This window comes from Pseudonocardia sp. CA-107938, from assembly GCF_050936315.1.
Classification (GTDB): Bacteria; Actinomycetota; Actinomycetes; order Mycobacteriales; family Pseudonocardiaceae; genus Pseudonocardia.
Map to the genome: position 1 here is coordinate 3,666,559 of NZ_JBNJNA010000001.1, position 55,636 is coordinate 3,722,194.

At 73.0% G+C, this 55,636-nt stretch carries 56 protein-coding genes, 1 tRNA gene and 1 pseudogene (2 of these 58 running past the window's edge); 29 read left to right on the plus strand and 29 right to left on the minus strand.

Features of this window, described 5'->3' with window-relative positions; all coding sequences use genetic code 11:
• On the plus strand, nt 1–1,311 hold the 3' portion of the coding sequence (betC, locus tag ACQEVB_RS18310) for a choline-sulfatase (RefSeq protein WP_432972612.1). 219 nt of this gene lie to the left of the window's left edge; the window shows 1,311 of its 1,530 coding nt (coding positions 220–1,530); the start codon falls outside the window, past its left edge; it ends in the stop codon at nt 1,309–1,311.
• Between the two features lie 10 nt (nt 1,312–1,321).
• Here betC and ACQEVB_RS18315 read toward each other — a convergent pair whose 3' ends face one another.
• Nucleotides 1,322–2,065: an SDR family oxidoreductase gene (locus ACQEVB_RS18315; protein WP_432972615.1), complete on the minus strand. Its 744-nt coding sequence runs from the start codon at nt 2,063–2,065 to the stop codon at nt 1,322–1,324.
• Nucleotides 2,066–2,227: 162 nt separating this feature from the next.
• Between ACQEVB_RS18315 and ACQEVB_RS18320 the strand changes: the two genes are divergently transcribed.
• Nucleotides 2,228–2,301 (plus strand) — tRNA-Arg (locus ACQEVB_RS18320).
• Between the two features lie 70 nt (nt 2,302–2,371).
• On the opposite strand, the gene ACQEVB_RS18325 is transcribed toward ACQEVB_RS18320, so the two are convergent.
• The 8 genes from ACQEVB_RS18325 to ACQEVB_RS18360 form a co-directional block, all read right to left on the minus strand.
• A complete protein-coding gene (locus ACQEVB_RS18325) occupies nt 2,372–2,623 on the minus strand; it encodes a DUF6158 family protein (protein ID WP_432972618.1) in 252 nt (83 codons plus the stop codon).
• A 59-nt stretch (nt 2,624–2,682) separates the two neighbouring features.
• Nucleotides 2,683–3,195, minus strand: a complete 513-nt coding sequence (locus tag ACQEVB_RS18330; protein WP_432972621.1) for a hypothetical protein — start codon at nt 3,193–3,195, stop codon at nt 2,683–2,685.
• A gap of 41 nt (nt 3,196–3,236) precedes the next feature.
• On the minus strand, nt 3,237–3,824 hold the full coding sequence (locus ACQEVB_RS18335) for a hypothetical protein (protein ID WP_432972623.1): 588 nt from the start codon (nt 3,822–3,824) through the stop codon (nt 3,237–3,239).
• A gap of 12 nt (nt 3,825–3,836) precedes the next feature.
• Nucleotides 3,837–4,304 carry an SRPBCC family protein gene (locus ACQEVB_RS18340; protein WP_432972626.1) on the minus strand — a complete coding sequence of 156 codons (468 nt, stop codon included), beginning with the start codon at nt 4,302–4,304 and terminating at the stop codon, nt 3,837–3,839.
• Nucleotides 4,305–4,399: 95 nt separating this feature from the next.
• Nucleotides 4,400–4,786, minus strand: coding sequence for an SCO5389 family protein (locus ACQEVB_RS18345; RefSeq protein ID WP_432972629.1), 387 nt, complete (start codon nt 4,784–4,786; stop codon nt 4,400–4,402).
• A gap of 85 nt (nt 4,787–4,871) precedes the next feature.
• Nucleotides 4,872–5,873, minus strand: coding sequence for an LLM class flavin-dependent oxidoreductase (locus ACQEVB_RS18350; RefSeq protein ID WP_432972632.1), 1,002 nt, complete (start codon nt 5,871–5,873; stop codon nt 4,872–4,874).
• Nucleotides 5,873–7,180, minus strand: a complete 1,308-nt coding sequence (locus ACQEVB_RS18355; RefSeq protein WP_432972635.1) for an MFS transporter — start codon at nt 7,178–7,180, stop codon at nt 5,873–5,875. Before ACQEVB_RS18355 ends, ACQEVB_RS18350 begins: the two co-directional genes overlap by 1 nt.
• 68 nt (nt 7,181–7,248) lie before the next feature.
• Nucleotides 7,249–8,607, minus strand: coding sequence for an MFS transporter (locus ACQEVB_RS18360; protein ID WP_432972638.1), 1,359 nt, complete (start codon nt 8,605–8,607; stop codon nt 7,249–7,251).
• Between the two features lie 273 nt (nt 8,608–8,880).
• Here ACQEVB_RS18360 and ACQEVB_RS18365 point away from each other — a divergent pair, with 273 nt between their 5' ends.
• Entirely contained in the window at nt 8,881–9,396 is a 516-nt protein-coding gene (locus tag ACQEVB_RS18365) for an Lrp/AsnC family transcriptional regulator (protein ID WP_432972641.1), read from the plus strand.
• Between the two features lie 124 nt (nt 9,397–9,520).
• The gene (locus ACQEVB_RS18370) at nt 9,521–10,267 is read left to right on the plus strand and encodes a ribonuclease activity regulator RraA (RefSeq protein ID WP_432972644.1); all 747 of its coding nucleotides are present in this window, start codon (nt 9,521–9,523) and stop codon (nt 10,265–10,267) included.
• An 8-nt stretch (nt 10,268–10,275) separates the two neighbouring features.
• Here the strand turns inward: ACQEVB_RS18370 and ACQEVB_RS18375 are convergent, their stop codons facing one another.
• The 3 genes from ACQEVB_RS18375 to ACQEVB_RS18385 are packed head-to-tail and all read right to left on the minus strand — an operon-like array spanning nt 10,276 to nt 13,350.
• The gene (locus tag ACQEVB_RS18375) at nt 10,276–11,550 is read right to left on the minus strand and encodes a mandelate racemase/muconate lactonizing enzyme family protein (protein WP_432972647.1); all 1,275 of its coding nucleotides are present in this window, start codon (nt 11,548–11,550) and stop codon (nt 10,276–10,278) included.
• Between the two features lie 52 nt (nt 11,551–11,602).
• Nucleotides 11,603–12,223 carry a helix-turn-helix transcriptional regulator gene (locus ACQEVB_RS18380; RefSeq protein ID WP_432972650.1) on the minus strand — a complete coding sequence of 207 codons (621 nt, stop codon included), beginning with the start codon at nt 12,221–12,223 and terminating at the stop codon, nt 11,603–11,605.
• Nucleotides 12,220–13,350 carry a pyridoxal-phosphate dependent enzyme gene (locus ACQEVB_RS18385; RefSeq protein WP_432972653.1) on the minus strand — a complete coding sequence of 377 codons (1,131 nt, stop codon included), beginning with the start codon at nt 13,348–13,350 and terminating at the stop codon, nt 12,220–12,222. The genes ACQEVB_RS18380 and ACQEVB_RS18385 overlap by 4 nt, the downstream gene beginning before the upstream one ends.
• A gap of 218 nt (nt 13,351–13,568) precedes the next feature.
• Here ACQEVB_RS18385 and ACQEVB_RS18390 point away from each other — a divergent pair, with 218 nt between their 5' ends.
• Complete coding sequence (locus ACQEVB_RS18390; protein WP_432972656.1) at nt 13,569–14,300, plus strand: alpha/beta hydrolase; 732 nt, start codon at nt 13,569–13,571, stop codon at nt 14,298–14,300.
• Nucleotides 14,301–14,310: 10 nt separating this feature from the next.
• On the opposite strand, the gene deoC is transcribed toward ACQEVB_RS18390, so the two are convergent.
• Nucleotides 14,311–14,961 carry a deoxyribose-phosphate aldolase gene (gene deoC / locus ACQEVB_RS18395; protein WP_432972659.1) on the minus strand — a complete coding sequence of 217 codons (651 nt, stop codon included), beginning with the start codon at nt 14,959–14,961 and terminating at the stop codon, nt 14,311–14,313.
• Nucleotides 14,962–15,061: 100 nt separating this feature from the next.
• Here deoC and ACQEVB_RS18400 point away from each other — a divergent pair, with 100 nt between their 5' ends.
• From ACQEVB_RS18400 to ACQEVB_RS18425, 6 genes are all read left to right on the plus strand, one after another.
• Nucleotides 15,062–15,799, plus strand: coding sequence for a GntR family transcriptional regulator (locus tag ACQEVB_RS18400; protein WP_432972662.1), 738 nt, complete (start codon nt 15,062–15,064; stop codon nt 15,797–15,799).
• A gap of 120 nt (nt 15,800–15,919) precedes the next feature.
• On the plus strand, nt 15,920–16,300 hold the full coding sequence (locus ACQEVB_RS18405; RefSeq protein WP_432972665.1) for a hypothetical protein: 381 nt from the start codon (nt 15,920–15,922) through the stop codon (nt 16,298–16,300).
• Between the two features lie 142 nt (nt 16,301–16,442).
• Nucleotides 16,443–16,895, plus strand: coding sequence for a hypothetical protein (locus ACQEVB_RS18410; RefSeq protein ID WP_432972668.1), 453 nt, complete (start codon nt 16,443–16,445; stop codon nt 16,893–16,895).
• On the plus strand, nt 16,892–18,121 hold the full coding sequence (locus tag ACQEVB_RS18415) for an NRAMP family divalent metal transporter (RefSeq protein ID WP_432972671.1): 1,230 nt from the start codon (nt 16,892–16,894) through the stop codon (nt 18,119–18,121). The genes ACQEVB_RS18410 and ACQEVB_RS18415 overlap by 4 nt, the downstream gene beginning before the upstream one ends.
• Nucleotides 18,122–18,135: 14 nt before the next feature.
• A complete protein-coding gene (locus ACQEVB_RS18420; RefSeq protein WP_432972674.1) occupies nt 18,136–18,540 on the plus strand; it encodes a hypothetical protein in 405 nt (134 codons plus the stop codon).
• Entirely contained in the window at nt 18,527–18,904 is a 378-nt protein-coding gene (locus ACQEVB_RS18425; RefSeq protein WP_432972677.1) for a PRC-barrel domain-containing protein, read from the plus strand. The genes ACQEVB_RS18420 and ACQEVB_RS18425 overlap by 14 nt, the downstream gene beginning before the upstream one ends.
• Here ACQEVB_RS18425 and ACQEVB_RS18430 read toward each other — a convergent pair.
• Nucleotides 18,854–19,525, minus strand: coding sequence for an FMN-dependent NADH-azoreductase (locus ACQEVB_RS18430; RefSeq protein ID WP_432972680.1), 672 nt, complete (start codon nt 19,523–19,525; stop codon nt 18,854–18,856). The two genes, ACQEVB_RS18425 and ACQEVB_RS18430, sit on opposite strands and share 51 nt — an antisense overlap.
• Nucleotides 19,526–19,602: 77 nt before the next feature.
• On the opposite strand from ACQEVB_RS18430, the gene ACQEVB_RS18435 reads away from it, so the two are divergent.
• Nucleotides 19,603–20,487, plus strand: a complete 885-nt coding sequence (locus ACQEVB_RS18435; RefSeq protein ID WP_432972683.1) for a sigma-70 family RNA polymerase sigma factor — start codon at nt 19,603–19,605, stop codon at nt 20,485–20,487.
• A gap of 53 nt (nt 20,488–20,540) precedes the next feature.
• On the opposite strand, the gene aat is transcribed toward ACQEVB_RS18435, so the two are convergent.
• The 4 genes from aat to ACQEVB_RS18455 form a co-directional block, all read right to left on the minus strand.
• Nucleotides 20,541–21,224, minus strand: a complete 684-nt coding sequence (gene aat, locus ACQEVB_RS18440; protein WP_432972686.1) for a leucyl/phenylalanyl-tRNA--protein transferase — start codon at nt 21,222–21,224, stop codon at nt 20,541–20,543.
• Between the two features lie 41 nt (nt 21,225–21,265).
• Nucleotides 21,266–22,141, minus strand: coding sequence for a formylglycine-generating enzyme family protein (locus ACQEVB_RS18445; RefSeq protein ID WP_432972689.1), 876 nt, complete (start codon nt 22,139–22,141; stop codon nt 21,266–21,268).
• Nucleotides 22,142–22,152: 11 nt separating this feature from the next.
• Nucleotides 22,153–22,464 (minus strand): DUF202 domain-containing protein, encoded by a 312-nt coding sequence (locus ACQEVB_RS18450; RefSeq protein ID WP_432972692.1) that lies wholly within the window; start codon nt 22,462–22,464, stop codon nt 22,153–22,155.
• Nucleotides 22,465–22,550: 86 nt separating this feature from the next.
• Entirely contained in the window at nt 22,551–22,928 is a 378-nt protein-coding gene (locus ACQEVB_RS18455; protein WP_432972695.1) for a YidH family protein, read from the minus strand.
• A gap of 128 nt (nt 22,929–23,056) precedes the next feature.
• On the opposite strand from ACQEVB_RS18455, the gene ACQEVB_RS18460 reads away from it, so the two are divergent.
• The 9 genes from ACQEVB_RS18460 to ACQEVB_RS18500 are packed head-to-tail and all read left to right on the plus strand — an operon-like array spanning nt 23,057 to nt 35,964.
• Entirely contained in the window at nt 23,057–24,571 is a 1,515-nt protein-coding gene (locus ACQEVB_RS18460) for an ABC transporter substrate-binding protein (RefSeq protein ID WP_432972698.1), read from the plus strand.
• Nucleotides 24,572–24,586: 15 nt separating this feature from the next.
• Nucleotides 24,587–25,531 (plus strand): ABC transporter permease, encoded by a 945-nt coding sequence (locus ACQEVB_RS18465; protein ID WP_432972701.1) that lies wholly within the window; start codon nt 24,587–24,589, stop codon nt 25,529–25,531.
• Nucleotides 25,528–27,264 carry a dipeptide/oligopeptide/nickel ABC transporter permease/ATP-binding protein gene (locus tag ACQEVB_RS18470; protein ID WP_432972705.1) on the plus strand — a complete coding sequence of 579 codons (1,737 nt, stop codon included), beginning with the start codon at nt 25,528–25,530 and terminating at the stop codon, nt 27,262–27,264. The genes ACQEVB_RS18465 and ACQEVB_RS18470 overlap by 4 nt, the downstream gene beginning before the upstream one ends.
• Entirely contained in the window at nt 27,261–28,115 is an 855-nt protein-coding gene (locus ACQEVB_RS18475) for an ATP-binding cassette domain-containing protein (protein ID WP_432972708.1), read from the plus strand. Before ACQEVB_RS18470 ends, ACQEVB_RS18475 begins: the two co-directional genes overlap by 4 nt.
• Nucleotides 28,112–29,653 carry a sulfatase family protein gene (locus ACQEVB_RS18480; protein WP_432972711.1) on the plus strand — a complete coding sequence of 514 codons (1,542 nt, stop codon included), beginning with the start codon at nt 28,112–28,114 and terminating at the stop codon, nt 29,651–29,653. Before ACQEVB_RS18475 ends, ACQEVB_RS18480 begins: the two co-directional genes overlap by 4 nt.
• Nucleotides 29,650–30,303 carry a PadR family transcriptional regulator gene (locus ACQEVB_RS18485; protein ID WP_432972714.1) on the plus strand — a complete coding sequence of 218 codons (654 nt, stop codon included), beginning with the start codon at nt 29,650–29,652 and terminating at the stop codon, nt 30,301–30,303. Before ACQEVB_RS18480 ends, ACQEVB_RS18485 begins: the two co-directional genes overlap by 4 nt.
• On the plus strand, nt 30,285–32,063 hold the full coding sequence (locus tag ACQEVB_RS18490) for a sulfatase-like hydrolase/transferase (RefSeq protein WP_432972717.1): 1,779 nt from the start codon (nt 30,285–30,287) through the stop codon (nt 32,061–32,063). The genes ACQEVB_RS18485 and ACQEVB_RS18490 overlap by 19 nt, the downstream gene beginning before the upstream one ends.
• The gene (locus tag ACQEVB_RS18495) at nt 32,060–33,703 is read left to right on the plus strand and encodes a sulfatase family protein (RefSeq protein ID WP_432972720.1); all 1,644 of its coding nucleotides are present in this window, start codon (nt 32,060–32,062) and stop codon (nt 33,701–33,703) included. Before ACQEVB_RS18490 ends, ACQEVB_RS18495 begins: the two co-directional genes overlap by 4 nt.
• Entirely contained in the window at nt 33,700–35,964 is a 2,265-nt protein-coding gene (locus tag ACQEVB_RS18500) for a glycoside hydrolase family 3 C-terminal domain-containing protein (RefSeq protein WP_432972723.1), read from the plus strand. The genes ACQEVB_RS18495 and ACQEVB_RS18500 overlap by 4 nt, the downstream gene beginning before the upstream one ends.
• Here the strand turns inward: ACQEVB_RS18500 and ACQEVB_RS18505 are convergent.
• The 3 genes and pseudogenes from ACQEVB_RS18505 to ACQEVB_RS18515 form a co-directional block, all read right to left on the minus strand.
• Nucleotides 35,952–36,272 carry a hypothetical protein gene (locus ACQEVB_RS18505; RefSeq protein WP_432972726.1) on the minus strand — a complete coding sequence of 107 codons (321 nt, stop codon included), beginning with the start codon at nt 36,270–36,272 and terminating at the stop codon, nt 35,952–35,954. The genes ACQEVB_RS18500 and ACQEVB_RS18505 overlap by 13 nt on opposite strands.
• Before the next feature lie 118 nt (nt 36,273–36,390).
• A pseudogene (locus ACQEVB_RS18510) lies at nt 36,391–36,720 on the minus strand (class I SAM-dependent methyltransferase); the annotation flags it as partial.
• Nucleotides 36,721–36,774: 54 nt separating this feature from the next.
• Nucleotides 36,775–37,359, minus strand: a complete 585-nt coding sequence (locus ACQEVB_RS18515; RefSeq protein ID WP_432972729.1) for a CGNR zinc finger domain-containing protein — start codon at nt 37,357–37,359, stop codon at nt 36,775–36,777.
• Between the two features lie 83 nt (nt 37,360–37,442).
• On the opposite strand from ACQEVB_RS18515, the gene ACQEVB_RS18520 reads away from it, so the two are divergent.
• Nucleotides 37,443–39,305, plus strand: a complete 1,863-nt coding sequence (locus ACQEVB_RS18520; RefSeq protein ID WP_432972732.1) for an MFS transporter — start codon at nt 37,443–37,445, stop codon at nt 39,303–39,305.
• 15 nt (nt 39,306–39,320) lie between these two features.
• Here the strand turns inward: ACQEVB_RS18520 and ACQEVB_RS18525 are convergent, their stop codons facing one another.
• The 6 genes from ACQEVB_RS18525 to ACQEVB_RS18550 all read right to left on the minus strand — a co-directional run bounded on the left by ACQEVB_RS18525 (nt 39,321) and on the right by ACQEVB_RS18550 (nt 47,144).
• The gene (locus tag ACQEVB_RS18525; RefSeq protein WP_432972735.1) at nt 39,321–39,860 is read right to left on the minus strand and encodes a DUF6069 family protein; all 540 of its coding nucleotides are present in this window, start codon (nt 39,858–39,860) and stop codon (nt 39,321–39,323) included.
• Between the two features lie 132 nt (nt 39,861–39,992).
• Nucleotides 39,993–42,113 (minus strand): FUSC family protein, encoded by a 2,121-nt coding sequence (locus ACQEVB_RS18530; RefSeq protein ID WP_432972738.1) that lies wholly within the window; start codon nt 42,111–42,113, stop codon nt 39,993–39,995.
• Between the two features lie 172 nt (nt 42,114–42,285).
• Nucleotides 42,286–43,500 carry a sensor histidine kinase gene (locus ACQEVB_RS18535; protein WP_432972741.1) on the minus strand — a complete coding sequence of 405 codons (1,215 nt, stop codon included), beginning with the start codon at nt 43,498–43,500 and terminating at the stop codon, nt 42,286–42,288.
• A gap of 17 nt (nt 43,501–43,517) precedes the next feature.
• Nucleotides 43,518–43,985: a peptidoglycan-binding domain-containing protein gene (locus tag ACQEVB_RS18540; RefSeq protein WP_432972744.1), complete on the minus strand. Its 468-nt coding sequence runs from the start codon at nt 43,983–43,985 to the stop codon at nt 43,518–43,520.
• A 192-nt stretch (nt 43,986–44,177) separates the two neighbouring features.
• The gene (locus ACQEVB_RS18545) at nt 44,178–46,373 is read right to left on the minus strand and encodes a glycoside hydrolase family 3 C-terminal domain-containing protein (RefSeq protein ID WP_432972747.1); all 2,196 of its coding nucleotides are present in this window, start codon (nt 46,371–46,373) and stop codon (nt 44,178–44,180) included.
• Nucleotides 46,374–46,460: 87 nt separating this feature from the next.
• A complete protein-coding gene (locus tag ACQEVB_RS18550) occupies nt 46,461–47,144 on the minus strand; it encodes a TetR/AcrR family transcriptional regulator (protein ID WP_432972750.1) in 684 nt (227 codons plus the stop codon).
• Nucleotides 47,145–47,270: 126 nt separating this feature from the next.
• Here ACQEVB_RS18550 and ACQEVB_RS18555 point away from each other — a divergent pair, with 126 nt between their 5' ends.
• Genes ACQEVB_RS18555 through ACQEVB_RS18565 form a run of 3 tightly spaced genes read left to right on the plus strand, consistent with a single transcriptional unit; the run spans nt 47,271 to nt 50,186 of the window.
• The gene (locus ACQEVB_RS18555; protein ID WP_432972753.1) at nt 47,271–48,086 is read left to right on the plus strand and encodes a GAF domain-containing protein; all 816 of its coding nucleotides are present in this window, start codon (nt 47,271–47,273) and stop codon (nt 48,084–48,086) included.
• A 22-nt stretch (nt 48,087–48,108) separates the two neighbouring features.
• Nucleotides 48,109–48,810: a GAF and ANTAR domain-containing protein gene (locus ACQEVB_RS18560; protein ID WP_432972756.1), complete on the plus strand. Its 702-nt coding sequence runs from the start codon at nt 48,109–48,111 to the stop codon at nt 48,808–48,810.
• A 50-nt stretch (nt 48,811–48,860) separates the two neighbouring features.
• Nucleotides 48,861–50,186: a hypothetical protein gene (locus ACQEVB_RS18565; protein ID WP_432972759.1), complete on the plus strand. Its 1,326-nt coding sequence runs from the start codon at nt 48,861–48,863 to the stop codon at nt 50,184–50,186.
• Here the strand turns inward: ACQEVB_RS18565 and ACQEVB_RS18570 are convergent.
• Nucleotides 50,110–50,937: an NAD-dependent epimerase/dehydratase family protein gene (locus tag ACQEVB_RS18570; RefSeq protein WP_432972762.1), complete on the minus strand. Its 828-nt coding sequence runs from the start codon at nt 50,935–50,937 to the stop codon at nt 50,110–50,112. The two genes, ACQEVB_RS18565 and ACQEVB_RS18570, sit on opposite strands and share 77 nt — an antisense overlap.
• Nucleotides 50,938–50,963: 26 nt before the next feature.
• Nucleotides 50,964–51,767 (minus strand): IclR family transcriptional regulator, encoded by an 804-nt coding sequence (locus ACQEVB_RS18575; protein WP_432972765.1) that lies wholly within the window; start codon nt 51,765–51,767, stop codon nt 50,964–50,966.
• A 134-nt stretch (nt 51,768–51,901) separates the two neighbouring features.
• Between ACQEVB_RS18575 and ACQEVB_RS18580 the strand changes: the two genes are divergently transcribed.
• The 4 genes in view from ACQEVB_RS18580 to ACQEVB_RS18595 are tightly spaced (at most 34 nt apart) and all read left to right on the plus strand, a layout consistent with a single transcriptional unit that may run on beyond the window.
• Nucleotides 51,902–53,410, plus strand: coding sequence for a sodium:solute symporter family protein (locus tag ACQEVB_RS18580; RefSeq protein WP_432972768.1), 1,509 nt, complete (start codon nt 51,902–51,904; stop codon nt 53,408–53,410).
• A gap of 34 nt (nt 53,411–53,444) precedes the next feature.
• Nucleotides 53,445–54,374, plus strand: coding sequence for a 5-dehydro-4-deoxyglucarate dehydratase (locus tag ACQEVB_RS18585; RefSeq protein ID WP_432972771.1), 930 nt, complete (start codon nt 53,445–53,447; stop codon nt 54,372–54,374).
• Complete coding sequence (locus tag ACQEVB_RS18590; protein WP_432972774.1) at nt 54,374–55,630, plus strand: glucarate dehydratase family protein; 1,257 nt, start codon at nt 54,374–54,376, stop codon at nt 55,628–55,630. Before ACQEVB_RS18585 ends, ACQEVB_RS18590 begins: the two co-directional genes overlap by 1 nt.
• Nucleotides 55,627–55,636, plus strand: partial view of a hypothetical protein gene (locus ACQEVB_RS18595; protein ID WP_432972777.1) — the 5' portion only. The gene runs 1,130 nt beyond the window's last position; 10 of the gene's 1,140 nt are visible here — the first part of the coding sequence; its start codon is at nt 55,627–55,629; the stop codon falls past the right edge of the window. The genes ACQEVB_RS18590 and ACQEVB_RS18595 overlap by 4 nt, the downstream gene beginning before the upstream one ends.

Consider the following 55,636-nt stretch of genomic DNA (forward strand, 5'->3'; position numbering starts at 1 on the left):
ACCCGCGGCTACGACAACGCCGCGTACCTGCCCAGCACGATCCCGACGATGGCGCACTACGCCCGGGCCGGCGGGTACCGCACGGTGCTCGACGGCAAGATGCACTTCGTCGGCCCCGACCAGCTGCACGGGTTCGAGGAGCGGCGCACCACCGACATCTATCCCGCGGACTTCGGGTGGACGCCCGACTGGCTCCGGCCCGACGAGCGGATCGACTGGTGGTTCCACAACATGGACTCGGTGACCCGGGCCGGGGTCGCCGAGGTCACCAACCAGCTGCTGTTCGACGACGAGGTCGGCCACCAGGGCGTGCGCGCGCTGCACGACCTGGCCCGGGACGACGACCCGCGGCCGTGGCTGCTGGTGGTCAGCTTCACCCACCCGCACGACCCGTACGTGACGCGCGGCCGCTACTGGGACCTCTACGAGGGCGCGGACATCCCGCTGCCGGAGATCTCCGCGGCCGACGTCCCGCTCGACCCGCACACCGCCCGGCTGCGCCGGGTGAGCGCCATGGACGAGGTGCGGATCAACCCGGACGACGTCCGCAACGCCCGCCGCGCCTACTACGGCAACATCTCCTATCTCGACGAGTGGACGGCCCGCCTCACGGCCACGCTGGGCGCGCTCGGCGTCGCCGACGACACGGTCGTGATGCTGCTCGCCGACCACGGCGACATGCTGGGCGAGCGCGGGCTCTGGTACAAGATGAACTTCTTCGAGGGCTCGGCCCGGGTGCCGCTGATCGTCCACGCACCGAAGCGGTTCTCGCCGAAGCGGGTGGCGGCGCCGGTCTCGCTGGTCGACGTGCTGCCGACGGTCACCGACCTCGTCGGCGCCGCCGCGCCGGCGCCCGTCGATCCCCTTGCCGGACGGTCGCTGATCGACCTGTGCGCGGGCGATCCGACCGTCGAGCGGGAGGTGGTCGGCGAGTACATGGGCGAGGGTGCGATCGCCCCGATCGTGATGATCCGCCGCGGCGACCTCAAGTACGTCCACTCCCCGGTCGACCCTGACCAGCTCTACGACCTCGCCGTCGACCCGCACGAGCGGGTCAACCTGGCCGCCGACTCGGCGTGGTCCGCGCAGGTGAAGGCGTTCCGCGAGCAGGTCGACCGCGACTGGGACATGGACGCCCTGCACACCGATGTCCTCGCCGACCAGGCACGGCGGCGGCTCGTCGACTCCGCGCTCCGCACCGGCAGGGTGACGCCGTGGGAGTACACGCCACCGGCCGACGGAAGCGGGCAGTATATGCGCAACCACCTCGACCTCAACGAGGTGGAGCGCACCGCCCGCTTCCCGCGCTGACCCGCACCGGCTACCAGGCCACGGGACCGAGGCGGTCGATGAAGGTTCCGGTCGGTCCGTCGGCGCCGAGCGTCGCCATCTCGATGAACGGGTCGGTGCCCTCGGTGACCGTCAACTGGCCCGTGTGGTTGTTCATGTCCGTCGCGGCGAACTTGCGCGTGGCGACCTCGCCGGGCGTGACGGCGTTGAACTTGATGTCCGGGAACGCCTGGGCGTACCGGACGGTGATCATGTTCAGTGCCGCCTTGGACGAGGTGTAGGCGAGCTCGTGCATCTTCGAGACGGCCTGGTTCGGGTCGGTCACGACCGCGAAGGACCCGACGCCGCTGGACACCATCACCACCCGCGGCTGGTCGGCCGCCTGCAGCAGGGGCAGGAACGCCTGCGTGACCCGGACCGGCCCGTACACGTTGGTGTCGTACACGGAGTGGATCTCGTCAGCCGTCGCCTCCGCGGGGTGGACGGCCCTGCCCGGCGCGCCGGCGTTGTTGATCAGCACGTCCAGCCGGTCGGTGTGCTTGCGGACCAGCCGTACGGCGTCGGCCACCGACTCGTCCGAGGTCACGTCCAGCGGGACCAGGACCACCTGCGCGCCCCCGGCGGCCAGCTTGTCGACCGCGGCCTGTCCGCGACCTTCGTCGCGCGAGCCGAGGAAGACCGTCCAGCCCAGCTCGCCGAGCCTGCGGGCCGTCTCGAAACCGAGCCCCTTGTTGCCTCCGGTGATCAACACTGTGGTCTGTTCCGTGTTCGTCATGCCCACCAGATGCCGCGACCCGCTCGGTTGTGACGGCATGTGAACCACTTCACAGTCGGGGTGCGCCATGGCGCACTCGCCACCGGCCGGTACGCGCCGCCCGCTTCCCGCGCCGACCCGCCCCGGCCGCTACCCTTGCTCCCGTCCGGTCCGTCCGGGCACGCCCCTGTAGCTCAGCTGGATAGAGCAAGAGCCTTCTAATCTCTAGGTCGCAGGTTCGAATCCTGCCGGGGGCGCGCTTGATCAACTCTCGGCGCCACTCGCGCGGAGCCGAGTGGCGGTGGCCGATACCAGTCGGCGCTGCCGTCAGCCGGACGAGCCGGCAGCGTCCCTGCGCCGTCCGGCCCGGGTGCGCATGGGGTCGGGGGCGGCCTCGCCCGGCAGGCGCCGCAGGAACTCCTCCTCGAGTTCGAGCATGCGACGCGTGTGGTTCTCGAGGGCCGACTCGCTGCCTGCGATGACCGTGTCGTGGCGCGTCTCGTGCAGATGGGCCAGCTCGCGGCGCAGGTCGTCGTCGCTGAGCGTGGCGGCCGGGACTCCCTCGGATCGATCCGTCATGTCGACGGGGTGCCCACGAACGTGCGCCTTCATGCCGCCGTGCTGCACACCGCGCAGACTCAGACCGGAGCGCAGTACGGGCACTGCTCGGGTGGTGAGATCCCGTGCCTGGCGCAGGCCTGCCCCGACCGCGGCGCGATGCCCGGGGCGGCCTGCGCCCGGCCCGGGGGACGGCGGGCCGGGCGGACGGGGCCCGTGGACCCGAAGTCCTCGTCGCTGTCGACGGGTGCCGGCCGGCGCTCGTACGACCGCGGTACGGGCAGCTCGATGGTGTCCCACGCCGACGACTCGTGGATCGCCACGGTCAGCGTCGCCCCGACGGACACCGGGCGCTCCAGCCTGCTCATGACGTCCGCCCCCGACGTGGTCGCCACGGCCTCGACCCCGGAGGCGGTGACGGTGATCCGCAGCCGGAACGGATCCACGGGTTGCGACCGGAGCAGCACCCCGCCCAGCACGAGCTCGTCCGTGCGACCGTCGGTCTCCAGGATCAACGTGACGACCGCGCCCGGAGCGAACTCGAGGCGATGCACGACCGGCAGCTCGCTGAGCACGATCGACATCCGGGACACCGGTGCACCCTCCCCGCGTTGGAACCAACCCTAGTGCTGTCTCACGCGACGGTGCGCCTTCGGCGGTACACCCACCAGAACAACTCGCCGACGCCCGCGCCGGCGGCCAACGTTCCTGCGACGTACCGCAGCACCGCTTCCGTCCCGCTGACCGGTTCGCCGCCGTAGCGGGCCGGCGGAAGGCACACGAGAGCCACCCCCAGGAACAGCGCGACGATGCCCACGTTGTACGACGCGCTGACCCGCGCCCGCCAGCGGGCCCACGTGGCGATGTCGCGCCGATGCATGGCGCGGTAGGCGCCGTCCAACGCGGCCGCGATCGGGCCGTCGTACCACGCGAGCAGGTCCGCCCTGGTCCACAGGAACTGGCGGGCCCTGAACCCGCACGTCACGGACACCACGAAGGCGATCATCGCGACGAGCATGACCACGATCGCGAGGCCGGGCAGGAGGAACGACTCCGGGTTCTGCGCCACCACCCCGATCAGCGTGACCACGAAGCCGGCCAGCACCGGTGCCGCGATGTCCGACACGGCCTGGCCGGCGGCCGCACTCCCCAGGGGAGCCGGTGGTGGAGCACCCCACGGGTCGATCGCACCGGGATCCGTGGGCGATCCGTCATCGGGCACCCGCAGATCTCATCACAACCCGTCCGGCCGGCGGCCGGCTGCCGGGGAGCCGGCGTAGGCGGCGAGGTCGTCGGCCATCCGCTGCATCACCCGGGGAAGCACGAAGGGCAGGATCCAGCCGATACCGGGAACCATCCGCCAGGTTCCGCGCCAGTCGATGACCGTCCCGCCGGTGGGCGTCGGCTCCAGCTCGACGACCGCCCGGTAGTCCTTCATCGCGTGGTTGAAGGCGTCCTCGTACGACAGGCGTCGCTGCTCCACCAGCTCGGTCAGGCGTTCCCCGGTGACGACCCGGCCCGTGCGGAAGGCGCGCACCGCGCCGACGCCGTCGCCGCCCTGCGCACCGAGCCCGCTCGAACGCTCCTGCACCAGCTCGTCCAGCCCGGACGCCCACCGCGGCCAGCTGCGACCGTCGACCAACAGGCCCCACACGACCTCGACGGGGGCCGAGGACGTCGAGCTGACGTGGTAGCGAGGCACAGGTTCTCCTTCACGTACGCGGTACCTCGTCGACGTCGGCGGCGGCGATCTCGATCTCGATCTTGTCACGTCGTGCGGTGCGGTCCGGGCGCGGCTCAGCAGTCGCGCAGCTCGGGGCTCTGGTTGAGCAGCTGGCCGCGCACGCTGGTGAACGCGTGGAACTCCGGCCCGTCCACGGCGGCGGGCGAGAAGGCCGCAACGCGGTGGCAGTTCTGGAACGCGAGCACCACGCCGAAGTGCCGTTCGAGGGCCCCGCGGATGGCGTTGCTGGCCAGTGCGCGCAGCAGCTGGCCGCGCTCCTGCTCGCTGGGCGGCGGCACCTCGTGCTCGCCGAACGGCTTGTCGCCGCGGTCGGCGACGGCGGCCTCGACGACGCTCCAGGCGTACGGCAGGGACGTGCGGACGACGTCGAGGAAGGTCTCGTCGTCGACGGGGCCGTTCTCGGCCGCGCGCAGGACGGGTGCAGGGACGTCCAAGGACATGGGTCTCTCTCTCCGATCACGACGGACAGTGCCCATCCATGTACGCACGGTCTGCCTGCTCGGCGCCAGACTTGACTGCTGCCGCTCAACCTGCTCGCTGCGCGCGCAGCGGCTCCAGCACCTCGACGGCCAGCCGACGCACGTTCTCCAGGGTCCGCGCAGGATCACCGGCCCCCTCCACGAGGAACGAGACGCGGCGCAGCCCGGTCGCGTCCAGCGTTGCGGCCAGCCGCTCCCGGCAGCGCTGCGCCGAGCCGACGGGGTGGATGCCGATGAGGTGCTCGGTGTAGGCGTGCGGGTCGCGCGTGCGGTGCGCCCGGCCGTCGGCGCGCCGGTACGAGGCGAGTCCGGGCCCCAGCCAGCGCGGCAGCGCGGCTCGCAGCACGCCCTCCGCCTCGGCGTCGGTGTCCGCCACGAACGCGACGCCGACGCCGACGTGACCGGCACCCCCGTGCCGGGCGACGGCCGCCGCCTTCTCCGCGTCGTCGGCGTGCATGCCCAGCAGGAGCGGCAGCCCGCGCCGCGCGGCGACGTCGACGGTGTCGGGCGACGTCGCGGCGACCACGACCGGCGGGCCGCTCCCCGTGCCGGACGGGACGACCTGCACGGGCGGGAAGGTGAACCGGGGCCCGGACCCCGCGACGGTGCGCCCGGACAGCGCCGCGAGCAGCAGGTCGAGCGACTCCGCGAAGCCGGACTCGAACGCGCCGGCCGGCGCGCCGAACACCTGCAGGTCCACCCACGGGCCGCCGCGGCCGACGCCGAGCCGGAAGCGGCCGCGCGAGATCTGGTCGAGCAGCAGCGCCTGCTCGGCGACCGCGACCGGGTGCTGGCTGGTCAGGACGGTGACCGCGGTGCCGACGGCCACCCGTCGGGTGACCCCGAGCAGGTGCGCAGCCATGGTGATCGCCGACGGGCACACCCCGTAGGACTGGAAGTGGTGCTCGGCCACCCACACCTCGTCGAACCCGGCCTGCTCCGCGGCGACCGCCGTGGCCAGCGTGGCGTCCAGCGCCTGCGTGGCCGTCATGCCGGCGAACTGCGCGGACGGGAGGAAGACGCCGAACCGGAGTGCTTCGGTCCGCATCAGGTGACGGTGACCAGCCCGTCGGTGAAGTCGGCGTCCTTCGTCTCGCGCAGGGGCAGGAGCGCGAGCAGGCCCACGACGGCGATGCCGGCGACGTAGACCGAGACGCCGGTCGTCGAGCCGGTGCGCTGCAGCAGGTCCGTCGCCACGATGGGGCTGACACCGCCGCCGACGATCCCGCTCGCGCTGTAGGCGAACGACGCCCCGGAGTACCTGTACCGGATGGGGAACAGCTCCGGCAGGAACGCCCCCATCGGCCCGTAGAGCAGCGCGAAGCACAGCAGCGCGCCCGTGGCGCCGAGCGTGATCAGGGCCGGGTCGCGCGTGTCGATCAGCCAGAACAGCGGGAACGCCCACACTGCCGCCAGTGCCGCCGCGGCGATGCAGAGGCGTCTGCGGCCGAGCCGGTCGGACCAGACGGCCGCGCCGAGCGTCGCGGCACCCATGATCGCGACCGCGATCATCGTGGCGACGAGGACGACGGTGCGGTCCAGCTGCAACGTCGTCGTCGCGTAGGAGAGCGTGAACGTCGTGACGGTGTAGAAGAGCGTGTGCGCCAGCACGAACGACATTGTGGCGAGCACGAGGACACCGGCACGGGCGCGCAGCAGCTCGACGAACGGCACCGGGGCCGGTGCGCGCTCCTCGAGGGCGGCCCGGAAGACCGGGGTCTCGGCGATGCGCACGCGGATGTAGTAGCCGACGCCGAGGAGCACCGCGGAGGCCAGGAACGGGATGCGCCACCCGATCGACAGGAACGCCTCACGGGTCATCGCCAGGCTCAGCACGATGAACAGCGCGTTGCCCAGCACGAACCCGACGGCGGGGCCCAGCTGCGGGAACGCGGAGAACAGGCCGCGACGCCGGGCAGGCGCGTACTCGGTGGCGAGCAGCACGGCACCGCCCCACTCGCCGCCCAGCCCGATGCCCTGGACGAAGCGCGCCAGCGTCAGCAGGATCGGGGCCGCCACGCCGATGGTCTCGAACGACGGGATCACGCCGACCGCGATCGTGGCCAGGCCCATCGTCACCAGCGAGACGATCAGCATGCGCTTGCGGCCGATGCGGTCGCCGAAGTGGCCGAAGAGGATCGCGCCCAGCGGGCGCGCCACGAACCCGACGGCGAAGGTGGCGAACGCGGCGAGCTGGCCGGCCAGCGGCGAGACCGTGGGGAAGAAGACCTGGCCGAACACGAGCGCGGCGGCGGTGCCGTAGACGTAGAAGTCGTAGAACTCGATCGCGGTGCCGATGAAGCTCGCGACCGCGATCCGGGCCGTCGACGGGGGCGCGCCCTTCGTGAGCTCCATCGCGGGAAGCCTTCCGGTGGGCAGGGCGGGCCGCGCACCGCGGCCCGCCCCGGTGGAGCAGAGGGAGATCAGTCGTGCGCGGCCGGCTCACCCGCGGGGGCGAGCACGGGGTTGCCGGCGTTCTGCCGCGCCAGCGCCAGCACGATGATGCCCGAGAGCACCATGAACCCGGCGACGACCCACAGACCGGGCGCGATGGAGCCGGTCAGGTCCTTGAGCAGGCCCGTGAGGTAGGGGCCGGCGAACCCGGCCAGGTTGCCGAACGAGTTGATCAGCGCGATGCCGGCCGCCGCGCCGACGCCGGTCAGGAAGGCGTTGGGCAGCTGCCAGAAGACCGGGATCGCCGTGAACACGCCGACCGTGCAGATGGTCACGAACACCATCACGAGCACCGGGCTGTTCATGTAGATCGAACCGATGATGCCGGCGGCCCCGACGAACGCCGGGAGCGCGACGTGCCACGCCCGCTCCTGGCGCGCGTCGGAGTGGCGCGACCAGAAGAACATCGCCACGGTGGCGACGGCGTACGGGATCGCCGTGATCAGCCCGTTCTCCAACAGGGTGATCTTCACGCCGAACTGCGTGCCGAAGCCCTTGATCACAGTGGGGAGGAAGAACCCGAGCACGTACAGGCCGAAGACGACCCCGAAGTACACCGTGCTCAGCGCGAGGACGCGGACGTTGGTGAGCGCCTCCCGGACGGTCACCTCCCGCTCCACCGTCTGCGCGTCCTCGGCCGCGATCGTCGTCTCGAGCGCGGTGGCCTCGGCCGTGGTCAGCCACCGGGCGTTCCGCGGCTTGCTGGGCAGCAGGAAGATCACCACGATGCCGAGGAGGACGGCGGGGATGCCCTCCACGAAGAACATGAAGCGCCAGCCCTCGGCGAAGCCCAGGGTGCCCGCGCCGTTCTGGATGAGCAGCGCCGAGATCGGGCTGCCCAACACCGAGGACAGCGGCACGGCCATGAAGAACAGCGCGACGATCTTCGCCCGCTGCGCCCGCGGGAACCAGTACGTGAGGTACAGGATGATCCCGGGGAAGAACCCGGCCTCGGCGATGCCCAGCAGGACGCGCACGACGTAGAAGCTGATCTCGCCCTGGATGAACGCGGTCGACGTGGCGACGAGGCCCCACGTGATCATGATCCGGGCGATCCACAGCCGCGCGCCGACCTTGTGCAGGATGACGTTGCTCGGGACCTCGAAGAGGAAGTACCCGATGAAGAACAGGCCGGCGCCGAGCCCGTAGGCAGCCGCGCTCAGGCCGAGGTCGGCGTTGAACGTCGAGGCCGCCGCGAAGCCGATGTTGACGCGGTCGACGTAGTTGATGATGTAGAGGAGCACCAGCAGCGGTAGCAGCCGGCGGATGGCTTTTCCGACCGCGACGCCGGTGGGCGTGCGGTCGGCGACTTCGGGGGCACCGTCCACTGTCTCGCTCTCCTTCGAGCCAAGCCGGGCAGGACGCACATGGGTACCCCACGCTGCCGACGCTTGACAAGTGAAACGGGATGAAGTCGGTCGACTGTTCCATCCTCGGTGGTCTGAGTGAGCAATTGACCGTCCGCCCGAGGCTCCGAAAGGGCAGGTGCACCGACGAGCGGCATGTGCGCGGCGTACGCCGCATTCGGCAGAACGGAAGTAGGCTGCGCCCTCGGGCGAGTCGTCAAGTGTCGCCCGTCCCCGCTCTGAAGGGAACGTTCGATGACGGAGAAGGTGCGCGCCGCCTCGGCGGAGGATGCGGCGGCCGCACCGGTCGTCCTCGACGCCCTGGACCGGTCGATCGTCGCCCTGCTGCGCGACGAGGCGCGGATGTCGGTGCGGGCCATCGCGCGCGAGCTCAACCGCTCGCCCGGCGCGATCGGCGAGCGCATCGCCCGGCTCGAGTCGGTCGGCGTGATCATGGGCTACCACGCCGACATCGACCTCGTCCGGCTCGGCTACATGCACACCCTCGTCGTCGTGCGTCTGGGCGCCGACCGCGGCCTCGACGCCTGCGTCGAGGCCATCTCCGCGCTCGACGAGGTGCGGATGGTGTGGGTCGTGACGGGTTCGTGGGACCTGGTCGTGGAGTGCCACGTGCGCGACGCCGTGCACCTCCGCGAGCTGCTGCAGGGCAAGCTGCGCGGCATCGAGGGCGTCGTGCACACCGAGGCGATGATCGTGCTGGAGAGCGTCGGCGCCCCGAAGGGCGCACGGGAGAAGACCGCCGAGGAGTGACCGTCGGACGGCCCGTTGGGCTGAACGGTCATGTTCGAGCCGCGCAGCGGGTACGGACCTGCCGGTGGGCCTAGAGTCGATCTTCGACGAGGTCCCAGGCGCCCGACGACCGCAGGGAGACAGCATGATCGAGACCCCCGACATCGATCGCCCACCGGCAGAGCTCTCCGCAGCGCTCGCCGAGATCGGGAGCGCGACCGCGAGCGCGGAGCTCAGCCGGATGGGCATCCGCAGCGCGTTCATCAGCGGCCCGGTCACCGTCACACCGGGTGTGTGCGTCGCCGGTCCTGCCCTCACCCTGCAGTTCCTGCCGAAGCGCGAGGACCTCTACCCGGTCGACGAGTACGCCGAGCCGGAGAAGCAGCTGCACCGCCACGTGCTGTACCACACCCAGCCCGGCGACATCGTGGTCGTCGACGCCCGTGGCGACATGGGCAGCGGCGTGTTCGGCGAGATGATGCTGACCTACTTCAAGGGCCGCGGCGGCGTCGGCGTCGTGGTGGACGGCTGCCTCCGCGACATCGGCAAGGCCAAGCAGCTCGGGCTCGGGCTGTGGATCCGGGGCGCCACCCCCAACTTCCACACGCAGACCGGCATCGTCCCGACCGCCGTCAACGTGCCGGTGGCCTGCGGGGGCACGCTCGTGGAGCCCGGCGACATCATCGTCGCCGACGACGACGGCGCGGTCGTCGTGCCGGTCAAGCTCGCGCCTGCGCTCCTCGCCGTCGCCACCGAGCACGCCGAGTGGGAGGAGTTCTCCCGCATCCGGCTGTCCGAGGGCGGCGACATGCGCCGGTACTACCCGCTGTCGGACGAGGCCCGTCCCGAGTACGAGCAGTGGCGCGCGGAACAGGGGCGCGGACCGGCCTGACCCGAGCGTCAGCTCCAGAGCCGGTCGTGGCTCGACTCGGCGTCCCAGTGCGTCGTCTCCGCGAAGAACACCGGGTCGCGGGGGTCGAGGTGGCGGCGGAACAGCTCCTCGTCGATGTCGCCGAACCCGAGCCCCGGCGTCTCCGGCACCGCGATGTGCCCGTCCTGGATCAGTGGGCGCGGCAGCTCGGTGACCAGGTCGCTCCACAGCTCGACGTCCGCGGCGTGGTGCTCGAGCGCGAGGAAGTTCTCGGTGGCCGCGGCCAGGTGCACGCTGGCCATCGTGGCGATCGGTGAGGCGGCCAGGTGCAGCGCCATCGCGATCCCGCGCTCCTGCGCGTAGTCGCCGATCCGCTTGGTCTCCGCGATGCCGCCCGACGTCGCCGGGTCCGGGTGCACCACCCGGATGGCGCCCGCGTCGAGCAGCGGCCGGAAGCCGTCGAGCAGGTAGATGTCCTCGCCCGTGCAGGTCGGGACGGCGACGGACGTCGTGAGCTGGCGCCACTGGTCGGTCAGCTGCCACGGGATCAGGTCCTCGATCCACGCCAGCGTGAACGGCTCGAGCGCCCGGCCGATCCGGATGCAGGAGTCCAGCGCGATGTGCCCGAAGTGGTCGGCGGCCAGCGCGACGTCGTAGCCGACGATCGAGCGCACGGTGTCGACGTAGGCGGCCAGGTGCTCGACGCCCTTCGCGGTGACCTGGATGCCCGAGAACGGGTGCATCGTCGTCTGGTCCTCGCGCGCGCCGGCCGGCGCGATCAACGCGCCCGGCACGTCCCAGAGCAGGTCGATGCCGACGTCCATCTTGAGCATCGAGAACCCGCGCTGCTTGCGCTCCAGCAACCGTGCGCCCATCGCCGCCGGGTCGGGGAGCGACGGCGTGTCCGCGTAGCACCGGATCCGGTCCCGGAACTTGCCGCCGACCAGCGCGTAGGCCGGCACGCCGTACGCCTTGCCGGCGAGGTCCATCAGCGCCATCTCGACGCCCGACACCCCGCCGCCCTGGCGGCCGTGGAACCCGAACTGCTTGATCTTGCGGAAGATCTTGTCCAGGTTGCAGGGGTTCTCGCCGACGAGCCGGCTCTTGAGGACGAGCGCGTAGGTGGCGCTGGCCTGGTCGCGGACCTCGCCGTACCCGACGAGTCCCTGGTCGGTGTCGATGCGGATGATCGACGAGCGGAACGGCACCCCGTGCAGGTTGGCCACGCGCACATCGGTGATGCGCAACGCGCTCGGTCGGGACGCCGTCGCGACGTGCTCCTCGGTGACGGACGAATGCTCCACGCTGAACCCCTCGTACGTGCTTGTGCTGGTGGCCGATCTTGACGATACGGCGTCAGTCCGCCGACTTGGCGTAGTTGTAGACGGTGGCCCGGGAGACGCCGAGGAGGTCGGCGATGGTCTCGGCGGAGCTGCGGGACGCGAACCAGCCGTCGCGGTGCAGGAGCCGGACGAGCTCGCGCTTGCGTTCCCGGGACAGGGCTCGCGGGCTGCTCGCCCGTTCCGCAGCGAAGGCCTCGACGGTGGCGCGCAGGGAGTGCGGGCGCAGGTCCTCGCCCTGGTCCTCGACGGCGGTGCTGACCAGGGCGGTGAGCGTCAGTGCCATCGGGGACAGCGACGACAGGTCCAGGTTGAGGCACAGCGCAGCGATGTAGCGACCGGCGCGGTTCCTGATGCCGATCGAGGTGCTCTTGACCGGTCGCCCGTCGGGGAAGCGGTTCGGGTAGTTCTGGACGACGTCGGGGTAGGCGGGATCGGCGATGCGGCGCAGCCCCAGCTCGGTGGCCGAGTCCCCGACGGCGCGCCCGGACAGGTTGTTCTCGATGACGCGGATGGCGTTGCCGGGGTCGCGCAGGTCGTGCAGCACCACCTCGCACAGCCCGGGGAACATCCGGCCGATCGCGACCGCCGTCGTGGCGGCCTGGGCCAGCAGGTGCTCGTCCTCGTCGGTGCTCATGCCGGCTCCGGGGCGTCGAGGACGCGGGCCATCGCGTCGATCGCCTTGAGGCCGGTGCCGGTCAGCACGACGACGGTCGTCTGGTCGGGGCCGATGGTGCCGTCGGCGGCGAAGCGGTGGAAGGCGGCCGCCGCCACCGCGCTGCTGGGTTCGGCGTAGAGGCCGCGCGCGGCCAGCGCGCGGACGGCCGAGGTGATCTCGTCCTCGGTGACCGCGACGGCGGCCCCGGCGGAGCGGCGGATCGCGTCGACCACCTCGGGCAGGCGCACCGGACGGGCGATCGAGGCGCCCTCCGCGACGGTGGGCACCCGTGGACCGCGCGTGGTCGGGTCGACGCCGTTGACCGTGTCGGCGATGGTGGCCCAGTGCTCCGGCTGGCCGACCAGCAGCCGCGGCCGCCGGCTGATGAGCCCGGCGTCGAGCAGCTCGGAGAAGGCGATGTCGCAGCCGAGCACGAGGCTGCCCGCGCCGGCCACCACCACGACGTTGTCGGGCGCGGTGAAGCCCAGTGCCTCCCACATCTCGTACGCGATGGTCTTGATGCCCTGGAGGAAGTAGGGCTGCCAGTTGTGGCTCGCGTAGCAGGTGCTCGCCGACTGCCGGACCGCCTCGTCCGCGACATCGTCGCGGCTGCCCTCGACGGGCTGGAGCTGCGCGCCGAACGCGCGGGCCTGCAGGATCTTCGCCGGTGAGGTCGCCGCGGGCACCACGATCCGGGCGCGCATCCCAGCGGCCGCGGCGTAGGCGGCGACGGACGAACCGCCGTTGCCGCTGCTGTGCTCCAGCACGGCAGGGACGCCGAGGCTGCGCAGGTGCGAGATCATGACGCTGACCCCGCGGTCCTTGAAGCTGCTCGTCGGGTTGAACCACTCCAGCTTGACGTGCACCCGGTGCCCGCCCCAGTCCTGCGTGAGCATCGGCGTCATGCCCTCGCCCAGGCTGACCGCGTGTTCGGGCGCGACCGGCAGCGCCGCACGGTAGCGCCACAGCGACCGGTCGGAGCCGACGATCTCGTCCGGCGCCGGCGCGCGCAGCGGCGTCATCATCAGCGGGCTGCCGTCGTCGCCGCGCCAGCGCGCGTCGTTCGCCGGGTAGCGGCGGCCGGACCGGTCGAGCAGGTGAGTCATGGTGCAAGAATAGACGAATCGTCCAAATATGGACGGGCAGTCGATGAACGGAAAATACGTGGTCGGCCACAGCTGCCGTTGCTACGGTGCCGGGGCCGTGCGAGAGACCGAGGAGGTGGTACCCGTGAACCAGTCGACGTGGGTGCTCCCCTCAGGGGTCACGGTCGGGCGGTAGGTCGTCCGGGAGCGCCGTTCGCGAGCTCCCGAAAGGCCCGATCATGCGTTTCACCTCTGAACAGCGCCTCGACGACGACGTCCTCGAGCGCAGCTTCGCCCTCGGCGACGTCCCGGGTGTCCTGTGGACGTCCGCGTCCGCCGTCGCACCGGCCCCGCTGGTCCTGCTCGGCCATCCCGGCGGCCTGGACCGGATGCACCCCCGGGTGACCGCCCGCGCCCGCGCCTGCGTGGCCGAGGGCTTGGCCGCGGCGACCATCGAGCTCCCGTGGAGCGGTGTCCGGCCCCGGTCCGCCGCCGCCGACCAGGCCCGGGCCGACGTGCGCCGGACCCTGGCGGCCGGTCAGCCGGTCGGCGACGAGATCGTCGACCGGCTCATCCTCCCGCTCGTCGAGGCGTCGGTCCCCGAATGGCGCGCCGCGATTGACGCGCTCCTCCTGCGACCCGAGATCGCGGGCCCGGTCGGGTTCGCGGGCGGGGTGATCGCGATCGGCGTCCGGCTGGCGCGCATCGAGCCGCGCATCGCGGCCGCGCTCCTGTTCGCCGGGAGTTTCGTGCCCCTCGGCATCATCGAGGAAGCGCGCCGGGTCACCGCTCCGGTGCACGTCCTGCTGCAGTGGGACGACGAGGGCAATGACCGCCAGCGTGCCCTTGACCTCTTCGACGCGTTCGGCAGCACGGAGAAGACGCTGCACGCCAACATGGGTGGGCACACCGGTGTCCCGCAGTTCGAGGGGGAGGCCTCGACGCGGTTCCTCGTCCGCCACCTGAGGTGAGGCCGACCGGTCACACCGTCGAGGTCGTCCGGCGGGCGGCGTCGGCCAGGATCGTCTCGGTGGCGGTGGCCCCGAACCGGGTCGCGCCGGCGGCGACGAGTTCGAGCAGGACGTCCAGCGTGCGGACGCCGCCCGCGGCCTTGATCGCCACGTGGGGCGAGACGGCGGCCCGCATGAGCCGGACGTCGGCCAGGGTGGCGCCGCTGGGCGCGTAGCCGGTCGAGGTCTTCACGAACGCGGCGCCGGCGACCTCGGCGGCCCGGCATCCGGCGATCTTCTGCTCGTCGGTGAGGTAGGCGTTCTCCAGGATGACCTTGACCGGCACCTGCGCGGCCTCGACGACCGCCCGGATGTCGAGCTCGACCGCGTCGACGTCGCCGGCGCGCAGGGCCCCGATGTTGACGACCATGTCGATCTCGGCGGCGCCCTGCGCGACGGCGGTCTCGGTCTCGGCGACCTTCGTCCGCGTCGTCGACGAGCCGTGCGGGAAGCCGGCGACCGTGCCGACCAGTACCCCGGTGTCGGCGAGCAGCGCGGCGGCGTGCACGACATCGCCGGGTCGTACGCAGACGGACGCGACGTCGTGGCGGGCGGCCAGGGCGCAGCCGACCCGGATGTCCTCGGGTGTCAGCTCGGGCCGCAGCAGTGAGTGGTCGATCATCTTCGCGATCGCGGCCGGGGATGGAGTGTCGTGGCTGGTCACCGGCAGGACTCTAGCTGTCTATACAGCTAGCTGGCTACCTGTCTCGTAGGATCGGCGGGTGCAGCCCGACCTGGCATCCGACGCCCTGGCCTTCGCCCCGCGCTACCGGCGCATCGAGCAGGCCCTGCGGGTGCGCCTGGCCGCGATGCGGCCCGACGACCCGTTGCCGTCGGAGGCGCAGCTGTCGCAGGAGTTCTCCGTGAGTCGCATGACCGCGCGCGCCGCCGTGACGCGGCTCGTGGAGGACGGTCTGGCCTACCGCGAGTCCGGTCGGGGCACGTTCGTCGCCGCACCGCCCACTCCACGGCGGGCGGACAACCTCGTCCGCTTCAGCGCGGAGATGCGCCGCCAGGGCCGCCGGCCGTCGTCCCGGCTGATCCACCGGGAACGCCGGCCGGCCAGCGCCGAGGAGACCCGGCGGCTGCGGCTGCGGGCGGGAGCACAGGTCGTCGCGATCCGGCGCGTCCGCCTGGCGGACGGGGAGCCCGTGGCCGTCGAGGACGCCGTCTTCCCGGGCGACCTCGACGCGCTGCTCTCCGCCGAGCTGGAGCACCGGTCGCTCCACGAGACCCTGGTCGACCTGGGCCGCGTCCCGTCGACCGGGCACGCCACGATCACCGCCGCCAACGCCGACGACCGCACCGCGCACCTGCTCCAGGTCGACGACGGCACGGCACTGCTGGTCGAGCAACGGGCGATCCTCGACCAGGACGGCGAACCGCTGGAACTGACCCGGTCCCGCTACGTCGCCCATCGCTACGCGCTCGAGGTGTCCTTCTCGGTCGACGACGCGTAGGCCGCGGCACGGACGGCCGGAGAGCTACGTCCTACCCACAATTCAGCGCGACTCCCGGTGCCGGGCGGCGGCCGGCGGGACCTGACGCCCGCGTCCCGGTGGTAGTGCGATCATCGGGTCATGTCGGCCCCGGTCGCGCCCACGCCGGTCCTCGTCCTCGTCCACCGGGCGGGCAGCGAGCTCCCGGCCGGCGTGCCGCAGCGGGTCTGCTGCCTGCGTTCGACGACGCGTGGCAGCCGGGCCGTGGTCTACCGCTCGGCGGCGCAGCAGGGCGTCGTCGGCGTCGTCGACTTCGTGTCGGACGCCGTGCCGCGGGAGGGTGGACGCGGCTGGGCCGCCGACGGGGTGTTCCGACCGGTCGAGCCGTACGTGCCGCGGGCCGCGCTGCTCGACGACCCGGACCTCGCCGGGGTCTTCACCCACCTCCAGAGCCGTCGCCGCCTGCCCGGACCCGCCGGCCGACGCCTGCGCCAGGTGCTGGACGGCTCCGCGTCGCTCTGAGATCGCGCTGATCAGCGGATCGATCAGTGTTGTGCCACAGTTGCGCGATGGTGTCCGGGTGGGTGCTGGTCGCGGCGTGGGCGGAGTTCGCTGCCCTCCTCGCGGTGCTGGCCTGGTTCGTGCTGCGCGGACCGGCACGGCCATGACCGCCCGCCCGCGGCGCCGGGCGACGTGGTCGGGGCTGCTCGTGCTGGTCGCCGTGCTGGCGGGATGCGCCTCGCCAGCAGGGTTCGCGTCCGACGCCGGTCGGACGGCGCAGGACGGCCTGTCGCAGGTCAGGACCTCGTTGATCGCGATGCGCACCGGCCTCGCCGGTGACCTCCCGGACGGCTACCTGGTGACGGTGCTGGAGGACGCTGAGGACGCGCTCTCGTCGACGCAGGAGTCGTTCCGGTCGCAGGAACCGCCGGCCGATGCAGGCTCCGACCGTCTGCGCGCGGAGCTGGGGGATCTGCTGACCCGCGGCACGGAGGGTGTGGCTCGTGCGCGGATCGCGGCGGAACGCGGCGACCGGCAGCAGGTCGCGGCCGTCGGGACCGACCTCGATGCGGTGGCGGACGCGTTGGAGCGCTTCGAGAAGGAGCACCAGTCGTGAGCCGGCTGCTGGCCGTCGCGCTCGGGATCCTGACGGCGATCGGCGGGTTCGTCGACATCGGCGACCTGGTCACCAACAGCCTGGCCGGGGCGCGGTTCGGGATGTCGCTGGCGTGGGTGACGCTGCTCGGCATCGTCGGGATCTGCCTGTTCGCGGAGATGTCGGGGCGCGTCGCCGCGATCACCGGACGCGGGACGTTCGACCTGGTGCGCGAACGGCTCGGGCCGCGGGCGGCGCTGGCCAACCTGGTCGCTTCGATGTTGATCACCCTGCTGACGTTCTCCGCGGAGATCGGCGGTGTCGCGCTCGCGCTGGAGCTGGCGAGCAGCGTCCACTACCTGCTGTGGGTGCCGATCGCAGGGCTCGCGGTGTGGCTGGTGATCTGGCGGGTGAAGTTCTCGATCCTGGAGAACGTCACCGGCCTGCTCGGCCTCGCCCTGGTGGTGTTCGCGGTGGCCCTGTGGCAGCTGCATCCGCCGTGGCTGCAGCTCGTGCACGACGTCGCGGTACCGAGCAAGCCCGCCGAGGAGGACCTGAGCAGCTACTTCTACTACGGCGTCGGCCTGTTCGGCGCGGCGATGACGCCGTACGAGGTCTTCTTCTTCTCCTCGGGGGCGGTGGAGGAGAAGTGGACGGCCAAGGACCTGGTGACGATGCGGATGAACGTGTTCATCGGGTTCCCGCTCGGCGGCGTGCTGTCGCTCGCGATCGCGGCGACCGCGGCGCTCGTCCTGCTGCCCGCGGGGGTCCAGGTCGAGACGCTCGGTCAGGTCGGGCTGCCCGTCGCCGTCGCGCTCGGCAAGATCGGGATCGCGGTGGCGATCCTCGGCTTCGTCGCAGCGACCTTCGGTGCCGCCCTGGAGACGGGGTTGTCCACCGGGTACAGCCTCGCCCAGTACTTCGGGTGGGCGTGGGGGAAGTTCCTGCGCCCGCGGGAGGCGGCTCGGTTCCACCTCGTCGTCCTGCTGGCGGTGATCGCCGGGATCGCGCTCATCCTGACCACGGTCGACCCGATCCAGGTGACCGAGCTCTCGGTGGTGTTCTCCGCGGTCGCGCTGCCGTTGACCTACTTCCCGATCCTGGTGATCGCGAACGACCGCGACTACATGGGCGAGCACGCCAACGGGCGCATCACGAACCTGCTGGCCACACTGTTCCTGATCCTCATCGTGGTCACGGCTGTGGCCGCCATTCCGTTGATGGTGATCTCGGGGGCCGGGCAATGACGCAGGAGGACGCGATGACGACACCGGCCGGGCGGGTGCTGGACCTGCACCTCCAGTTCCTGGACCGCCAGGTCGTGGACTGCGACGGCGAACCGGTCTGCAAGGTCGACGACCTCGAGCTCGAACTCGACGACGAGGGGCGGCCCTACGTCACCGCCATCCTCATCGGCCCGCGCGCGCTCGGCCCGCGCCTGGGCGGGCGCATCGGGCAGTGGATCACGGCGATCGCCGCGCGGCTGGCGCAGAAGGAGACCGAGACCACGGACACGCAGCGGCTCGACTTCCGGCTGGTCACCGACATCGACAGCGCGATCACCGTGTCGCGGCCGGTCGCCGAGCTCGCCGTCCGACCGCTGGAACGGTGGGTCGACGAGCACGTGATCTCCCGCATCCCGGGGAGCCGGCATGCGAGCGAGTGACCTGATCGGACGTGACGTGGTCGACCGGGACGGCCACCGGATCGGCGTCGTCACCGACCTGCGCTGCGTCCAGGACGGCCCGCTGCGCGGCGCGATGGCCGCGCCCCGGCTCGACGCGCTGCTCGTCAGCCCCCGTCACAGCGGTGCCCTGCTGGGCTACCAACGTCCCAGTCAGCACGGCCCGTGGCTGATCCGCGCCATCGTCGAGCGCCTGCACCGCCACGCCCGCCTCATCCCGTGGAGCGCGGTCACCGCCCACGACCCGCAGATCGTCGTCGACTCGTCCGTGCACGACCTCCCCACGGTGCACCGATCACAGGCGGGCGGCGAGGGCGAGCAGCCGGGCGCGCGCCGCGGCGAGTGAGCGCGCGGCGGCGGGTCGCTGGTGCTCGCGGCCGGGTACGAGCGCGGCGAGGGTGCGGTCGGCGGTGACGATCTCGATGTCGTCCGGCGCAACGCCGTGCCTGGTGAAGTACGCGCGCAGGTAGGGGGTCAGGAAGTCGCGGTCCGTCGCGTCCGTGCCGGGACCGTAGGCGCCGCCGCAGCTGGTGACCACGACGACCCGCAGCCCGGCCAGCAGCGACGCACCGTCGACGTCGGTGAACGCGCCGGGAAAGCTGATGCGGTCGATCCACGCCTTGAGCGCGGCAGGGGTCGCGTAGTTGTACATCGGGGCGCCCAGCAGCAGGACGTCGGCGGCGACCAGCTCGTCGGCGAGCGCGCGGGTCAGGTCCCACTCGCGTTGCTCGTCCGGTGTGCGGATCAGGTCCTCGACCGGGCCGGTGGTCGCCGCACGGCTCTCCACGCGGCGACCCAGCGTGCAGTACGCCTCGGTGATCGGTGCCACCGGTGTGGCGACGAGGTCGCGGTAGGTGGTGGTGGCGTCGCCGTGGCCCGCACGCCACGCACCGGCGAACAACGCGGTGAGCCGGCGGCTCACCGACTCCGTGGGATGGGCACTCGAGTCCAGATGCAGCAAGTGCACCGGGCATCATCTCCTGTCACCTCGACGGTCCGGGTTTCGTCATCTCTTCGACGGACCGGGACGGAGGAAGGGGACCGATGCCATCGCAGGACTCGGCCACGGCACGGGTGTTCGTCGCCCAGCGCGCCGAACTGCACGCGCTGGCCGCGCGCATGCTCGGCTCGAGCGCCGACGCGGACGACGCCGTGCAGGAGACGTGGTTGCGGCTGGCCCGCATCCCGGACCCGGCGGGCATCGACAACCCCGCCGGCTGGTTGCGGACCGTCGTGAGCCGGATCTGCCTCGACTGGCTGCGCGCTCGACGGGTCCGCGGCCACCCCGTGGGTCTCGAGGTCGCCGAGGCGGACGGTCCGCTGGACGGCGGCGCCGTCGATCCGGCCGCCCAGGCCGTCCTCGCCGACGCCGTGGGCCGTGCGTTGCTCGCGGTGCTGGAGACCCTCGACCCGGCCGAGCGCATCGCCTTCGTCCTGCACGACATGTTCGGCGTGCCGCACGGCGAGATCGCAGCCATCCTCGAACGCAGTCCCGCTGCGGCCAAGAAGCTCGCCAGTCGGGCACGGCTCAAGATCCGCGGCACGGCGCCGCCGGACGAGGACGTCGCGGCGCACCGCCGGGTCGTCGCGGCGTTCCTCGCCGCGGCGCGCGCGGGGGACCTGGACGCGGTGCTGGCCGTGCTGGCGCCGGACGTCGTCCGTCGTGCCGATCCCGCGGCGTTGCCGCCCGGGGCACCGGCCGTGCTGCGCGGCGCTCGGGCGGTGGCCGAGGGCACCGTTCTGCTCGCCGGTCGCGCTGCCGACGCCGAGCTCGTCCTCGTCGACGGGGCACCCGGTCTCGTGCTGGCTCCCCAGGGTCGCCTCGCGATCGCGGTGACGTTCACCGTCCGGGACGGCGTCATCCACGCCTACGACGTCCTCGCGGATCCCGACCGGCTCGCGACGCTCGACCTCGCGCTGCTGCCGTGACCAGCGGGATCACGTGATCGCCGGGTGGACGGGATCCAGCTCGGCCGGTGTCGTCAACCGAAGGCGACCGGCCGCGGGAGCGCGAGCAACCGGGACAACCGGGCGAGGTAGTCCTTGCGGGTCATCTCGCGCACGCCCAGGGACGCCAGGTGCGGCGTCGACCACTGGACGTCGACGAGCCGGTTGCCGGCATCGTCGTCGGACAGGAGCTCGACGAGGCCGACGAGGGCCACCTTCGAGGCGTCGCGGGCGCGGTGGAACATCGACTCGCCGGCGAAGAGCCCGCCGATCGCGACCCCGTACAGCCCGCCCTCCAGCCGCCCGTCGCGCCAGGCCTCGACGGAGTGGGCCCAGCCGAGCTCGTGCAGGTGGAGGTACGCCGCGCGGATCCGCTCGTCGATCCAGCCGTGCGGACGGCTCGGGTCGGCGCACCCGTCGACCACCTCGGCGAACGCGGTGTCGACCCGGATCTCGAAGCTGCGGCAGGCACGGCGCAACGACCGCGACACCCGCAGGCCGTCGATCGGCAGCACGCCGCGGCGGACCGGCGACCACCACGCCATCGGTCCGTCGGGTCGCACCGAGCTCACCGGCATCGGGAACAGTCCCTGCCGGTACGCCTCGAGCAACGTGCCGGGCTCCAGGTCGCCGCCCACCGCGACGAGGTCGTCGCCCCCGTGCTCGATGGCTGCGGCGACGTCGAACCGCCAGCGCGAGGGCGGTGGTTCCACCGGCACCGTCCGACCGTAGCGCGTCGATCCGTCCGCGACCCGGCCGGTCATCCCGCGGTGCGGAAGCCGGTGTTGCCGCTGGAGCTGTCCGGGGTGTTCGCGGTGCGCGCGGCGACGCGGTAGCGGTTGCAGTAGGACTCGTGGCAGAGGTACGAGCCGCCGCGCATGCTGCGGTTGGCCTGCGCCGGGTCGAACCAGTCGGCGCACCACTCCCACACGTTGCCGGCCATGTTGTGCAGGCCGTACCCGTTGGGTGCGTAGGCGTCGACGGGCGCGGTGCCGGCGTAGCCGTCCTCGGCGGTGTTGCGCACGGGGAAGCTGCCCTGCCAGATGTTGCAGCGGTGCTCGCCGCCAGGGGTCAGCTCGTCGCCCCACGGGTAGCGGGCCTGGTCGAGGCCGCCGCGGGCGGCGTACTCCCACTCCTGTTCGGTGGGCAGCCGGCGGCCGGCCCACCGGCAGTAGGCATCGGCGTCATGCCAGGAGACGTGCACGGCGGGGTGGTCCGCGCGGTCGGCGACGTCGCTGCCGGGGCCCTCGGGGTGGGCCCAGCTCGCCCCGCCGACGGCGCACCACCACGGCGTCTGCGGCGGGCGGGGGGAGACCTTGCGGAGCGCGCCGGGCAGGAACCCGGCGAACACGTAGCTCCAGCCGAGCCGCTCGGCGTCGGTGCGGTACCCGGTCTCCGCGACGAAGCGGGCGAACAGCGCGTTCGAGACGGCGTGCGCGTCGATCGAGAACGGCCGCACCGAGACCTCGCGGACCGGTCCCTCGTGGTCCTCCGGGAACCCGTCGGGGTCGTCGGTGCCCATGCGGAAGGTGCCGCCCGGCAGATCGACGACGAGCCCGTCGTGCCCCGTTACGGAAGCGACGACGACGGGCGGGGTGCTCGCTGCGGGGCGCGCGGGCGGGCAGCAGCCGGGCATGTGGTCTCCCCTCAGCGCAGCAGGACGTAGGCGAGGCCGGCCGCCCCGAGGAGGCCGGTGGCCACCGTGGTGGCGAGGGCTGCGCCGCCGGCCGACGCCACTCGCGCCAGCGGCCGGTACCGGCGGTCGGCCGCGACGACGACGGCGAGGGCGCTGACCAGCCCGCCGATGCCGGGCAGCAGCCACCACGGGGACGCGCCGACCCCCGGCAGGACGTGGAGGGCGACGAGCGAGCCGGCGGCGAGCGTGAGCCCGGTGCGCCGCCACGCCAGCGCGGTGCGTTCCGGCTGCACGCCGGGGTCGCCGGGTTGTGCGGTGATCAAGGGCGAACTGTCGTTCCTGACTCGATCCGGAACGACCTTCTGCCCTTGATCACCGAACCGATCCGGCCGCCCGGTGGGCGCGTCGCTCATCGCGTCAGCACCCCGATGAGCAGCAGTACCGCAGCGACGACCACGGCGGCGGCGACGGGCAGGGCGATACGGGCGGGCGGCAACGGGCGGTCCCGGCGCAGCGCCCGTTCGGTCGCGTACCAGCCCACCCACGCCTGAAGCGGCGCGAGCAGCCCGGCCCAGATCAGCAGCAGCGCCGCGGTGCGCCGGATGCTGGGGTTCAGGCCGAGGTCGAGCGCCTCCAGGGCGACCCCCGCAGCGACGAGCGCGACAGCGGTGCGGATCCAGGCGAGGAAGGTGCGCTCGTTGGCGAGGCTGAACCGCGGATCGGGCTCGACGCCCTCGCGGTAGAGCCGCGCGGGGAAGCGGCGGTCGTCGTCGACCTGGTGCTCCATCGGCCTGCTCCTCCCGGTGTGGTCCCAGGAAACCAGGAACCAGACCTTGACACAAGTGGAATGGTCGGGGAACCATCGGCGCGCCTCACCAGCCGGACACAGGAGTCCACCGTGACGAAGGCACTACCGTGATCTCCCGGCGGGGATTCCTCGCCCTCAGCGCCGCCGCCGGCGGGGTGCTCGCCACCAGCGGCTGCGCCGGGTACGTCGCCGCCGCCGCGGGCAACCCCGGCGAGCTGCGGCTCGGCGCCATCGTCGGGCCGACCAGCTTCGCGCCCTCGCAGGCCCAGCTCGGCCACTTCCTGCCGTACTTCCAGGCCGTGTACGACCCGGTCGTGCGCATCGAGGCGGACGGGCGGATCACGCCCCGCCTCGCGACCGCGTGGGAGTACGACGCGAGCCGCACCCGGCTGCAGCTGCAGCTGCGCGACGACGTGGTGTTCAGCGACGGCACCCGGTTCGACTCGGCCGCGGTGGCGGCGAACCTCACCGCCTTCAAGACCGGCAACGGCCCGCTGGCCTCGATGCTGCGGCTGGTCGACCGGGTGGAGACGCCGGCGCCGGACCGCGCGGTCGTCGTGCTGTCGGCGCCCGACCCCGGCCTGCTCGACACGCTCGGCAGCGCCGGCGGATTCGTCGCGTCCCCGGCCGCGCTGCGCGCCGGGGGCATCGAGAGCAACCCCGTCGGCTCGGGGCCGTACCTGCTCGACCCGGCCGGCACGTCCGTGGGCGTCCGGTACACGTTCGTCCGCAACCCGCGCCACTGGGGCGCGCCGCTGCCGTTCGACCGCATCGTGCTGAACATCATGACCGACGGCCGCTCCCGGCTGAACGCGCTCAAGGCCGGCCAGCTCGACGGCGCGTTCACCGCCAGCGCCTCGGACGCGGTGGAGGGGCTCAGCGCCGGTCTGCAGAACACGACCGGACCGGTCAACTTCGAGGGTCTGATCATGTTCGATCGGCTGGGGCGGCTCACCCCGGCCCTCGGCGACGTGCGGGTGCGGCGCGCGCTGTCGGTCGCGATCAACCGCGAGGGCATCCTGCGCGGCGTGCTGCTGGGCACCGGGGTGGTGACCGGCCAGATCTTCCGCCCGGGCGACGACGGCTACCTGCCCGAGCTGGACCACGCCTTCCCCTACGACCCGCAGCTCGCCCGGCAGCTGCTCGCCGACGCGGGCCACGCCGGCGGGCTGGACCTGAACTTCCCGGTCTACCCCGAGCTGGACCCGGCACTCGCCGACGCGATCATCGCCAACTGGTCCGACGTGGGCGTGCGCGTGCGCCGCCTGGAGTGGGCCGCCGGCACGACGATCCCGAACCTGCAGAAGGCGCAGGCGTCGATCGCGTACTTCCCGCTCGCCATGCAGGGCACCTGGCGGCAGATGACGAACTTCGTGGCCGAGAAGGCCTCCTGGAACACGTTCAAGGTCGCCGACCCGGTCATCGCGCAGTGCATCGCGCGCTACCAGCGCGGCGACACCGCGGCGGCGACGGAGCTGAACCGGCGGCTCGTCGACCAGGTCTGGTTCGCGCCGTTCTACCGGCCCGACGCCATGTACCTGCACCGCCGGGCGCTGTCGGTGACCGCGCAGAGCCGCCAGGCGACCCCGGCCCTCTACAACTACGCCCCGGCCGCGGCCTGAGCGCAGGGAGACGCCATGATCGGTTACCTCGCCCGGCGCCTGGCCACCGGCGCCGCGCTGCTCGTCGTCATCTCGCTGGTCGCGTTCGTGCTGCTGCGCACCGCCGCCGGCGACTCCATCGCCCGCAACATCCTCGGCGACACCGCCACCCCCGACCAGATCCTCGCCAAGGAGCAGGAGCTCGGCCTCGACCGGCCCGTCCTCGCCCAGTACCTGGACTGGGTCGCCGGTGCCGTGCGCGGCGATCTCGGCCGGTCGTTCTACACGCCGCAGAGCGTCACCGCTGCGCTCGCCGACGCGCTGCCCGTCTCGCTGAGCCTGGTGCTGTCGGTGCTGGTCGTCAGCGGGGTGCTCGCGTTCGCGATCGGGCTCACCTGCGCGGTGCGCCGTGGCTGGCTGGACCGCGCGTTCCAGGTCGTCAGCACGGCCGTCGACGCGGTGCCGAACTTCCTGGTCGGGCTCTTCCTGGCCACCCTGCTCGGCGTCCAGCTGGCGTGGTTCCCCGCGGTCGGGTACGTCTCGCCGGAGCGCTCCGTGCTGGCGTGGGCGATCTCGCTCGCCCTCCCGGTGACCGCGCTCGCGCTCGGCGCGATCGCCGGCGTCGCCCAGCAGGTGCGCAGCGCCGCGATCGGGGTGCTGCGCCAGGACTACGTCCGCACGCTGCGCAGCCGCGGGCTCTCCGAGCGGCGGATCCTGCTGACCAGCGTGCTGCGCAACTCCTCCACGACCGGGCTCACGATGCTCGGACTGCAGTTCGTCGGCCTGCTCGGCGGGTCGGTGGTGATCGAGCAGGTCTTCGCCCTGCCCGGGCTCGGCTCGCTCGCGGTCACCAACACGACCAAGGGGGACCTCCCGCTGGTCATGGGCGTCGTCGTCGCGACCGTCCTCATCGTCATCGTCGTCAACCTGGTCGTGGACCTCGTGGTGGCGTGGCTCAACCCGAAGGCGAGGCTGCGATGACCACGCCCACCCCGGCCGGTGCGCTGCGGCGCTTCCTGGCCGACCCGCTGGGCGTCGCCTGCGCGGTGGTGCTGCTGCTGATCGTGGTGGTCACCGCGGCCGCGCCGCTGCTGCCGCTGGCCGACCCGGCGCGGATCGACCTGTTCGGCACCCTCGCCCCGCCGAGCGGCCAGCACTGGCTGGGCACCGACTCCAGCGGCCGCGACGTGCTGTCCCGGCTGGTGTGGGGCGGGCAGGTCAACCTGCTCGGTGCTGCGCTGGCCGTCGCGATCTCGGCGGTGCTCGGCGTCTCGACGGGGCTCGTCGCCGGCTACTACGGGCGCTGGTTCGACACGACGAGCACGGCCGTGACCAGCATGCTGCAGGCGCTGCCGGCCATCGTGGTGCTGCTCGCCGTGCGAGCCACCGTCGGCCCGTCGACGTGGATCGCGATGAGCGTGTTCGGCGTGCTGCTCAGCGTCGGCTTCTTCCGCATCGTCCGCAGCGCGGTGCAGGCCGTCCGCGGCGAGCTGTACGTCGACGCGGCCCGCGTGTCCGGGCTGAGCGACGCCCGCATCATCGGCCGGCACGTGCTGATCGTCGTGCGGGCGCCGATCATCATCCAGTGCGCCCGCGTGGCCGGCATCGCCATCGCCGTGCAGGCCGGCCTGCAGTTCCTCGGCGTCGGCGACAACTCGCTGCCGTCGTGGGGCGCGATGATCAACGAGGGGTTCCGCAAGCTGGCGCTCGCGCCGCTGCTCGTGCTGTGGCCCGCACTCGTCGTCGGCCTGGTCTGCGCCGGCCTCATGCTGCTGTCGAACGCGCTGCGTGACGCGCTGGAGGACCGCGGCACCACCGCGCCCGTCCGGGTCACGCCGTCCGCGCCGCGCCCCGCAGCTCCCGTCGAGGACGCCCCCGGCGACCACCTGCTCGTCGTCCGCGACCTCGACGTGTCCTACCCCGCGCCGGACGGCGGCCGCCGCACGGTGGTGCAGGGCGTCACGCTGCACGTCGACGCCGGCGAGGTGCTCGGGCTGGTCGGCGAGTCGGGATCCGGCAAGACGCAGACCGCGTTCGCGGTGCTCGGGCTGCTGCCCGAGGGCGGCAGCGTCACCGCCGGCAGCATCCGGTTCGACGGCCGCGAGCTGACCGGGCTGAACCGGGCCGAGCGCGCCGCCCTGCGCGGCTCCGAGATCGCCTACGTGCCGCAGGAACCGCTGAGCAACCTCGATCCCGCGTTCCGCATCGGCTACCAGCTCGTCACGCCGATGCGGGCGAAGCTGGGCCTGGACCGCCGGCGGGCGCGGGAGCGGGCGCTGGAGCTGCTGGCCAGGGTCGGCATCGCCGACCCGCAGCGGACCTTCGCCGCCTACCCGCACGAGATCTCGGGCGGCATGGCCCAGCGCGTGCTCATCGCCGGTGCGGTCTCGTGCGAGCCGCGGCTGCTCATCGCCGACGAGCCGACGACGGCACTGGACGTGACCGTGCAGGCCGAGGTGCTCGACCTGCTGCGGGACCTGCAGCGCGAGCTGAAGATGGGGGTCGTGCTCGTGACGCACAACTTCGGCGTCGTCGCCGACCTGTGCGACCGGGTCGCGGTGATGCAGCAGGGCCGGGTGGTGGAGACCGGCGCCGTCGACGCGCTGTTCGCGGCACCGCAGCACCCGTACACGCAGTCGTTGCTGGCGGCGATGGTCGACGACGGTCCGGTCCGACCCTATCCGTTCGACGTTCCGGTGGAGGTGGGTCGATGACCGCCACCGCGCCGCCCACAGAGCCGTTGCTGCAGGTGGACGACCTGCACGTGACCTTCCCCGGCCGCGGGCTGTTCGCGCGCCCGCACCCCGTGCTGCACGGTGTCTCGTTCCGCGTCCGCCGCGGGGAGACCGTGGGCCTGGTCGGCGAGTCGGGGTCGGGCAAGACGACGATCGGGCGGGCCGTGCTGGGGCTGGTCGAGCCGAGCGGCGGCACGATCCGCTTCGACGGCCGCGACATCACCCACGCCGGACGGCGGGAGCGCCGCGGGCTCGCCCGCGACATCCAGGTCGTGTTCCAGGACCCGTATACGTCGCTGAACCCGTCGCTGACGATCGAGTCGATCCTCGCCGAGCCGCTCGTCGCCGCCGGGACGGAGCGCGCGGCGGCCAGCAACCGCATCCGCGTGCTGCTCGACCGCGTGCACCTGCCGGCCGACGCGGCGCACCGGCTGCCGCGGGAGTTCTCCGGCGGGCAGCGCCAGCGCATCGCGATCGCCCGGGCGATCGCGCTGGACCCGCGCCTGATCGTCTGCGACGAGCCGGTGTCGGCGCTGGACCTGATGACGCAGGCGCGGGTGCTGGAGCTGTTCACCGAGATCCAGGAGGCCACCGGGGTCGCCTACCTGTTCGTGTCGCACGACCTCGGCGTCGTCCGCCACCTCAGCCACACCGTGATGGTGCTGCACCGCGGCCTGGTCGTGGAGCACGGCCGCGCCGACCAGGTGACTGGCGACGCGCAGCACCCCTACACGCGACGGCTGCTGATGTCGGCACCCGTCCCCGACCCCGTACGCCAGCGGGAGCGCCGCGCGCAGCGCCGCGAGCTCGCCATGGAAGGAACGCAGTGAAGATCCTCTACGTCGATGTCGACAGTCTGCGACCGGATCACACCGGCCCGTACGGCTATCCCCGCCGCATCACGCCGAACCTGGACCGGTTGGCGGAGCGGTCGGTGCGCTTCGACCGGTACTACTGCTCGGACTCGCCGTGCCTGCCGTCGCGGACGGCGCTGGTCAGTGGCCAGTTCGGCATCACCAACGGAGTCATCGGGCACGCCGGGGACGACGCGCGGTTCCGCATGGAGCCGGGCCACCGCCCGATGCCGGGCCGGCCCAACCTGGCGCAGGCGCTCGTCGAGCTCGGGTACCGCACGGCGAGCATCTCCTCGTTCGCCGAGCGGCACCGGGCGCACCACTTCAACGCCGGCGTGCTGGAGACCCTGCAGACCACGCCGGACATCGGTGACGAGCCGGCGGAGATCGTCACCGACGTTGCGATCGACTGGCTCTGGCGCCACCGCGAGACGGACGACTGGTACCTGCACCTGACCTACTGGGACCCGCACACCGACTACCTGCACCCCGCCGAGTGGACCGAGCGGGCCGCGGCGAGTGGGCCGCCGCCGGAGTGGCCGGACGAGGCCACCATCCAGGAGCACCAGCGCGTCCACGGCCCGCGCTCGGCGTCGGACCTGCACTACGCGGGCGCGCCGCGCAGGTCCCGTGTGCCACACAACATGCCGGACGCGATCCGCACGCGCGCCGACTTCGAGCACCTGGTCAACGGCTACGACGGCGCGATCCACTACTGGGACCACCACTTCGGGCGGCTGCTCGACGCGCTGACCGATCTGGGTCTCGACGGCGAGGTCGCCATCGTGGTCAGCGCCGACCACGGCGAGTCGATGGGCGAGCTGGGGTCCTACGCCGAGCACGGCATGGCGAGCGAGCCCGTCAACCGGATCCCGCTGATCGTGCACTGGCCCGGCGCCACCGACGACGGGCAGGCGCGGCACTACGACCACCTGCTCTACAACATCGACTACGCGCCGACGATCCTGGACATGCTGGGCGTCACCGAGCTGCCGGAGAAGTGGCAGGGCACCTCGTTCGCGCCGCTGCTGCGCGGCGGGGAGCAGGAGCCCCGTGACTACCTCGTGCTCGGGCACGGCGCGCACACCTACCAGCGCTCGGTCCGCACGGCGACGCACATGTACACCCGCACGTACCACCCGGGGTCGTTCGCGGTGGAGCAGGAGTCGCTGTGGGACATGGCGGCTGACCCGCACCAGACGGAGAACCTGGTGGCGAAGGAGCCCGAGCTGCTGGACAGCATGCGGTCGCGGCTGCTCGACTGGTGGCACACCTACGCCGCGACGCCGGGAGCGCTGCCCGACCCGATGCAGATCTCCATGCAGCAGGGGCCCACGCTCTACAGCGACCCCGTCGAGTTCGAGGCGTACCTGCGGCGCACCGGCCGCACCGAGGCCGCCGACGACCTGCGCGATCGGCTCGCCGTCCGCAACGGGGCGGTGCCGGTGTCCTGGCACGCGCAGGCGCCGCTGCCCGTGCTGCGGGTGCCCGACCGAGGGGAGCCGGCCCGATGAAGCTGGAGCACATCCTGCTCGGGGTGCTGCTGCGCTACCCCAGCACCGGGTACGACTTGAAGAAGTACCTGGACACCGCGGGGCGCTTCCTGCGGCCCAACACGACCATGAGCCAGGTCTACCGGTCGCTGGCCCGCATGGAGGCCGACGGCTGGGTGACGCACCAGGTGAAGTCCCGGCCCGGCGCGCAGGATTACAAGATCTTCCGGGCCACCGCGGAGGGCACCACGGTGTTCCTCGACTGGCTCAAGGGACCGTACCGCCCGCCGGAGGCGCACCTGGGCCACGAGTTCCGCGGCCGGCTCGCCTTCGCCGGCTTCCTGACCCGCGAGGAGGTGCTCGCCCTGGTCGACACCGAGCTCGCCGCCCGCTACGCGCAGGTCGCGCGCTTCCGCCACCGTGACCGCACGCTGGAGACCCGCCCCGAGATCCCGTACGACGCGGAGCTCTCCCTCGAGATGCAGGAGTGGGAGCACCGCCGGGGCGCCGAGACCATGGACGCGCACATCGCCGCCTGCGAGGACCTGCGCGCCCGGCTGCTGGACGGCCGGCCGCTCGTCGACGCCGGCCCGCAGCCGACGCCCACGGTGCCCGACCACCCCGGGGTCGCCGCTGCGACGGGAGGGGAGCCGTGCGCGCCGTCGTCCTGATGTTCGACAGCCTCAACCGGCACGTGCTCCCGCCGTACGCCGCCGACACCCCCGTCCACGCGCCGAACTTCGCGCGGCTGGCCGAGCGCAGCGTGACGATGGACGGCTTCTACGCCGGGTCGATGCCGTGCATGCCGGCGCGCCGCGAGATGCACACGGGCCGGCACAACTTCCTGCACCGCTCCTGGGGGCCGCTGGAGCCGTTCGACGACTCGGTGCCGCAGCTGCTGGGCGAGGCGGGCGTGCACACCCACCTCGTGTCGGACCACCCGCACTACTGGGAGGACGGCGGCGCGACCTACCACACCCGGTTCACGACCTGGGAGTTCCTGCGCGGGCAGGAGGGCGACCCGTGGAAGGGCGTCGTCTCGCCGGGGCACGCGTCCGGGTCGGTGCTGCACCGGATGCGCCGCCAGGACGCGGTCAACCGCACGTACATGGACGGGGCCGCGGGGCACTCGCAGGTGCGCACGGTCGACGCCGGCCTGCACTTCCTGGAGACCAACGCGGGCAGCGACGACTGGTTCCTGCAGCTGGAGCTGTTCGACCCGCACGAGCCGTTCTACTCCGCGCCGCGCTTCCGCGAGCGGTACACGTCCGCAGCGGGCGGGCAGGCCGTCGACTGGCCGGGCTACCGGAAGGTGACCGAGCCGGCCGAGCACGTCGCGCAGGTCCGCGCCGAGTACGCCGCGCTCGTGTCGATGTGCGACGAGTCGCTGGGCCGGGTGCTCGACGCGATGGACGCCCACGACCTGTGGGACGACACGCTGCTGATCGTCAACACCGACCACGGGTTCCTGCTCGGCGAGCACGGCTGGTGGGCCAAGAGCGCGCAGCCGTGGTTCCAGGAACTCGTGAACCTGCCCGCCTTCGTGTGGGACCCGCGGCACGGCGGCCGCGGCACCCGCTGCGCCGCGCTGGCGCAGACCATCGACATCGCCCCGACGCTGCTGGGGTTCTTCGGCCTGCCGCCCACGCCGGACATGCAGGGCAAGGACCTGTGCGCGGCGCTCGACGCCGGACCCGACGACGTGCACGTGCTGCACGAGAGCGCGCTGTTCGGCGTCCACGGCGGGCACGTCAACGTCACCGACGGCCGGCACGTCTACATGCGCGCGCCGGTCGAGCGGGCGAACGCCCCGCTCGAGGAGTACACGCTCATGCCGACGCACATGCGCAGCCGGTTCGCCCCGGCCGAGCTGGAGTCGTGGGAGCCGGCGGACCCGCTGCCGTTCACGAAGGGCCTGCGCACCATGCGCATGCCCGCGGCGGGGCACTGGATGAACCCGTGGCTGCACGGCACGCTGCTGTACGACCTGGCCACGGACCCGCACCAGGAGCACCCGCTCGCCGACGACGAGCGCGAGCTGGCGCTGGCCGGCCTGCTGGTGGCCGCGATGCGCGCGGCGCAGGCGCCGCCGAGCCAGTTCGCCCGGCTCGGCCTGCCCGAGACCGGGGACGTCGGCCCGGAGCACCTGCTGGTGGCCGCGCAGGCAGCCCGGGCGGCGGCGACCGCCGAGCCGATGGCCGAGGTGGCCACACTCCAGGCCGCGGACCTGCTCCGCGCCCCACTGGGTGAGCTGTTCGACCGCCCGGGTGCCCGGTCGGTGGTGGAGCGGCGGCTGCCGTCGCTGGCGCAGACCGAGCAGCTGACCGTCCCGCCCGGGGCGAGCCTCTACAGCCTGGCGGCCGCGGGGGTGGTCAGCGTCGCGGACCTGCGGGTGATCGGCGCCGAACTGGCCGCGGAGCTCGCGGCGTGACGCGTCCGCCGAACATCCTCTGGATCTCCACCCACGACATCGGCCCGCACCTGGGCGCCTACGCCGGCGTCCACCCCGGCGCGGAGCAGGCGCGCACGCCGCGCCTGGACGGGCTGGCGGCCGAGGGCATGCGGTTCGACCTGGCCTTCGCGGCCGCGCCGATCTGCGCGCCGTCCCGCTCGGCGATCATGACGGGCTGCTTCCCGACGGCGATCGGCACGATGCACATGCGGACCAAGGCGGTGCCGCCGCCGCAGGTCCGGCTGTTCAGCGAGCACCTGCGCGAGGCCGGGTACTACGCCACCAACAACTGGTTCACCGACTTCCAGGTGCCGACCCCGCCGAGCGCCTTCGACGACTGCAGCGCCCACGCGCACTGGCGCAACCGGCCCACTCCCGACACGCCGTTCTTCGCCGCGTTCCACCTGCTGACCACGCACGAGTCGCAGATCTACCTCGACGACGACGCGTTCGCTCGCCGGACCGCGCACGTGCCGGACCACCACCGCCACGATCCGGCGACGGTCGCGGTGCCGCCCTACCACCCCGACACCGAGCCGTTCCGCCGCTCGTGGGCCCGCTACCACGACCTGATCACCGAGGCCGACCACGAGATCGGCGTCCTGCTCGACCAGCTGGAGGAGGACGGCCTCGCCGACGACACCGTCGTGGTGTTCTGGAGCGACCACGGCCCGGGCGTGCCGCGTGCGAAGCGGTGGCTCACCGACGCCGGCCTGCACGAGCCGCTCATCGTGCGCTGGCCCGGCCGGATCGCCCCGGGCAGCGTGCACCGCGACGTCGTGCACCTCATGGACCTCGCCCCCACCACGCTGCGGCTGGCCGGCGTCGACGTCCCCGCGCACATGCACGGCACCCCGCTGCTGGACGCGGACGGCGCGGTGGTCGCGAGCCCGAACACCTACGCGTTCGGCGGGCTGGACCGGCAGGGCGAGATGCAGGACCGCAGCCGCACCGCCCGCGACGCGACCCACCGCTACGTCCGGCACTACCACCCGGACCGGCCGCCGATGCAGCACTGCGCGTACCCCGACGGCCTGCACACCTGGCAGGAGCTGCGCCGGCTGGCGTCGGCGGAGGCGGTGCAGCGCGCCGGCGGCGCGCTCCCCGACCTGCTGACCCCGCTGCAGCGGGCGCTCGTCGCGGCGGCCAAGCCGGCCGAGGAGCTCTACGACCTGGTCGCCGATCCGCACGAGCAGCACAACCTGGCCGCCGACCCCGCCCACGCCGCGACACTCGCGCGCTTCCGCGGCGCCCTGGACGGCTGGCTCGCGACCTACGGCGACCTCGGCGAGCTCGACGAGGACGACCTCGTGGCGACCTGGCGTCCCGGCGGCACCCAGCAGGTGACCGCCGAGCCGCGAGTGGCGGGGACCGTCGTCGAGTGCGCCACCGAGGGCGCGGTCGTCGTGTGGACGGCGGATGCGCCGGCTGCGGCCGCCGAGGACACAGCCCCGCTCGGTGAGGCGATCGGCACGCCGGTCGCCGACGGGCGGCAGTGGCGGATCGCCTGCCCGGCGAGCCCGCCGCCCACCGATCGACCCGTCTGGCTGAAGGCGTGCCGGCTGGGATTCCAGGACAGTGCCGAGGTGCTGACGAACGAAGGAGCGACCACCGGATGACGACGACCGACCGCCGCACGACGGATCTGGACGTGCCCGCGCTGCTGGCGCAGATGACGCTGCAGGAGAAGGCGTCGCTGTGCTCGGGTTCGGACTTCTGGCACACCCGCGCCGTCGAGCGGCTCGGCGTGCCGGCGGTGATGCTCACCGACGGCCCGCACGGGCTGCGCAAGCAGGCCGGGGCCGCCGACCACCTCGGCCTCAACGACTCGGTGCCCGCGACCTGCTTCCCGCCCGCGGTCGCGCTCGGCTCGTCGTTCGACGTGGAGCTCGTCGAGCGGGTGGGCCAGGCGCTGGGGGCCGAGGCGCGGGCCGAGGGCGTCGCGGTGCTGCTGGGCCCTGGCATCAACATCAAGCGCTCACCGCTGTGCGGCCGCAACTTCGAGTACCTGTCGGAGGATCCGCTGGTCAGCGGGGTGCTCGGGGCGGCGCTGGTGCGCGGCATCCAGAGCGCGGGCATCGGCGCGTGCGTCAAGCACTTCGCGGTCAACAACCAGGAGACGGAGCGGCTGCGCGTCAGCGCCGAGGTCGACGAGCGCACCCTGCGCGAGATCTACCTGGCCGGGTTCGAGCGCGTCGTCACCGAGGCCCGCCCGTGGACGGTGATGTGCTCCTACAACAAGATCAACGGCACGTACGCGTCGCAGCACCCGTGGCTGCTCACCGACGTCCTGCGCGGCGAGTGGGGCTTCGACGGGATGGTGATGTCCGACTGGGGTGCGGTCGACGACCGCGTCGCCGGTCTCGCGGCCGGCCTGGACCTGGAGATGCCGGCCAGCGGCGGTGTCGGCGAGGCCGCCATCGTGGCGGCCGTGCAGTCGGGCGCGCTGGACGAGTCCGTCGTCGACCGCGCGGCCGAGCGCGTGCTCACGCTGCTGGCGCGGGCGCTGCCCGCGCTCGAGGCCGGCGGCGAGGTCGACCACGCCGCGCACCACGAGCTCGCCCGCGAGGCCGCGGCGGCGTCGGCGGTGCTGTTGAAGAACGACCCGGTCGACGGCTCGCCGCTGCTGCCCGTCGATCCCGAGGGGAGCGGGACCGTCGCGGTCATCGGCGAGTTCGCCCGCACCCCGCGCTACCAGGGGGCAGGCAGCTCCCAGGTCACGCCCACCCGCCTGGACGACGCGTGGACCACGCTGCGCGACGGGCTCGGCGACCGGGCCGTGTTCGCGCCCGGCGTCAGGATCGACGACGGCGAGACCGCGGCGCTGCAGGCGGAAGCGGTCGAGGTGGCCCGCACGGCCGACGTCGTCCTGCTGTTCCTCGGCCTGCCGGCCGCTGCGGAGTCCGAGGGCTACGACCGTGAGCACATCCACCTGCCGGCGGCCCAGACCGAGCTGCTGGCCGCCGTGGCCGAGGTGAACCCGCGCGTGGTCGTCGTCCTCTCCAACGGGTCGACCGTGCAGGTCTCGGACTGGGACCACCACGCGCCCGCGATCCTCGAGGGCTGGCTGCTCGGCCAGGCCGGCGGCGCCGCGCTGGCCGACCTGCTGCTCGGCCGCGTCAACCCGTCCGGCCGGCTCGCGGAGACGATCCCCCTGCGCCTGGAGGACACCCCTGCCCACCTGAACTTCCCCGGGGAGGGCGGCAAGGTGCGCTACGGCGAGGGCGTGTTCGTCGGCTACCGCGGCTACGACGCCCGCCGTCAGGAGGTGTCCTACCCGTTCGGGCACGGCCTGTCGTACACGACGTTCGCGTACTCGGACCTCGACGTGCACGTCCACGACGCCGAGGTGGCGGTCGCGGTGACGGTGACCAACACCGGCACGCGGGCCGGCGCCGAGGTCGTCCAGGTCTACGTCGGCGACCCGGAGGCGCGGGTCGCGCGGCCCGAGCGCGAGCTGAAGGCGTTCCGCAAGGTCGTGCTCGAACCGGGCGCGGCGGTCCGCGTCGAGTTCACCCTGGGCGCGCGCGACCTGTCCTACGTCGACCCGGTCTCGGGGGAGTGGGTGCTGGAGGGCGGCCGGTTCACGGTGGCCGCCGGGTCGTCCTCGCGCGATCTGCCGGTCACGGCGGAGTTCGTCGTCGACGCCCCCGCCGTCGCGACGCCGCTGCGCGCCGACGCGACGCTGGACGAGGTGCTGGCCCACCCGGTGTCCGGGCCGGCGCTGGACGCGCTGATCGACGCGCGGGCGCCGAACAAGCTCACCGACCCGGCCATGCGCCGCATGCTCGGCAACTTCCCCCTGATGCGGATGACGTCCTTCCCGAACTCGCCGATCTCCCGGGAGGAGGCGACGGAGCTCCTCGGCTACCGCCCGTAGACGGTGACGTGGCGCAGGCTGCGGCTGTCGAACGGCTCGCCCGCCCAGCCGCCCCACCTGGCGCGGCGCCGGAGGCCGGCGAGGCGGGCCATGAGGTCCAGCTCGCTGGGCCAGATGTAGCGCAGCGCCAGGGGTTCGTGGGTGATCCCCGCGGCGCCGAGGTCGACGTGGGACTTGTCGACCCGCTGGGTGACGCGGTCGTAGCGGCCGACCTCGATGTGCACCCCGTCGGAGCTGATCCGGCCGGCGTCGACGTACTGGTCGACGCCGTTGCGGTCGTGGCGCAGCGCGTACATCGGGTCGGGCACGACGTTCTCGACGACGAACAGGCCGTCGTCGGTGAGGTGGCGCGCCGCGTTCGCCGACGCACTGCACCTGCTCGTCCTGGGTGAGGAGGTTCATGAGGGAGTTGAAGACGACGTAGACCAGCGAGTACCGGTCCGGCATCTCGACGACGGCCATGTCGCCGCACGCCACGGTCATGGCGTCGCCGCCGGGTTTGGCCCGCAGCTGCTCGATCATCGCGGGGGAGAGCTCGATGCCGTCGACGCGGAGGCCGGTCGCGGCGAGGGGAAGCGCGATCCGGCCCGTGCCGACGGCGAGCTCCAGCACCGGCCCGGAGCCGGCCAGCTCGGCAAGGCGGGCCACGGCCGCCTCTTCGTCGCCCAGCGGCTCGTGGTCGTAACCGGCAGCCACCCGTTGACCGAAGCTGGTGCGCGGGTCGAAGGACATCGATTCGAAAGCCACCTCGCCCATTCGAGCGGAGCCGTCTGCGGTCGACAACGGATTTGTCGCATGGCGGTGGGCCGGTCAGCCGGGCGGGTGGTCGTCCGTTCGAGCGGACGCGGTGTGCTGGCGCTTCCGGTCGCGGTACGCGGCGGTCTTCGCCCGCGCCGTGCAGGCCGCACTGCAGTGCCGACGTGACCCGTTGCGCGTGAGGTCGATGTAGACCGCGTCGCACCCGGCAGCGCGGCAGCCGCCGAAGCGGTCGGCGCCGTACCCGTCGACGACGAGGGCGAGCATCGCCGCGAACTCGCCGCCGAGCGCGTCGACGACCGTGTCGCCGGAGCCGTGGAAGTGCAGGTGGAAGGGCTGGCCGACGTCCTCCACGAGGTACGGGAGGGCGCGGTACCGCTCGATCATGGCGTTGATGAGCGCGGCCTTCTCCTGCGCGCCGGGCGCCACCACCACCGCTCGGATCTCGCGCGCGAGGTCCGCCAGGCCCTCCCCGGATCCGGGCTGGGCGCGCAGCGCGGCGACGGTGGGGGCGGACAGCAGCTCGCCCAGCTCGTCGACCAGTGCGGTGCCGGTCCGTGGCGTCACGGGTCGGCCGCTCCGCTGCGTCGCCGTCGCGAGGTTCACCAGGTGCTCGACGGCGGACGCCAGGCGCGTCACGTTACAGGCTATTTCCACTTGACCGGTAACCATCCTTGCTGCTGTCATAGGCAAAACCGCTTTTGATGGTAACAGGGGGAGCCATGGTCGACTCGGCGTACCGCAGGCTCCTGCGCGCGCCGGTCGTGCCGCAGCTGCTCGGCGCCTCGGCCGTGGTCCGGCTCGGGGTGCCGGTGCTGAGCCTGGCGCTCCCGCTGGCGCTGATCGAGAGCGGGCACACCTACGGCACGGCGGGGCTGGTGCTGACCGGGCACGCACTGGCGCTCGCGGTCTGCGCCCCCACGGCCGGCCGGCTCGTCGACCGCTTCTCGACGCGCGCGGTGCTGGCGCTGTTCACGGCCGCGCACGCGGCGACCTTCGCGCTGCTCGTCGCCGCGGTGGTGGTCGACGTCCCGGGGCCCGTGATCGTCGCGGCGGCGGCGCTGCACGGGCTGTCCAACCCGCCCGTCGCGGCCGTGGTGCGCGCGTCGATGCCGCAGCTCGTGCCGGCGAGCCTCCTGAGCTCCGCGTACGCGCTCGACGGCATGACCAACGAGGTCGCCTTCATCGCCGGGCCCGCGGTGGTGTCGGTCCTCGTGCTGGTCGTGCCACCCGATGCGATCGTCGCCGGGGCGGGCGTCGCCGTGCTGCTCGGCCTGGTCCTCCTGCTCCGCACACGGACCGTGCGGGACGACTCCGCGGTGCCCGCGGATCCTGTGCCGCGGACGACCCTCGCGCGGCTGCTCGGACCGCTCGCCCACGGGCCGACCGCGATCGTGCTGGTGGTCGCGGCCGCGGACACGTTCGTCTTCGGCTGCCTGCGCATCGGCACCGTGGCGGCCGCGGACGCGGCGGCGGACATCGGCTACGCGGCGGTCCTCGCCGGTCTCATCTCCGTCGGCGCGCTGGTCGGCGCCCTCGCCTACGGGTCGCGCTCCTGGCGGGCGGCACCTCGCGGACTCCTCGTGGTCGTGTGCGTGGTCGAGGGCCTGCTCCTCCTGGTCGGCGCGGCGGCCGCGCCGGCGCTGCTCGTCCTCTCGCTCGTCGTGGCCGGTGTCGGTGTCGTCTCCGGGGTGCGCGAGACGCTGCAGTCCACCTTGCTCGCGCAGTCCGCCTCGACGGGGCAGCGCACCGAGGCGTTCGCCTGGCTCACGACGTTCATGTGGGCCGGCTACGGGGCCGGCACCGCCGTGGCCGGCGCGCTGACCGGGACGGCGACGTCCGCCTCCGCGGCGCTCGTCGCGGCCGCCGCGTCCTCGGCCGTCGCCACGTTGCTCGTCGTCGGACGGGCGCGACCGACCCGTCCCCGCACCTATGCTGCCGCGATGGGCCCGGAGAAGGTGCGCGTCGTGGTGGCGGACGACCACCCGTTCTTCCGCGACGGCGTGACCCGCGGGCTGGTCACGAGCGGGCGCATCGACGTAGTCGCCGAGGCCGGTGACGGCCGGGAGGCGCTCGCCGCGATCCGGGAGCACGGGCCCGACGTCGCGCTCGTCGACCACGAGATGCCCGACATCGACGGGCTCGGGGTCGTGCACGCCGTCGTCCGCGACGGGCTGGCCACCCGGGTGCTGATGCTCTCCGCGCACACGGAGAGCGCGATCGTGTTCCAGGCGCTCGAGGCCGGTGCTGCCGGGTACCTGGCGAAGGACTCGCGGCGCGGGGAGATCGTGCAGGCCGTCCTCGACGTGGCCCGCGGGCGCACCGTCGTCCCGCCGGAGGTGGCGGCGGGGTTGGCGGGGGAGATCCGGCTGCGCGCGCAGAACGCCGCGCCCGTGCTGTCGGAGCGGGAGCGGCAGGTGCTGCAGGCGTTCGCGCGGGGGCTGTCGGTGCCGCAGACCGCGGCGGAGCTGTTCATCGGGGCCAGCACCGTCAAGACGCACACGCAGCGGCTCTACGAGAAGCTCGGCGTCTCCGACCGGGCGGCCGCAGTGGCCGCTGCGATGCGTCTCGGACTGCTGGAATGACGGATCCGGTCTGGCTCACCGGCGGGCGCTGGCAGCGGACCCGGTGACCAGGCTGCCGATCGCCATCCCGATCACCACGGTGATGACGGCCTGCGCGGCGGCCAGCGGAAGGGCGGCAGCCGTGAGGAACGGCAGGACGGCGGCGGCCGCGGTGGCCAGCCCGACGATCCAGCCCAGGTAGGCCAGCGGCCGCGGGGTCGACAGCACGAGCAGGTGCGCCAGGCCGGTCGCGGCGAGCCCGCCCGTCGCCGCGAGGGTGCAGAGCAGCACGGTCGACTGCTCGCCGAACGCGGTGGCGCCGGGCAGGTGCAGCCCCTGCTGCATCGCGGCCCGCAGCACCAGCGAGCCGACCAGCCCGATCAAAGCGGCCACGACGGCCGTCGCCATGCCACCCGTCCACAGCTTGGCGGCGTCGAGGTCGCGGACCTCGGGAACCTCGCGGACCACGTTGTCGATCTCGAAGCGGCCGTCGCGGCGCGGGCGGTCGTACACGGGGTGCATGACCTCGGTGGGCTCGTCGGTGCGGGTGTACCGGGCGGCGGTGGCGGTGCTCATGGCGTCCTCCTGATGGCTGATCGGCGGTGTTTCCGATAGGAGAAGGGTGCTCCCACCAGCGGCTTCGCACCGTCGGCCGGCCGGGCCGTTCGCGAGGTGAGCGCGGGGTCCACCGATCGGGGGACGCACGCGTCATCCGCTGCGCTCGACCCGTTCCAGCAGCGACAGGTCGTCGGCGAGCCCGAGCAGCCACGCCCAGGCGTCGAGCACGCGCAGGGCCGACTCCCGGTCCGGGGCGACCCCGTCGGCAGGACGGCCCGCCAGCTCGGCGCAGATCGCTGCGCCGGCGCCCGCAGGCAGGGGCCGGCCGGCGCCGATCGCGTCGGCCGCCGCCCGGTAGGCGATGGCGAGCCGGGCCGCGGCGGCCCCGATGCGGTGCGCTGCGTCCGGCCACGGCAGCGCATCCGTGTCGGGGTGGCGGGCACGCAGCACGGTCGCGACGGTGTCGATGCGCTGCGCCACCGCGAGGACGGCCAGCCAGTCCGGCTCCGGGCCGTACGGGTGCGGCTCGCTGCGGTACTGGATGTAGGTCTGCTCGAACAGGGCGTTCGCCCGCGCGAGGTCGGGACCCGTCCGCGTGCCGCCGCCGGTCAGCCGCGCCGCCGTCGCATCGACGACGTCGGCGCCCGCCCGCAGCGCGGCCGCGGCGGCCCGGCGGATCTCACCGCTGCCGCCGCGCGGCCAGACCGCGGCACCGACGACGGCGCCCACGACGCCGCCGACGAGGACGTCGAGCAGCCGCGTGCCGGCGAGCTCCCACGTCGACGGCGCGAGCTGGGCGAAGAGCAGCGACACGACGACGGTGAACCCGGCCTGCCCCGCCCACAGCCCCAGCACCGGTCCGGCCGCGAACGCGAGCACCATCACCGGCGGCAGCGCCCATGCGTAGACGTCGGTGGCGTCCCCGACGAGGGTCAGCGCCGCGCCGGCAACCACCGCGCCGGCCAGCGTGCCGGCCAGGGCCTGCGGCAGCACCGCCCGCCCGGCCACCGACGACGTGCGCATCAGGCTCAGCGTGGCCAGCAGCACCCAGAAGCCGTGGGAGAGGTCCAGCACCCCGGCGACCGCGCGGGCCGCGGCCAGCCCCAGCGCCAGCCGGACCGCGTTCTGCAGGTGCACCGAGTGCGGCGTGACGTGGGTGCGCAGCCGGTGCCACCACAGCGCGGCCGGTCGCTCCCGCAGGAACCACAGCGGCGGCGGTGGATCCGCGGGCGGCGGCGCGCCGACGATCCCGCCGGCGGCGACCAGTGCCAGCCTCGCCTCCTCGGCGACGGTGACCGCGGCGAGCCCGGGCCGCAGGCCGATGACCGGTCCGGCACCGTCGAGGCGGTGGGCGTGCTCGTCCACGTAGGCGTCGAGCACCGTGTCGACGCACCCCGTTCCGGGTGGTGCTCCGCCCGCTCGCAGCGCTGCGGCGACCTGGCCGAACGCGGTCCCCGCACCGGAGACGAGTGCAGCGGTGTGCGGGTGCGGGGGTTCGTCCGGATCCGACAGCAGGTCGGCGAGCACGGCGAGCCGGGCCGTCGCGATGCGGGTGGCGGCCGCGGCGGCGAGCAGCGAGCGGTCGCGCGCACCCGGGCCGATCGGGCGCTCGGCCGCAGGGATCGCGCGCATCCGCAGCGCCGTCGCGGCAGCCGTCGCCTCCGCCCGGCCCGGCAGGTCGGTGGGCACCGGACCGTGCCCGAGCCGGTCGGCGAGCTCCGCCGCGAACGCGGCGACCAGCTCCGCCGCGTCCGCGAGCCGCGAAACGGTCGACCGGGGCGCCGGATCGGGCCACAGCACCCGATCGGCCAGCGCGAGCAGCAGCCCGCCGATCACGAGCCCGGCCAACCGCTCGTCCAGCGTGTCGGGTGCGTAGGGCGGGAAGCACGGCAGCACGTAGAACAGCTGGAGGCCCGGGGCGACCGACTGCACCCGCGGACCGGTCACCCCCGCATACGCCAGCACGAACCCCACGACGAGCATCCCCACGACCGCCGCGACCGTGCTCGCCGCGGCCAGCGTGCCGATGGTGACCAGCGGCAGCCCAACCAGGACGGCGCCCAGGAAGGTGCGGGTGCGGGACGTGGGCGGGCCCGACACGTCCGAGAGCGCGCCCAGCGCGATCGCGGTGAACAGGGCGTACACCGCGAGCGTCGGGGCGTCGAGGAGGTACCGGCCGATGTAGAAGACCAGGCACGCGACGAGCGTGACGCGGGCCGGGCGGCGCAGGGCAGCGAGCCGCCGACGGGCCGGGATCGCCGCCGCGCTCACCGTCGGCACGGTAGCGGCGCACCGACCTCGTGCCCAGAGGCCAGGTGGAGGGTCGGTCAGGGTGCGCGGGCCCGAGGTTTCGGTGATCAAGGGCAGAACGTCGTCGACCAAGATCGAACAACAACACTTTGCCCTTGATCGACGCACTGCTGTCCGGCCGGAGCCCGCCGCGTCACGTGGGACGGGGCAGCTCCACGGTGGCCACCGTGCCGCCGGTCGGGCCCGGAACGACGGTGAGCGCACCGCCCGCGGCCTCGATCCGCAGCGCGTGCGAGGCGAGCCCGATGTGGCCGTCGGCGAGGCTGCGCGCCGCGGCGCCCTCGGTGATGCCGTCGCCGTCGTCGGTGACGGTGAGGCGCAGGTGGTCGCCCCCGCCGTCGAGCACCACGCCGACGGTACCGGCGTGCGCGTGCTTCGCGACGTTGCCGAGCAGCTCCCGGGCGGTGCGGTAGAGCAGCGCGTCGGCGGGGGTGCGCTCGGGCCACTCCCGCACGTCGACGGTCGCGGTGAAGCCGGCCCGGGCTCCGGTGGTGGCGGCGAGGTCACGCAGGGCGGCCGGGAGCCCGGCCCGTTCCAGCACCGCGGGGTGCAGCTGGGAGACCGTCGTGCGCAGCAGCGCCGACGACGTGGTCAGCGCCTCGTCGAGCCGGTCGAACGCGGCCGCGTCGCCGGTGTCGCGGGCGTCCTCGATGTCCTGGCGGGCGGCGAGGACGTACTGCAGGGCGCCGTCGTGGAGGTTCTCGGCCAGCTCGCGGCGCTCGCGGCGTTCCAGGTCGGCGAGCTCGGCCACGAGCCGCGCCCGGTCGCCGAGCAGGCCGGCGATCGTCGTGACGCGGGAGCGCTGGATGCGCGACAGGCCGACGCAGCCGAGCCCGACCCCGGCCAGCAGCAGCGTCCGCAGCAGCAGCGACGACCACGGCTCGGCGTTGGCCTCCTGCGTGATGACGGCGACGGCGAACGAGAGCAGCACCGTCGGCACCACCACGGCCGCGCACACCCGGGGCCGCAGGTCGGTGGCGGCGATCACCGGCACCAGCCCGAACCCGGCAGCGAGCACGTCCGCGGTCCAGCTGTCCGGCGTGAGCAGGCCGGTGAGCAGCGTCAGTGCCGTCAGGACGACGAGGTCGACGAACAGCGCGAGCCAGGCGAACCGCACGACGGTGGGGCCGCCGCCGCGCAACCACACGGCGAACGCGACCATCCAGATCGCGTACGCCGCGACGACCAGCTCGCACGCCAGCAGCCCCCGACCGGGCGGCACGGCGAGGACGGTGGCGGCGAGGAACACCAGCAGCACCGCCCGCAGCACCATCTGCAGCCGGACGCCACGGCGGGCGTGTTCGGCCACCGTGGCGTCCAGCTGTGGATCCGGCTGTGTACCGGGCATGTGCGCATCGTGCCCGCTCACGAGCCCATCTGGTTGTTGCCGTGCGCGAGGAAGTTGGCCAGCGCGGCCTGGGTCGCGGCGTTCATCGTCCCGGTCTGGGGCAGGTGGGCGTCGCGCTGCAGGTAGGTGATGGCCTGCGTGGTCTGGGCGTTCATGATCCCGGTGACCGGGCCCTCGTAGTAGTTGAGCTGGCCGAGCTCGCGCTGCAGCGTCTCGATCGCGGCGGACGGCTTGACCGGCTTGACGGGGTTCACCGGGGTGACGTGGTGGTGGGTGCTGCTGCCGGACGCGCCGCCGCCGTCGATCACGACGCTGCTGGTCGGGGTGGTGGGCGCCGCCGTCCCGGCGCCGAGGCCGTAGACCAGCCCGGTGGCGACGGCCGCGCCGGCGAGCACACCGGCGACGGCGAGGGCGACGCCACGGCCGCGGGAGCCGTTGTTCGCGGGGGTGGAGGTGGGGGCCGGGGTGGTGGTCGTGGTGGTCATCGGGATCGTCTCCTTGGTGGGTTCCGGGGGGTTTCTCCGGTGCCACCAAGGTCCCGCTTCCGGGCCGTCCGCACCGTCGGGCGGCCGGCCGGTGCTGCGGGTGAACGTGGGGTCCACCGATCGGTGGACGCGCCGACGATTCCGGTGGTCGTAGGAGCGCACGGCACGCACAGCGGCCGGGTGCGCAGCCGATCAGGGCGCGGATCGTGCGGTCTCGGCGGCGCTGAGCAGGTCGATCGCGTCGGCCTCGGTGAGCGGGACGCCGGGGAACTGCAGCAGGGCGACGAGTGGCCAGGCGAGCACGCTGTGCCGGCCGGTCTCGTCGCCCAGGAGGTCGCCGACGCGGCCGGGCATGCCGCCGCGGTCCTGGACGAGCTTCCAGAGCGCGAGGCCCACGTCCGGGTGGTCGGACCAGTCCGCGAGCGTCGACCACAGGGTCAGCGGTGGCACGACGGGCTCGCCGGGCACCGTGACCGCGGTCCGCAGGCGGATGTCGCGCGAGGACGACCCGACGTGGACGTCGATCGGCCCGCCCGGGAACACCCAGCCGAGGTCGGGGACGTAGTGCTGCAGGTGGTCGCGGCGGACGGGTACGCGGACCCGTCGGCGTTCGCCGGGTGCCAGCCGGACCTTGGTGAACGCGCGCAGCTCCTGCACCGGGGTGCGGACCAGGCCGCTGCGGTCGCCCACGTAGACCTGCACGACCTCCGCGCCCGGCCGGTCGCCGGTGTTGGTGAGGGTCAGCGTCAGCGTCACGGCGACCGGGTCGGCCAGGTCGTGCACGTCGACGTCGAGGTCGGTGTAGGCGAACTCGGTGTAGGACAGTCCGTGCCCGAACGGGAAGTCGACGTCGAGGCGGCGGGCGTCGTAGTGGCGATATCCGACGTGGATGCCCTCGCCGTAGCGGACGTGGCAGCGTTCGCCGGGGAAGTCCAGGTAGGCCGGGGTGTCGGCGAGTCGCAGGGGAACCGTCTCGGCCAGCTTGCCCGACGGCGTCACGTCGCCGAGCAGGACGTCGACGACGCTCTCCCCGTGTGCCTGCCCGGTCAGCCAGAACTCCACGATCGCCGCCGCGCTCGCGCGCCACGGCGCGGTCGTCACGACGGACCCGTTGCTGAGCGCGACCACCGTGCGCGGGTTCGCCCGGGCGACCGCGCGCAGGAGGGCGACCTGGTCGTCCGGGAGGTCGATGTCGCTGCGGTCGCGCCCTTCCGCCTCGGCGCTGTCGGGCAGGCCGAGGAACAGCACGACGACGTCCGCCTCGCTCGCGGCCTCGACGGCGTCGGCGAGCAGGGCGCCGTCCGCGGTCCCGTCCAGGCGGTACCCGGGTGCGAAGCGCAGGTCGGCGATCCGCCCCGTGGCGGCGTCGAGCGCGCAGACGACCCGGGTCGGGTTGACGCGGGAGCTGCCCGCCCCCTGGTAGCGCGGGGTGCGCGCCATCTCCCCGACGAACGCGATCCGGCTGCTCGGGGACAGGGGGAGGAGGCCGTCGTTGGTCAGCAGCACGGCGGACTCCGCGGCGGCGCGTCGGGTCAACGCGTGGTGCTCGTCCAGGTCGGGTGCCGCGGCAGCCGCCCCGTTCGTCCGCTGCGCCAGCAGGGTGAGCCGCTCCAGCACCCGGTCGAGCACGCTCGGCTCGAGGTCGCGGCCGTCGTTCCGGCCGGTGTCGGGCCCGGGCATCCGCACGTCCAGCCCCGCGCGCACGGCGGCGGCGGGGTCGCGGACGGCGCCCCAGTCGGACACGACGACGCCGTCGAAGCCCCACTGGTCGCGCAGCACGTCGGTGAGCAGCCAGGGGTTCTCCGACGCGGGGACGCCGTTGATGCGGTTGTAGGCCGTCATCACCGCCCACGGCCGCGCCTGCCGGATCGCGAGCTCGAAGCCGCGCAGGTAGATCTCGTGCAGCGGGCGCTCGTCGATGTCGGCGCTGATCCGCAGGCGCTCGGTCTCCTGGTTGTTGGCCGCGAAGTGCTTCACGCACGCGCCGACGCCCACCGACTGGATGCCCTCGACCATCGCCGCCGCGAGCAGGCCCGACAGCAGCGGATCCTCCGAGAGGTACTCGAAGTTGCGCCCGCACAGCGGGGTCCGCTTGAGGTTCATGCCGGGGCCGAGCACGACGTGCACGCCCTTGGCGCGCGCCTCGGTCGCGAGTGCCGAGCCGACGCGGCGGATCAGCTCGGGATCCCACGACGACGCCAGCGTCACCGCCGGCGGGAAGCACGTCGACGGCTCGCTGCGACCGAGTCCGAGGTGGTCGGGGTCGTCGTCCTGCACCCGCAGGCCGTGCGGCCCGTCGGCGAAGCGGATCGGGCCGTGCCCGGGGATCGGGTGGGTCGTCCAGTAGGTGGCGCCGGCGGTGAACCGCGCCGCGTCCTCGACCGTCATCCCGCACCCCGCCCATCAACCGACTGACTGAACGGTCGGTACGTTAGGTCGCGCCTCGTTCCGGGGCAAGGACGGACCGGCGCGTGCTCAGCGCCCCAGCTCGGCGCGCAGGAGGTCGGTGATCACCCGCATGCTCCCCACGAGATCGACCTCGGCAGGGTTGCGCAGCCACTGCGTCTGCAGCCCGTCCATCGCGGCGAAGGCGACGCCGACGAGCAGCTTCGTCCGCGCATCCGGGACGTCGCCGGTAACGGCTTCGGCGAACAGCTCCCGGATGGTGTCGTACCGCTCGACGAAGAACTGCTGCGCGGGATGCCCCGCGGTGAGGCTCTCCGCGCTGAGCACCGAGAAGAACCGGACCACCGCGGGGTTCTCGCTGTTGCGGCGCGCCGTCGCGTCGAGCAGGTCGGGGAAGCTCAGCTCGCCGCCGGCCACCGCGTCGGCCTCGGGCCGCTGTCGATCCGCCGGGTACAGCTCCTGCAGGACGTCGACGAGGAGGCGCTCCTTGCTGCCGAAGTGGTGCAGCACCCCGGACTGCCCGATTCCCGCGCGCGCTGCGATCTGGGCGAGGGAGCATCCCCGGTAGCCGTGCTCGCCGAAGAGCTCGACGGCGGCCTGCAGGATCGCCTTGCGCGTGGCGCGGCCTTGGTCGACGGTGCTGCGGGCCTGAGGCGACACGCTCCACTCCTCCTGCTGACGGTCACCGGCCATCGTGCCCGACGCGCCGCCGACGCCGTCGTTGCGGCGGTTCCCGGGGGCCGAGCGCGTCACGTCGGACGGCAGGTGGACCCACCTGTCCCCTGGTAGGGTGGGTCGCTGACCAAGGATCGCCCTGCCCCTGCGATCTCGGCGGACCGCGGCCGACCGTGCCCGGTCCTCGAGGAGCGGGTGGGTGCGATGAGGGTGTTCGAGGTTTCCAGCACCGCCGGATGTGGCGGGGTCGTCGTGCTGGAGGCGGTGCAGGACCTGGATCTCGCGACCGAGGCCGCGGCGCGGGCGGATCTGGGGCTGCTGCTGCGGCGGCACCGGGACCAGGCCGTCGTGATCGACTGCTCCGGGGTATTCGTCGCCCTCCGCGGGATGTACGTGCTCTCGGACGTCATCGGATCGATGCAGCCGGACGACATACCGGTCCGGGTCGTCGTTGGCCACGCCGTGCTCCACTGGGTCAATCGGATGATCGGCTGTCCGCTCGTCCTCGAGCCTTCCGTGCCGGACGCGGTGGCCGCCGCTACTGCGCCGCAGCTGCCCCGGCTGACGGCGGTGCGCAGTGTGGAGGAGCTGTTGGCCGCCGCCCCCGAGATCCTGCGGGTCGACGGCGTGGGGTTGATGCTGCTCGACGAGCACGACCGGTTGCGACCGATCGGGGCGAGCGACCCGATCAGCGAACTGCTGCAGGAGGCGCAGCAGGTGGAGGGGTTCGGTCCCGCCCACGACGTGGTGCGGACCGGTGCGGTGGTCGAGGTCGTCGACCTCGACCTCGACATCCGCTACGCAGGGCTGAGGGTCTGCGCGGGCGCACCGGGCGGCACGTCCGTCCGCGGCGTCGTCTCGGCTCCGGTGTGCGTCGGAGGGCGCGTCTTGGGAGCATTCACCGTCATGCGGACCGGCACCGAGGGTTGGACCGGCGTGCAGCGGCGGGCGATCCTGGCCTGCGCTGCCGTCATCGGCTCGGTGCTCGCCGTCCACGGTGCCGGTTCCGCCTCGGCCTGAAGCCGGCGACCTGGGAGGTCCCGTGGCATCCATCGATCCGGCCGGCCTCGCGGCCAGCCTGCGCCGACTGGAGGGGCTCGGCGAGGGAGAGCTCCTGAAGAGCCTGGACCTCGTCGTCACGGCCTGCGTCGAGCTCTTCCAGGTCACCGGCAGCGGTCTGATGATCGCCGACGAGCAGAACGTCCTGCAGTACGCCGTCGCGAGCGACGGGCCGGGGCACGTGCTGGAGGAGGTGCAGACCGAGACCGGTGAGGGCCCGTGCGTGGACACCTTCGTCAACGACGAGATGACCACGACCGACGACATCGCGGGCGACGAGCGATGGCCGGCCAGCCGTGACACCGTTGCGAGCAACGGTGTGCGGGCCGTCCTCGGTGTCCCGGTGCGGCTGGGCGGTGTCCCCGTCGGCTCCCTCGACGTGTACCGGGACCGGCCGCACCGCTGGGACGCCACGGAGGAGGCCGCCCTGGCCCGCTACGCGACCGTCGTCGCGTCGACCCTGCAGACGGCACTGGAGGCCCGGCGGGCCGGGGAGCTGGCCGACCAGCTCCAGTACGCGCTGGACAACCGCGTCGTCATCGAGCGGGCGGTCGGCTTCCTGATGGCCCGGCGCGACACCCAGGCGGTGACCGCCTTCAACCTCCTGCGCAGCAAGGCGCGCCACGACCGGCGCAAGATCGGTGACATCGCCCGCGACGTGCTGCGCCACGGCGACCTGACCTGATCACTGGCCGTTCCCAGCCGGCTCCCAGGTTCGCGATCTACGGTCGCGGCGTGCCATGGCAGCGCAGAGTTCGGCAGGCGGGCCCGATGGCCGTGGCGGTACTGGCCGCCGTGGCCGTCCGGATCGTCGTCCTCGGCTTCGAGTCCGGGGACTACCAGCACTTCATCAAACCCTGGTACGACTTCATCGCCACGCACGGCGGGTTCGCGGCGCTGGCGCACCGGTTCTCCGACTACAACGTGCCGTACCTCTACCTGCTCGCGCTGCTGACGTACCTACCGGTGCCGGCGCTCGTCGGGGTCAAGATCATTTCGGTGGCCTTCGACCTGGTGCTGGCGTACTTCGTGCACCGCATCGTCGCGCTGCGCCACGGCGGCAGCCGGCTGCCGTCGCTGGCCGCCGTGGTCGTGCTCTTCCTGCCGACGGTGGCGGTCAACAGCGGTATGTGGGGACAGGCCGACGCGATCTACGCCGCGTTCGGCGTCGGTGGCGTGTACTTCGTCCTGCGCAGACGGCCGTGGCTCGCCGGTGCGTTCTTCGGCCTGTCGCTGGCCTTCAAGCTGCAGGCGGTCTTCCTGTTCCCGCTGCTGCTGGCGCTGGTGCTGAAGAAGTGGATGCCGTGGCGGACGCTGCTGGCCGTCCCCGCGACCGTCGCGCTCGCGGCCGTGCCGGCGCTGGCGGTCGGTGCGCCCCTCGGAGAGCTGCTGTCGGTGTACGTGCACCAGACGGCCGAGTACACCGCCCTCACCCTCAACGCACCCTCGATCTACCAGTTCCTGCCGGCGGACGCCGATGCCGCGGTGATCCGGCCCCTCGGGGTCGGGGTGGCCGGTGTCGTCGTGCTGGGGCTGTGCCTCGCCGTGGGGCTGAGCCGGGAACGGCTCACCGTGCCGCGGGTCGTGCTCATGGCAGCGGCGACGGCACTTCTGGTCCCGTTCCTGCTGCCGTCGATGCACGAGCGCTACTTCTACGTGGCCGAGGTGCTCACCGTGGTCGCCGCGTTCCACCGACCGCGCCTCTGGTACGTGCCGGTCCTCGTCCAGGTGGCCTCGTCCCTGGCCTACCTCCACGTGCTCCTGCCGCCGAGCGGCCCGAGGTCGGCCGAGTTCGCGCCCACGGCCGAGTTCCGCGTCCTCGCCGCGCTCATGGCGGTCGCGTGCGCGTCGCTCCTGTGGGCGACGTTCCAGGAGTTCCGGCGACCGGTCACGCAGGCCTGCCCGGGGCTCGAATCGCCGTCGGAGGCGGCGCCGCCCTCGTCCTCCGCCGTCGAGCCGGGAGCGACGGCTGACCCGAGCCCCGTCAGGAGATCGGGTTGTACACCCCCAGCGGCACGGTGCAGAACGGGCCGCCGAGGTACTCGGCAGCGGGGCCGGTGACGTCGGGCAGCCCCTCGAACTCGGCGAGGTGGTCCTCGGCGTTGTCCAGGGACTTGTAGCCGATGGCCTCGGCCTCCGCGATCGAGTACATGCGCCGGGTGTTGTCGGAGACCCCCCAGATGATCCGGTAGCCGGGGGAGGGGCAGGCGAGGCACGCCTCGAACAGCCGCGCGCCGTCGTCGGGGGAGAGCCAGGTGACGAGGCCGCGCTTGCCGAGCGCCTGCGGTGACTCGAAGAGGGTGCCGATCCGGATCACGATCACGTCCATGCCGAACCGGGAGTGGTAGAGGCTGCCGAGCGCCTCGATCGCGGCCTTGCTGACGCCGTAGTAGGTGTCGGGGCGGGGCGAGCTGTCGGCGGGGAACCCGTCCTCGCCGGCGTCGGCGACGCGCCGGAACCCGACGGCGTGGCTGCTCGACGCCAGCACGATGCGCGTCACCCCGGCGGCACGCGCGGCCTCCAGGAGGGTGTGCGTGCCGTCGACGTTGACCCGGAGCGACTCCTCCCACGAGCTCTCGCGGCTGAGCCCGCCGAGGTGGATCACGGCGTCGACGCCGGCGCACGCCTGCGCCATCACCTCCGGGTCGGTGACCGACCCGGTGATCAGCTCGACCGCCTCGCCGGGCTCCGGCTCGGGCTGCGGGACGACGTCGAGCAGGCGCAGCACCCGTCCGGCCCGTCGCAACCGGGGCCGCATCAACGTGCCGACGATGCCGGCCGAGCCGGTGATGAGGACGCGCTGGTCTGCCATGGGACTCCGTTCAGTGATCGGGCTGGTCAGCGGATGCCTGCTCGGCGCAGCCGCATCCCGAGCTCGGCGGTGGCCCGCACGAGGAGCTCGCCGACCTCCTCGGCCTCGGCGTCGGTCACCTGCTCCACCGGCATCGAGCAGCTGATCGCGTCGGTGGCCGGGATGCGGTACGGGATGACGGCGGCGACGCAGCGCACGCCCAGTGTGCCTTCCTCGACCTCGGCGCCGTAGCCGCGGTCGCGGGTGATCGCGCACTCGGCGTGCAGGGCGTCGCGGTCGGTGATGGTGGACGGGGTCAGCGCCGGCAACGTGGGCGGCAGCAGCGCGTCGACCTCGTCGCGGGTGAGCTCGGCCAGCAGCGCCTTGCCGAGCGCCGTGGCGTGCGTGGGCAGGGTGCGTCCGACCCGCGAGACGAGGTGCGTGGAGCGCCGCGACTCGCGCGTCTCCAGGTACACCACCTCGGAGCCGTTGCGGCGGGCGAAGTGCGCGGTGAACCCGGTGCGGTCGCGGATCTCCTCGAGCGTCTCGGTGGCGAGCGGCACCACCGGGTCGCGGTCGATGTAGGCGGTGCCGCAGATCAGCGCGTTGACGCCGAGGCGGTAGCTCGCGGTGGCGGCGTCGGCCTCCAGCCAGCCCGCCTCCAGCAGCGTGCGCAGCAGCCCGTGCAGGCTGGACCGCGGCAGGCCGGTGCGGGTGTGCAGGTCGGCGAGCGTCAGCCAGACCTCGCCGCCGGCGAACGTCTCGATGAGCTCGATCGCGCGTCGCGCCGACTTCACGCCGGCCTCGGTGCTGCCGGCGCCGTACTGGCGGAGCTGTGCTTCCCGGGGCACGTGGAACTCCTCCGATGCGCGGTTGACGTGTGACCGGCACAACATTAGCTTCCTGTGCGGCGTTCGCATAGGCGAACGTCGTCACGTTAGCAGACTTCGTTCACATATGTGAACACGAAGGGGGTGGTCGAGCGATGCACGTCCTCGACTGGACGATGGTGTCCCTCTACTTCGCGCTGATGGTGGGCATCGGCTGGTGGTCGCACCGCCGGATCCACGACGTGAAGGACTTCTTCACCGCGGGCGGGAAGATGCCGTGGTGGCTGGCCGGTATCTCGCACCACATGTCCGGCTACAGCGCGGTCCTCTTCGTCGCCTACGCGGGTGTCGCCTACACCGACGGCATCACCGTCTACTTCTGGGGCTTCGCGAGCATCGGGATCGGCGTCGGCATCGGGAGCTGGCTCTTCGCCGCCCGGTGGAACCGGTTGCGCTCCAAGCTCGGCGTCGCCTCCCCGCTGGAGTACCTCGCGAAGCGCTACAACGTGCCGACGCAGCAGGCGCTCGCGTGGAGCGGCAGCCTGTTGAAGATCTTCGACATCGCCGCGAAGTGGTACGCCGTCGCCACCCTGCTCTTCGTCTTCGCCGGGGTGCCCTACGTCTGGGGCATCGTCATCACCGGCACCGTCACGCTGATCTACTGCACGGTCGGCGGTCTGTGGGCCGACGCGCTCACCGACTTCGGCCAGTTCGTCATCCAGGCGCTCGCCGCCGTCGTGATGCTGTGGGTGGTGCTCGACAAGTTGGGCGGCATCTCCGGCCTCTGGACGCTGTGGGGCCAGCTCCCGCCGTCGCACCTCAACCCGACCACCTCGAAGTTCACCACCGTCGTGCTGCTGGTCTACGTGCTGGTGAAGACGCTGGAGTACAACGGCGGGATGTGGAACCTGGCGCAGCGGTACATGGCGGCGCCCAACACGTACGAGGCCCGGCGCGGCGCGCGGCTCTCGTCGGCGCTCTACCTGCTGTGGCCGCTCGTGATGATGTTCCCGATGTTCGCCGCGCCGCTGCTCGTGCCCGGCCTGCAGGACCCCAACACGTCCTACGCCGTCATGACCACGACGTTCCTGCCCGCCGGCCTGATCGGCCTGGTGCTCGCCGGGATCTTCTCCCACACCATGGCGATGGTGTCCTCCGACGCCAACGCGATCTCGGCGGTGATCACCCGCGACATGATCCCGGTGCTGGTGAAGCGGGCCCGGCAGTGGACCGACGAGCAGGGCCTGGCGGCCGCGCGGATCACCACCGTCGTCTTCGTGGTGCTGACCATGCTCGTCGCCACGCAGGCGCAGAACCTCGGCGGCGTGCTGACCATCGTCGTCCAGTGGGTGGCGGCGTTGATGGGCCCGATCTCGATCCCGCTGCTGCTGGGCATGCTGCCGTGGTTCCGCCGGTCGGGCTCGCGGGCGGCGCTCGCGTCGTGGGCGGCCGGCCTGCTGGCCTACGCGCTCGCCTACTACGTGTTCAACGCGACCCTGGCCGTGACGGTCTCGGCGCCGATCCTCATCTCGCTGGCCGTGTTCGTCGGCCTCGGGTGGATCGCACCCGAGCGCCGGCCGTCCACGGACGAGATCATCGACGTCATCGGTCGCGAAGACGCTGACGACGTCCCGACGAAAGACGGGTCCGCGGTCCCCGCGTGACCCCCGGCACCAGAGACGAGAGAGCTGACACCTGATGGAGCACACGGTCGCGCTGGACGGCCTGCTGGCCTTCCCGCTCACCCCGTTCACCGAGGACCTCGAGCTGAACCTCGACGCGTTCGCGGAGAACGTCGAGAGTCACGTCGCGGCCGGGGCGGGTGCACTGTTCGTCGCGTGCGGCACCGGTGAGTTCAGCTCGCTGGCGCCGGGCGAGCTGGCGGCGCTCCTGAGGCGGGCCCGGGAGGTCGTCGGGGGTCGGGTGCCGGTGTGGGTCGGCGCGGGCGGTGGTGCGGCCACCGCCCGCGCCGGGATCGCGGCAGCTCAGGAGGGCGGCGCCGACGGCGTCCTCCTGCTGCCGCCCTACCTGGTGACGGGGCCGCCGAGCGGGCTGCTCGACCACGTCCGGTTCGCCGTCGGCGAGTCGTCGGTGCCGGTGATCGTCTACCACCGCGGGACGGGGGTGTTCACGGCGGCGACGGCGGCGGCGCTGCTGGACGTCCCGTCGGTGGTCGGCCTCAAGGACGGCTACGGCGACGTCGACCTGATGACCCGCATCGTCACCACGATCCGCTCGGTGGGGAGCGAGCGGGCGCAGCGCTTCCTGTTCTTCAACGGCCTCCCGACGGCGGAGGTCTCGGCGAAGGCGTACGCGCCGATCGGGGTGGCGCGCTACTCGTCGGCGGTGCACTGCTTCGCGCCGGAGATCGCGATGCGGTTCCACCGCGCGCTCGGCGAGGGCGACCACGCCGTGATGGACGCCCTGCTCGCCGGGTTCTACCTGCCGCTGGTCGCGCTGCGCGACGAGACGCCGGGCTTCGCGGTCTCCCTGGTCAAGGCGGCCGCGCGGCTGCGCGGCGACAAGGTGGGCACGGTCCGGCCACCGCTGGTGGAACCCACGCCCGACCAGATCGACCGGCTCGGCACGATCATCGAACGCGGCTACGCCGTGCTGGGGGCGCTCTGATGCGGATCATCGATGCCGAGCTCACGCCCGTCGCGTTCGCCGACCCGCCGCTGCTCAACATGATGGGCGTGCACGAGCCGTACGCGCTGCGCAGCATCCTGCAGCTGCGCTGCGAGGACGGCGTGGTCGGGCTGGGCGAGACCTACGGCGACCTCGCGCTGGTCGAGCAGGTCCGCGCCGTGCTCCCGCAGCTGGCCGGGCGGGACGTGTTCGACCTGCCCGGGCTGCGCCGGCTCGTCGCCACGACGATCGGCGGCTCGGTGTTCGCCGACGCGCACGGGCTGACCGGCGGGTCGTCGCTCGACAAGACCGTCGCCACCGTCTACTCGCTGTTCGAGGTGGCGTCGCTCGACGCGCAGGGCCACTACCTGGGCCGACCCGTCGTCGACCTGCTCGGCGGCAAGGCCCGCGACGCCGTCGACTTCTCGGCGTACCTGTTCTACAAGTACGGCGGCCACCCCGGCTCCGATCCCGACGACTGGGGCGAGCTGCTCACGCCCGACGCGATCGTCGGCTCGGCGAAGCGCATGATCGACGAGTACGGCTTCCGCTCGATCAAGCTCAAGGGCGGCGTGTTCCCGCCGGAGCAGGAGATCGAGGCCATGCGGGCGCTGGCCGAGGCGTTCCCGGACCACCCGCTGCGGCTCGACCCCAACGCCGCCTGGACGCCGGAGACGAGCATCCGCGTCGCCCACGAGCTCGACGGCGTGCTGGAGTACCTGGAGGACCCGACGTCGGGCATCGAGGGCATGGCGACGGTCGCCGCGCAGGCGAGCATGCCGCTGGCCACCAACATGTGCGTGATCCGCTTCGCCGACGTCGCGCCCGCGTTCCGCGCCGGCTCCGTGGGCGTCGTGCTGTCGGACCACCACTTCTGGGGCGGCCTGCGCGACACGCAGGCCCTGTCGGTGACGTGCGAGACGTTCGGCGTCGGGCTGTCCATGCACTCCAACAGCCACCTGGGCATCTCGCTCGCCGCGATGGTGCACGTCGCCGCCGCGACCCCGCACCTCACCTACGCCTGCGACACGCACTGGCCGTGGAAGTCCGAGGACGTGATCGTGCCCGGGGCGCTGGAGTTCCGCGGTGGCGCCGTCGCGGTGCCGGACAAGCCCGGCCTCGGCGTCGAGCTGGACCCGGACGCGCTGGCCCGCGCGCACGAGACGTACGTGCGCAGCGGCCTGACCAAGCGCGACGACGCCACCTACATGCAGCGCTTCGTGCCCGGCTTCACCCCGAACCGGGGCCGCTGGTGAAGCTCG

Coding starts and splice junctions, on each gene's coding strand:
- ACQEVB_RS18315 (WP_432972615.1), bottom strand. CDS start 2,065: ATGACGAACACGGAACAGACCACAGTGTTGATCACCGGAGGCAACAAG.
- ACQEVB_RS18325 (WP_432972618.1), bottom strand. CDS start 2,623: ATGACGGATCGATCCGAGGGAGTCCCGGCCGCCACGCTCAGCGACGAC.
- ACQEVB_RS18345 (WP_432972629.1), bottom strand. CDS start 4,786: ATGTCCTTGGACGTCCCTGCACCCGTCCTGCGCGCGGCCGAGAACGGC.
- ACQEVB_RS18350 (WP_432972632.1), bottom strand. CDS start 5,873: ATGCGGACCGAAGCACTCCGGTTCGGCGTCTTCCTCCCGTCCGCGCAG.
- ACQEVB_RS18355 (WP_432972635.1), bottom strand. CDS start 7,180: ATGGAGCTCACGAAGGGCGCGCCCCCGTCGACGGCCCGGATCGCGGTC.
- ACQEVB_RS18365 (WP_432972641.1), top strand. CDS start 8,881: ATGACGGAGAAGGTGCGCGCCGCCTCGGCGGAGGATGCGGCGGCCGCA.
- ACQEVB_RS18370 (WP_432972644.1), top strand. CDS start 9,521: ATGATCGAGACCCCCGACATCGATCGCCCACCGGCAGAGCTCTCCGCA.
- ACQEVB_RS18380 (WP_432972650.1), bottom strand. CDS start 12,223: ATGAGCACCGACGAGGACGAGCACCTGCTGGCCCAGGCCGCCACGACG.
- ACQEVB_RS18385 (WP_432972653.1), bottom strand. CDS start 13,350: ATGACTCACCTGCTCGACCGGTCCGGCCGCCGCTACCCGGCGAACGAC.
- ACQEVB_RS18390 (WP_432972656.1), top strand. CDS start 13,569: ATGCGTTTCACCTCTGAACAGCGCCTCGACGACGACGTCCTCGAGCGC.
- deoC (WP_432972659.1), bottom strand. CDS start 14,961: ATGATCGACCACTCACTGCTGCGGCCCGAGCTGACACCCGAGGACATC.
- ACQEVB_RS18405 (WP_432972665.1), top strand. CDS start 15,920: ATGTCGGCCCCGGTCGCGCCCACGCCGGTCCTCGTCCTCGTCCACCGG.
- ACQEVB_RS18410 (WP_432972668.1), top strand. CDS start 16,443: ATGACCGCCCGCCCGCGGCGCCGGGCGACGTGGTCGGGGCTGCTCGTG.
- ACQEVB_RS18420 (WP_432972674.1), top strand. CDS start 18,136: ATGACGACACCGGCCGGGCGGGTGCTGGACCTGCACCTCCAGTTCCTG.
- ACQEVB_RS18425 (WP_432972677.1), top strand. CDS start 18,527: ATGCGAGCGAGTGACCTGATCGGACGTGACGTGGTCGACCGGGACGGC.
- ACQEVB_RS18435 (WP_432972683.1), top strand. CDS start 19,603: ATGCCATCGCAGGACTCGGCCACGGCACGGGTGTTCGTCGCCCAGCGC.
- ACQEVB_RS18445 (WP_432972689.1), bottom strand. CDS start 22,141: ATGCCCGGCTGCTGCCCGCCCGCGCGCCCCGCAGCGAGCACCCCGCCC.
- ACQEVB_RS18455 (WP_432972695.1), bottom strand. CDS start 22,928: ATGGAGCACCAGGTCGACGACGACCGCCGCTTCCCCGCGCGGCTCTAC.
- ACQEVB_RS18465 (WP_432972701.1), top strand. CDS start 24,587: ATGATCGGTTACCTCGCCCGGCGCCTGGCCACCGGCGCCGCGCTGCTC.
- ACQEVB_RS18470 (WP_432972705.1), top strand. CDS start 25,528: ATGACCACGCCCACCCCGGCCGGTGCGCTGCGGCGCTTCCTGGCCGAC.
- ACQEVB_RS18475 (WP_432972708.1), top strand. CDS start 27,261: ATGACCGCCACCGCGCCGCCCACAGAGCCGTTGCTGCAGGTGGACGAC.
- ACQEVB_RS18485 (WP_432972714.1), top strand. CDS start 29,650: ATGAAGCTGGAGCACATCCTGCTCGGGGTGCTGCTGCGCTACCCCAGC.
- ACQEVB_RS18500 (WP_432972723.1), top strand. CDS start 33,700: ATGACGACGACCGACCGCCGCACGACGGATCTGGACGTGCCCGCGCTG.
- ACQEVB_RS18520 (WP_432972732.1), top strand. CDS start 37,443: ATGGTCGACTCGGCGTACCGCAGGCTCCTGCGCGCGCCGGTCGTGCCG.
- ACQEVB_RS18525 (WP_432972735.1), bottom strand. CDS start 39,860: ATGAGCACCGCCACCGCCGCCCGGTACACCCGCACCGACGAGCCCACC.
- ACQEVB_RS18535 (WP_432972741.1), bottom strand. CDS start 43,500: ATGCCCGGTACACAGCCGGATCCACAGCTGGACGCCACGGTGGCCGAA.
- ACQEVB_RS18540 (WP_432972744.1), bottom strand. CDS start 43,985: ATGACCACCACGACCACCACCCCGGCCCCCACCTCCACCCCCGCGAAC.
- ACQEVB_RS18545 (WP_432972747.1), bottom strand. CDS start 46,373: ATGACGGTCGAGGACGCGGCGCGGTTCACCGCCGGCGCCACCTACTGG.
- ACQEVB_RS18555 (WP_432972753.1), top strand. CDS start 47,271: ATGAGGGTGTTCGAGGTTTCCAGCACCGCCGGATGTGGCGGGGTCGTC.
- ACQEVB_RS18570 (WP_432972762.1), bottom strand. CDS start 50,937: ATGGCAGACCAGCGCGTCCTCATCACCGGCTCGGCCGGCATCGTCGGC.
- ACQEVB_RS18580 (WP_432972768.1), top strand. CDS start 51,902: ATGCACGTCCTCGACTGGACGATGGTGTCCCTCTACTTCGCGCTGATG.
- ACQEVB_RS18585 (WP_432972771.1), top strand. CDS start 53,445: ATGGAGCACACGGTCGCGCTGGACGGCCTGCTGGCCTTCCCGCTCACC.
- ACQEVB_RS18590 (WP_432972774.1), top strand. CDS start 54,374: ATGCGGATCATCGATGCCGAGCTCACGCCCGTCGCGTTCGCCGACCCG.